60 protein-coding genes (1 of these 60 running past the window's edge) are annotated in these 57671 nt (G+C 46.0%); 7 read left to right on the forward strand and 53 right to left on the reverse strand.

Annotation, left to right across the window (positions count from 1 at the left end):
• The 9 genes from NCCP2222_RS06010 to NCCP2222_RS06050 form a co-directional block, all read right to left on the reverse strand.
• On the reverse strand, positions 1 to 509 hold a 509-nt coding region (locus tag NCCP2222_RS06010; protein WP_483882513.1), incomplete at its 3' end, for a metallophosphoesterase.
• A gap of 4 nt (positions 510 to 513) precedes the next feature.
• Positions 514 to 1305: a phosphonate ABC transporter, permease protein PhnE gene (gene phnE / locus NCCP2222_RS06015; protein ID WP_248510530.1), complete on the reverse strand. Its 792-nt coding sequence runs from the start codon at positions 1303 to 1305 to the stop codon at positions 514 to 516.
• Positions 1302 to 2090, reverse strand: a complete 789-nt coding sequence (gene phnE, locus NCCP2222_RS06020) for a phosphonate ABC transporter, permease protein PhnE (protein ID WP_248510532.1) — start codon at positions 2088 to 2090, stop codon at positions 1302 to 1304. Before phnE (NCCP2222_RS06020) ends, phnE (NCCP2222_RS06015) begins: the two co-directional genes overlap by 4 nt.
• Positions 2090 to 2896 (reverse strand): phosphonate ABC transporter ATP-binding protein, encoded by an 807-nt coding sequence (gene phnC, locus NCCP2222_RS06025; RefSeq protein ID WP_248510534.1) that lies wholly within the window; start codon positions 2894 to 2896, stop codon positions 2090 to 2092. The genes phnE (NCCP2222_RS06020) and phnC overlap by 1 nt, the downstream gene beginning before the upstream one ends.
• Before the next feature lie 20 nt (positions 2897 to 2916).
• The gene (locus NCCP2222_RS06030; RefSeq protein WP_248510536.1) at positions 2917 to 4395 is read right to left on the reverse strand and encodes a bifunctional metallophosphatase/5'-nucleotidase; all 1479 of its coding nucleotides are present in this window, start codon (positions 4393 to 4395) and stop codon (positions 2917 to 2919) included.
• 122 nt (positions 4396 to 4517) lie between these two features.
• Entirely contained in the window at positions 4518 to 5453 is a 936-nt protein-coding gene (gene phnD / locus NCCP2222_RS06035) for a phosphate/phosphite/phosphonate ABC transporter substrate-binding protein (RefSeq protein ID WP_248510538.1), read from the reverse strand.
• 385 nt (positions 5454 to 5838) lie between these two features.
• On the reverse strand, positions 5839 to 6690 hold the full coding sequence (locus tag NCCP2222_RS06040) for a dimethylarginine dimethylaminohydrolase family protein (protein ID WP_248510541.1): 852 nt from the start codon (positions 6688 to 6690) through the stop codon (positions 5839 to 5841).
• Between the two features lie 65 nt (positions 6691 to 6755).
• The gene (locus tag NCCP2222_RS06045; RefSeq protein ID WP_248510543.1) at positions 6756 to 7031 is read right to left on the reverse strand and encodes a hypothetical protein; all 276 of its coding nucleotides are present in this window, start codon (positions 7029 to 7031) and stop codon (positions 6756 to 6758) included.
• A 32-nt stretch (positions 7032 to 7063) separates the two neighbouring features.
• Positions 7064 to 7588 (reverse strand): methylated-DNA--[protein]-cysteine S-methyltransferase, encoded by a 525-nt coding sequence (locus tag NCCP2222_RS06050; RefSeq protein WP_248510544.1) that lies wholly within the window; start codon positions 7586 to 7588, stop codon positions 7064 to 7066.
• 89 nt (positions 7589 to 7677) lie between these two features.
• Between NCCP2222_RS06050 and NCCP2222_RS06055 the strand changes: the two genes are divergently transcribed.
• The gene (locus tag NCCP2222_RS06055; RefSeq protein WP_282570670.1) at positions 7678 to 8577 is read left to right on the forward strand and encodes a DNA-3-methyladenine glycosylase family protein; all 900 of its coding nucleotides are present in this window, start codon (positions 7678 to 7680) and stop codon (positions 8575 to 8577) included.
• A 288-nt stretch (positions 8578 to 8865) separates the two neighbouring features.
• Here NCCP2222_RS06055 and NCCP2222_RS06060 read toward each other — a convergent pair whose 3' ends face one another.
• The 11 genes from NCCP2222_RS06060 to NCCP2222_RS06110 form a co-directional block, all read right to left on the reverse strand.
• Entirely contained in the window at positions 8866 to 10179 is a 1314-nt protein-coding gene (locus NCCP2222_RS06060; RefSeq protein WP_248510549.1) for a D-serine ammonia-lyase, read from the reverse strand.
• Positions 10180 to 10223: 44 nt separating this feature from the next.
• On the reverse strand, positions 10224 to 11084 hold the full coding sequence (locus NCCP2222_RS06065) for a D-alanyl-D-alanine carboxypeptidase family protein (RefSeq protein ID WP_248510551.1): 861 nt from the start codon (positions 11082 to 11084) through the stop codon (positions 10224 to 10226).
• Between the two features lie 559 nt (positions 11085 to 11643).
• Positions 11644 to 12462 carry a tryptophan 2,3-dioxygenase gene (gene kynA, locus NCCP2222_RS06070; RefSeq protein ID WP_248510554.1) on the reverse strand — a complete coding sequence of 273 codons (819 nt, stop codon included), beginning with the start codon at positions 12460 to 12462 and terminating at the stop codon, positions 11644 to 11646.
• The gene (kynB, locus tag NCCP2222_RS06075) at positions 12459 to 13091 is read right to left on the reverse strand and encodes an arylformamidase (RefSeq protein ID WP_248510557.1); all 633 of its coding nucleotides are present in this window, start codon (positions 13089 to 13091) and stop codon (positions 12459 to 12461) included. Before kynB ends, kynA begins: the two co-directional genes overlap by 4 nt.
• Entirely contained in the window at positions 13088 to 14359 is a 1272-nt protein-coding gene (gene kynU / locus NCCP2222_RS06080; protein WP_248510559.1) for a kynureninase, read from the reverse strand. Before kynU ends, kynB begins: the two co-directional genes overlap by 4 nt.
• Positions 14360 to 14808: 449 nt before the next feature.
• Positions 14809 to 15420, reverse strand: a complete 612-nt coding sequence (locus NCCP2222_RS06085) for a response regulator transcription factor (RefSeq protein WP_248510562.1) — start codon at positions 15418 to 15420, stop codon at positions 14809 to 14811.
• On the reverse strand, positions 15417 to 16553 hold the full coding sequence (locus NCCP2222_RS06090) for a sensor histidine kinase (protein WP_248510564.1): 1137 nt from the start codon (positions 16551 to 16553) through the stop codon (positions 15417 to 15419). The genes NCCP2222_RS06085 and NCCP2222_RS06090 overlap by 4 nt, the downstream gene beginning before the upstream one ends.
• A 121-nt stretch (positions 16554 to 16674) precedes the next feature.
• Positions 16675 to 17727, reverse strand: coding sequence for a Delta(5) desaturase DesA (gene desA / locus NCCP2222_RS06095; protein WP_248510566.1), 1053 nt, complete (start codon positions 17725 to 17727; stop codon positions 16675 to 16677).
• Between the two features lie 137 nt (positions 17728 to 17864).
• Complete coding sequence (gene fabG, locus NCCP2222_RS06100; protein WP_248510865.1) at positions 17865 to 18605, reverse strand: 3-oxoacyl-ACP reductase FabG; 741 nt, start codon at positions 18603 to 18605, stop codon at positions 17865 to 17867.
• A 162-nt stretch (positions 18606 to 18767) separates the two neighbouring features.
• Entirely contained in the window at positions 18768 to 19094 is a 327-nt protein-coding gene (gene ytxJ / locus NCCP2222_RS06105; protein WP_248510569.1) for a bacillithiol system redox-active protein YtxJ, read from the reverse strand.
• A gap of 26 nt (positions 19095 to 19120) precedes the next feature.
• Complete coding sequence (locus tag NCCP2222_RS06110; protein WP_248510572.1) at positions 19121 to 19699, reverse strand: glycerol-3-phosphate acyltransferase; 579 nt, start codon at positions 19697 to 19699, stop codon at positions 19121 to 19123.
• Between the two features lie 85 nt (positions 19700 to 19784).
• On the opposite strand from NCCP2222_RS06110, the gene NCCP2222_RS06115 reads away from it, so the two are divergent.
• Positions 19785 to 20450, forward strand: a complete 666-nt coding sequence (locus NCCP2222_RS06115; RefSeq protein WP_248510573.1) for a phosphatase PAP2 family protein — start codon at positions 19785 to 19787, stop codon at positions 20448 to 20450.
• Between the two features lie 95 nt (positions 20451 to 20545).
• Here NCCP2222_RS06115 and NCCP2222_RS06120 read toward each other — a convergent pair whose 3' ends face one another.
• Positions 20546 to 21091 carry a hypothetical protein gene (locus NCCP2222_RS06120; protein ID WP_248510575.1) on the reverse strand — a complete coding sequence of 182 codons (546 nt, stop codon included), beginning with the start codon at positions 21089 to 21091 and terminating at the stop codon, positions 20546 to 20548.
• An 80-nt stretch (positions 21092 to 21171) separates the two neighbouring features.
• On the opposite strand from NCCP2222_RS06120, the gene NCCP2222_RS06125 reads away from it, so the two are divergent.
• Positions 21172 to 21507 (forward strand): MGMT family protein, encoded by a 336-nt coding sequence (locus tag NCCP2222_RS06125; RefSeq protein ID WP_248510577.1) that lies wholly within the window; start codon positions 21172 to 21174, stop codon positions 21505 to 21507.
• Positions 21508 to 21561: 54 nt separating this feature from the next.
• Here the strand turns inward: NCCP2222_RS06125 and NCCP2222_RS06130 are convergent, their stop codons facing one another.
• Positions 21562 to 21783: a WYL domain-containing protein gene (locus NCCP2222_RS06130; protein ID WP_248510580.1), complete on the reverse strand. Its 222-nt coding sequence runs from the start codon at positions 21781 to 21783 to the stop codon at positions 21562 to 21564.
• Between the two features lie 98 nt (positions 21784 to 21881).
• Positions 21882 to 23768, reverse strand: coding sequence for a DUF2207 domain-containing protein (locus tag NCCP2222_RS06135; protein ID WP_248510590.1), 1887 nt, complete (start codon positions 23766 to 23768; stop codon positions 21882 to 21884).
• Positions 23769 to 24253: 485 nt separating this feature from the next.
• On the opposite strand from NCCP2222_RS06135, the gene NCCP2222_RS06140 reads away from it, so the two are divergent.
• Positions 24254 to 24706 carry a GNAT family N-acetyltransferase gene (locus NCCP2222_RS06140; protein WP_248510592.1) on the forward strand — a complete coding sequence of 151 codons (453 nt, stop codon included), beginning with the start codon at positions 24254 to 24256 and terminating at the stop codon, positions 24704 to 24706.
• A gap of 98 nt (positions 24707 to 24804) precedes the next feature.
• Here the strand turns inward: NCCP2222_RS06140 and NCCP2222_RS06145 are convergent, their stop codons facing one another.
• From NCCP2222_RS06145 to NCCP2222_RS06180, 8 genes are all read right to left on the reverse strand, one after another.
• Complete coding sequence (locus tag NCCP2222_RS06145) at positions 24805 to 24963, reverse strand: hypothetical protein (protein ID WP_248510594.1); 159 nt, start codon at positions 24961 to 24963, stop codon at positions 24805 to 24807.
• A complete protein-coding gene (locus NCCP2222_RS06150; protein WP_248510596.1) occupies positions 24960 to 26198 on the reverse strand; it encodes a helix-turn-helix domain-containing protein in 1239 nt (412 codons plus the stop codon). The genes NCCP2222_RS06145 and NCCP2222_RS06150 overlap by 4 nt, the downstream gene beginning before the upstream one ends.
• Before the next feature lie 338 nt (positions 26199 to 26536).
• The gene (locus NCCP2222_RS06155) at positions 26537 to 27523 is read right to left on the reverse strand and encodes an ABC transporter permease (RefSeq protein ID WP_248510598.1); all 987 of its coding nucleotides are present in this window, start codon (positions 27521 to 27523) and stop codon (positions 26537 to 26539) included.
• The gene (locus tag NCCP2222_RS06160; protein ID WP_248510599.1) at positions 27501 to 28418 is read right to left on the reverse strand and encodes an ABC transporter ATP-binding protein; all 918 of its coding nucleotides are present in this window, start codon (positions 28416 to 28418) and stop codon (positions 27501 to 27503) included. The genes NCCP2222_RS06155 and NCCP2222_RS06160 overlap by 23 nt, the downstream gene beginning before the upstream one ends.
• 21 nt (positions 28419 to 28439) lie before the next feature.
• Complete coding sequence (locus tag NCCP2222_RS06165) at positions 28440 to 29138, reverse strand: ABC transporter ATP-binding protein (protein ID WP_248510600.1); 699 nt, start codon at positions 29136 to 29138, stop codon at positions 28440 to 28442.
• Positions 29131 to 29499, reverse strand: a complete 369-nt coding sequence (locus NCCP2222_RS06170) for a GntR family transcriptional regulator (protein WP_248510601.1) — start codon at positions 29497 to 29499, stop codon at positions 29131 to 29133. The genes NCCP2222_RS06165 and NCCP2222_RS06170 overlap by 8 nt, the downstream gene beginning before the upstream one ends.
• Entirely contained in the window at positions 29496 to 30305 is an 810-nt protein-coding gene (locus tag NCCP2222_RS06175; protein ID WP_248510602.1) for a hypothetical protein, read from the reverse strand. Before NCCP2222_RS06175 ends, NCCP2222_RS06170 begins: the two co-directional genes overlap by 4 nt.
• Before the next feature lie 2 nt (positions 30306 to 30307).
• Positions 30308 to 31093 carry a hypothetical protein gene (locus NCCP2222_RS06180; RefSeq protein ID WP_248510603.1) on the reverse strand — a complete coding sequence of 262 codons (786 nt, stop codon included), beginning with the start codon at positions 31091 to 31093 and terminating at the stop codon, positions 30308 to 30310.
• Between the two features lie 532 nt (positions 31094 to 31625).
• Between NCCP2222_RS06180 and NCCP2222_RS06185 the strand changes: the two genes are divergently transcribed.
• Positions 31626 to 31994 (forward strand): VOC family protein, encoded by a 369-nt coding sequence (locus NCCP2222_RS06185; RefSeq protein WP_248510604.1) that lies wholly within the window; start codon positions 31626 to 31628, stop codon positions 31992 to 31994.
• Positions 31995 to 32026: 32 nt separating this feature from the next.
• Here the strand turns inward: NCCP2222_RS06185 and NCCP2222_RS06190 are convergent, their stop codons facing one another.
• The 3 genes from NCCP2222_RS06190 to NCCP2222_RS06200 form a co-directional block, all read right to left on the reverse strand.
• Positions 32027 to 32977, reverse strand: a complete 951-nt coding sequence (locus NCCP2222_RS06190) for a hypothetical protein (protein WP_248510605.1) — start codon at positions 32975 to 32977, stop codon at positions 32027 to 32029.
• A gap of 92 nt (positions 32978 to 33069) precedes the next feature.
• A complete protein-coding gene (locus tag NCCP2222_RS06195; RefSeq protein ID WP_248510607.1) occupies positions 33070 to 34737 on the reverse strand; it encodes a sensor histidine kinase in 1668 nt (555 codons plus the stop codon).
• 12 nt (positions 34738 to 34749) lie between these two features.
• Positions 34750 to 35439, reverse strand: a complete 690-nt coding sequence (locus NCCP2222_RS06200) for a response regulator transcription factor (RefSeq protein ID WP_248510609.1) — start codon at positions 35437 to 35439, stop codon at positions 34750 to 34752.
• Positions 35440 to 35604: 165 nt separating this feature from the next.
• On the opposite strand from NCCP2222_RS06200, the gene NCCP2222_RS06205 reads away from it, so the two are divergent.
• The gene (locus tag NCCP2222_RS06205) at positions 35605 to 36810 is read left to right on the forward strand and encodes a DUF418 domain-containing protein (RefSeq protein WP_248510612.1); all 1206 of its coding nucleotides are present in this window, start codon (positions 35605 to 35607) and stop codon (positions 36808 to 36810) included.
• A 119-nt stretch (positions 36811 to 36929) separates the two neighbouring features.
• Positions 36930 to 37565 (forward strand): stage II sporulation protein M, encoded by a 636-nt coding sequence (locus tag NCCP2222_RS06210; RefSeq protein ID WP_248510614.1) that lies wholly within the window; start codon positions 36930 to 36932, stop codon positions 37563 to 37565.
• Between the two features lie 97 nt (positions 37566 to 37662).
• Here NCCP2222_RS06210 and NCCP2222_RS06215 read toward each other — a convergent pair whose 3' ends face one another.
• The 19 genes from NCCP2222_RS06215 to NCCP2222_RS06305 all read right to left on the reverse strand — a co-directional run.
• Complete coding sequence (locus NCCP2222_RS06215; protein WP_248510616.1) at positions 37663 to 38139, reverse strand: acyl-CoA thioesterase; 477 nt, start codon at positions 38137 to 38139, stop codon at positions 37663 to 37665.
• 190 nt (positions 38140 to 38329) lie between these two features.
• Positions 38330 to 39346 carry an ABC transporter ATP-binding protein gene (locus NCCP2222_RS06220; protein WP_248510618.1) on the reverse strand — a complete coding sequence of 339 codons (1017 nt, stop codon included), beginning with the start codon at positions 39344 to 39346 and terminating at the stop codon, positions 38330 to 38332.
• Positions 39343 to 40287: a C40 family peptidase gene (locus NCCP2222_RS06225; RefSeq protein WP_248510620.1), complete on the reverse strand. Its 945-nt coding sequence runs from the start codon at positions 40285 to 40287 to the stop codon at positions 39343 to 39345. The genes NCCP2222_RS06220 and NCCP2222_RS06225 overlap by 4 nt, the downstream gene beginning before the upstream one ends.
• The gene (locus NCCP2222_RS06230; protein ID WP_248510623.1) at positions 40287 to 41393 is read right to left on the reverse strand and encodes a mandelate racemase/muconate lactonizing enzyme family protein; all 1107 of its coding nucleotides are present in this window, start codon (positions 41391 to 41393) and stop codon (positions 40287 to 40289) included. The genes NCCP2222_RS06225 and NCCP2222_RS06230 overlap by 1 nt, the downstream gene beginning before the upstream one ends.
• Positions 41394 to 41395: 2 nt before the next feature.
• Positions 41396 to 42319: a S66 peptidase family protein gene (locus NCCP2222_RS06235; protein WP_248510625.1), complete on the reverse strand. Its 924-nt coding sequence runs from the start codon at positions 42317 to 42319 to the stop codon at positions 41396 to 41398.
• 265 nt (positions 42320 to 42584) lie between these two features.
• Entirely contained in the window at positions 42585 to 44252 is a 1668-nt protein-coding gene (locus tag NCCP2222_RS06240) for a peptide ABC transporter substrate-binding protein (protein ID WP_248510627.1), read from the reverse strand.
• 59 nt (positions 44253 to 44311) lie between these two features.
• A complete protein-coding gene (locus NCCP2222_RS06245) occupies positions 44312 to 45352 on the reverse strand; it encodes an ABC transporter ATP-binding protein (RefSeq protein WP_248510867.1) in 1041 nt (346 codons plus the stop codon).
• An 86-nt stretch (positions 45353 to 45438) separates the two neighbouring features.
• Positions 45439 to 46374: an ABC transporter permease gene (locus tag NCCP2222_RS06250; RefSeq protein ID WP_238080099.1), complete on the reverse strand. Its 936-nt coding sequence runs from the start codon at positions 46372 to 46374 to the stop codon at positions 45439 to 45441.
• Complete coding sequence (locus NCCP2222_RS06255; protein ID WP_248510629.1) at positions 46374 to 47309, reverse strand: ABC transporter permease; 936 nt, start codon at positions 47307 to 47309, stop codon at positions 46374 to 46376. Before NCCP2222_RS06255 ends, NCCP2222_RS06250 begins: the two co-directional genes overlap by 1 nt.
• A gap of 13 nt (positions 47310 to 47322) precedes the next feature.
• Positions 47323 to 48147 (reverse strand): M55 family metallopeptidase, encoded by an 825-nt coding sequence (locus NCCP2222_RS06260; protein ID WP_248510631.1) that lies wholly within the window; start codon positions 48145 to 48147, stop codon positions 47323 to 47325.
• Positions 48148 to 48325: 178 nt separating this feature from the next.
• Entirely contained in the window at positions 48326 to 50155 is a 1830-nt protein-coding gene (gene opp4A / locus NCCP2222_RS06265) for an oligopeptide ABC transporter substrate-binding protein (protein ID WP_248510633.1), read from the reverse strand.
• A gap of 22 nt (positions 50156 to 50177) precedes the next feature.
• A complete protein-coding gene (locus NCCP2222_RS06270) occupies positions 50178 to 51092 on the reverse strand; it encodes an ABC transporter permease (protein WP_248510635.1) in 915 nt (304 codons plus the stop codon).
• A 25-nt stretch (positions 51093 to 51117) separates the two neighbouring features.
• Positions 51118 to 52086 (reverse strand): oligopeptide ABC transporter permease, encoded by a 969-nt coding sequence (opp4B, locus tag NCCP2222_RS06275; RefSeq protein WP_248510637.1) that lies wholly within the window; start codon positions 52084 to 52086, stop codon positions 51118 to 51120.
• A 14-nt stretch (positions 52087 to 52100) separates the two neighbouring features.
• Positions 52101 to 53027, reverse strand: a complete 927-nt coding sequence (locus NCCP2222_RS06280) for an ABC transporter ATP-binding protein (RefSeq protein ID WP_248510640.1) — start codon at positions 53025 to 53027, stop codon at positions 52101 to 52103.
• Positions 53008 to 54063 carry an ABC transporter ATP-binding protein gene (locus NCCP2222_RS06285; RefSeq protein ID WP_375709161.1) on the reverse strand — a complete coding sequence of 352 codons (1056 nt, stop codon included), beginning with the start codon at positions 54061 to 54063 and terminating at the stop codon, positions 53008 to 53010. The genes NCCP2222_RS06280 and NCCP2222_RS06285 overlap by 20 nt, the downstream gene beginning before the upstream one ends.
• A 393-nt stretch (positions 54064 to 54456) precedes the next feature.
• Positions 54457 to 55428, reverse strand: a complete 972-nt coding sequence (locus NCCP2222_RS06290) for a DUF4003 family protein (protein WP_248510644.1) — start codon at positions 55426 to 55428, stop codon at positions 54457 to 54459.
• A gap of 48 nt (positions 55429 to 55476) precedes the next feature.
• Positions 55477 to 56271 (reverse strand): tryptophan synthase subunit alpha, encoded by a 795-nt coding sequence (gene trpA / locus NCCP2222_RS06295; protein WP_248510646.1) that lies wholly within the window; start codon positions 56269 to 56271, stop codon positions 55477 to 55479.
• Positions 56268 to 57473 (reverse strand): tryptophan synthase subunit beta, encoded by a 1206-nt coding sequence (trpB, locus tag NCCP2222_RS06300; RefSeq protein ID WP_375709162.1) that lies wholly within the window; start codon positions 57471 to 57473, stop codon positions 56268 to 56270. The genes trpA and trpB overlap by 4 nt, the downstream gene beginning before the upstream one ends.
• Before the next feature lie 2 nt (positions 57474 to 57475).
• Positions 57476 to 57671: the 3' portion of a phosphoribosylanthranilate isomerase gene (locus tag NCCP2222_RS06305; RefSeq protein ID WP_248510648.1), read on the reverse strand. 416 nt of this gene lie beyond the right edge of the window; the window shows 196 of its 612 coding nt (coding positions 417-612); its start codon lies beyond the right edge, outside the window — the gene reads right to left on this strand; it ends in the stop codon at positions 57476 to 57478.

The following is a 57671-nucleotide window of genomic DNA, read 5'->3' on the forward strand; positions in this document are numbered from 1 at the left end:
ATGCCAGCGATGTGGGCAGGTTCTTCCCAATTCGGTATATAGGGTGTGGTCAAGCCGATAATGCCCACTCTCACGCCGCCTACTGTTTGAATCGTGTACGGCTGGCCGAAGTAAGGCTCACCCGTCTTTTCATCTAGCAGATTAGCGGACAGCCATGGAAAGTCCGCTTGCTTCACAATTTGTTTCAGCACATCTGTCCCATAATTAAATTCATGATTTCCGAACACCGCTGCATGGTATCCTAGTGCATTCGCAGCTTGGATGATTGGGTTTGGACGGTCGCCCGCCATTTTGATTGCATGATAGGCAAGCGGGGTTCCTTGTATTAAATCTCCGTTATCAATCAGCAGCACATTTTCATGTGTGTCTCGTTCCCGCTTAATGAGCGTTGCGATTTTTGCGAGGCCAACCTGTTCGGTTTGATTGCTCCCATAGTTGAGTGGAAAGATGTTTCCATGTATATCGCTTGTTTCCAGCAGGATAATTTCCAATGGGTTGTTCATTGCCATCCTCCTATACTAATCTCTGGCGCAATTTACCTGAAATGATATCAATGACAGTGACCATGACGATAATGCCGAGTAAAATGATTCCGACCCGATCCCAAGCACGGGCATTCAGCGCAAAAATAAGAGGTGTTCCGATTCCGCCCGCGCCGACCAATCCGAGGATTGTCGCGTAACGGACCGCAATTTCAAAACGGTACAGCGTATAGGATAAGAATTCCGGAACTAGTTGCGGCAATGTCGCGAAGAACAACACATTCGCCTTATTCCCTCCTGCTGCCACGACGGATTCCGTCGGTCCGTGATCCATCGCTTCAATCGACTCACTATAGAACTTGGCCAGCATACCGATCGCCCCGACACCTAGCGCAAGAATTCCTGCGAATGAACCGGGACCGACCATTTTAATGAACATGAGGGCCAAAATAATATCCGGAAATGTGCGGATGGCTGATGATACAAACTTACCAGATGAGGACACAATCTTCTTCTGTCCTCTTGAACGCGCAGCCCAGAAGCCGAACGGAATACTCAGCAAGCTGGACATGATTGTACCGAGAATGGCTATCGCCAACGTTTCCACGAGGAGAGAAATCAAGTCCTCCCCTTCTCCTGTCCAGACATAGCCCCAATCCGGGTGCGTGAAGCCTTCCACGATCGATTGGACCGTCTGCCAAGCAGTTGCTTTAATGCCGTTGAATGAAATTCCCGCGAAAGCCCAGACGAAAATCGCAAGGACGACGAGAATCGTAATAATGGTTTTTGCCCGATTTCCTTTTGGCGGTTTTGGTAATGTCATAGCAGCTTTTCCCTCACTTTATTACTCACATAATCAATTGCCAGTACGACAACGAAAATGATTAGGATAATGACAGCTACGCGATCGTAGCGGACTTGGCTCAATGCGCGTTGAAGGAAAATACCGATACCGCCCGCACCGATATATCCAAGGACAGCGGATGCCCGGATGTTGATTTCAAATGCGAATAAAACATAATTCCAGTAATAGCTGATAACTTGCGGGATGACACCATACCGCATAATTTCGAGGCGGTTGGCACCACTGGATTTAAGTGCTTCAATCGGGCCTTCGTCAATCGTTTCAATGGATTCGAAAAACAGTTTTGACACCATACCGAAAGAGAAGATGGCCAGCGCGATAATCCCGGCAAACGGACCAATGCCGAAGACGGCAACGAAAACCGCCGCAAGCAACAATTCCGGAATGGTCCGGATAATGTTCATCAAGAAACGCAAAACACTGCTGATGGCTTTGTTGGACTCCATATTCCGCGCCACATAAAGCGAAAATGGAAAGGCGAGGAGTGCCCCAAATGCCGTACCCAAAATGGCCATCCGGATCGTTTCGACCAATGGACCCAGTACGATACTGACATAGGACCAGTCCGGTCGGCTCATTTGATCTAATATGTAACCTGCCTGGCCTACGTTCATAAACAACTGCCAAAAATCAACGTCGGTAATGACGGCACTTGTAATAATGATAATTAACAGCATGGCCAGCGTTGTAAAAAACTTAACTTTACCTGTCTTTTTCGGAAGGGTCGTCTGATTTGGTATCATCATGCTTCCCCCTTATTGTCCTCTTCTTCGAGAATCGCTTCCCCGTAAATAGCGCGCAATGTGCTATCAGTCGCTTCAGCTGTCGGGCCGTCAAAGACCAGCTCGCCGCCGCGTAAGCCGATGATCCGGTCACCGTATTTCCGGGCAAGTTCGATGGAGTGAAGATTCACGAGAACCGTGATGCCTAGATCCCGGTTAATGCGCAGCAAGTCATCCATTACCCGTTCCGTTGTAATTGGATCGAGCGAAGCGACTGGTTCGTCCGCTAAGATGATTTTTGGTTCCTGTGCTAATGCCCGGGCAATGGAAACACGCTGCTGCTGACCGCCTGAAAGCTGGTCGGCCCGTGTATAGACTTTTTCTGCCAAGTTGACGCGCTTTAACGCCTCATAAGCGATTTCTTTATCCTTTTTCGGGAAGATGCCGAGAATCATGTTAAGTGTTGAATGATAGGCGACGCGCCCGGTCAGGACATTTCGCAAAACGGAAGACCGTTTCACGAGGTTAAAGCTTTGGAAAATCATGCCGATGTTTCGGCGAATCTCACGGAGCGATTTCCCTTTTGCCCGCGTGATGGATTGACCATCAATAATGATGTCTCCGCTCGTAATCTCATTCAGCCGGTTGATGGAGCGCAGCATCGTACTTTTCCCTGCTCCTGACAATCCGATAACGATGACGAATTCACCTTGCCCAATGGAAAGATTTAGGTCTTTCAGGCCCTGAACACCGTTCGGGTATGTTTTATTCACATTGACCAATTGAATGACTGGCCGCTGTTCTGCAATTGCTTGTGTAGTTGCCATCCTTTGTTCTCCTGACTATTTTAATAAATTCTTTTATACTGGTGGGTTTGGACAGGCAATGTAATGTGACCGTTCAATGCAAGCACTGCCACGATATCCGGAATGTAAATCATAATTTCATTCGTAATGGCATGTTTCGGGAAAATGCGGATTCCTTCGCCTATTGTTTTGTAATGGTTGCAAACGAAAGTGACCATTTCCTCTTCCTGCAACGCACATCCGTTCACTTCTAACTGACATACCTGTCCATCTTCAATGGAATAGGTCAGCCCCTTCCACATATCCGACCCGGATGCGCCATGTTCTTTACGATTCGGCGTCAGACGTCCGACCTCTGTAAGTTGAAAATAAGAGGACGCCCGCAGCAACGATTCTTTCAGCTCTTTTCCAGTCATTCGAAGGACTGCAAAGGTACATGGAAATGTATAATTCTTCATGAGTTGCTTCATCGTAACTAATCCGTCTAATGCATCTGTTTCATATAGGGAAATAGCAGAGATCTCTTCCCCTGTAACTGTTTGTTGAATGCTATGCAGCAAATCGGTTATCGGCCGATCCAGGTAGCTTGCCACTGGCCGATTAAGCCATTCCGTTGACTCTTGCAGCCAAGGCGCTGCCTGATCGAGCATTTCTTTGTCTTCAGGAGTATCCTCCATGCTGATCAAGTCCACCTGCCGATTCTTCACTTTCCAACAATCGTTCTCGTCTCGTTCCACATTAAAAGAGAGTTCACCGACATGGCTGCCTCTTGATCCTGGTTGCAAAACCGGCACTTCGCCTACGAATCCGCAGAGCACTTTATGCTGATGGCCCGCGATGACTCCATCGATGTCTTTCACTTCCGCAGCCAAGCGGTAAGCTACGTTTTCACCTGTCTGGTACTCTGTAGGCAGCCCGGTAGCCAAGTCACGCTCAGTACCTCCATGATACGAGAGAAGCAGAATATCAACTTGCGGCCGCAAATGCGCCGCCCACTGATGAGCGGTTTGAATCGGGTCTAAAAAGGCAAGCCCCGGAATGTTGCCGGCATGCTCCCATCTCGGGATGTAATCGGTGAGTAGCCCGATAATGCCGATTTTCACACCGTTCCGCTCTATTATGGTATACGGTTTCCAAATGGGGGCATGGGTCTGTTGGTCAATGACGTTGGCGGCTATGTATGGGAAAGACATTTGCTGCACGCTTTTCTCTAGGTGGGGGAGTCCATAATTGAATTCGTGGTTGCCTGGAACAGCGGCATCATATTGCATCGAATTCATGGTGGTAATCAAGGGGTTTTGCGTCCAGCGATGTTGATTTAAATAAAGAAAGGTCGCAAATGCGGAGCCTTCCAAAAAATCCCCGTTGTCGATGAGAATAATGTTGTCACCGCTCCCTCTTCTATCTTTCACATACGTAGAGACACGGCTTAAACCTGTTGGTGTGGGATGGCCCGACAATTCATCTGCAGCTTGGATATAGCCATGGACGTCACTCGTAGCCAGAATGGATATTTTCATAGAGGTGCCTCACTTTCTAAGCTGATTGCCATAGGGAGTATTCCATAATTTCTTCATTTACACGCAATAAAACCCGAAATTAGAGAAAAGGGATGTTAATCTAACATCCCCTTTCCTCACCATTATTGACCTACAAGTTTACCATACTCGCGGATTACGTCGTAGTTGCTGTCATCAGCCTCAACGTAACCGACATGTCCATAAAGGGCACGGACAATCTCACGGCCATCTTCGGATTCACCGATTGCGATAAATGCTTTACGGATTTTCTCAATCCATTCTTTATCCATATCTGTACGGACAGCAATTGCATCGTTCGGAATACGGGCTTCTGTAAAGAAGGAATCCAAATCCTCGTGGATATTCGGGTAGTCTTTCATTAATAAGTTACGTCCATCTTCGAAACTGAAAGCAGCATCCGCATCGCCATTGATAACCGATAGGATCGCATTGTCGATCCCGTTCACTGTTACAAAGTTCACATCACGATCCACATCGATGCCAGCTTTGATCATTTCAGCAACTGGGAAGACGTAACCACTAGCTGATACGACATCCTGAGAAGCAATTGTTTTGCCTTTCAAGTCCTCATAGCTTTTAATTCCGCTATCCTTTTTGAAGATGATCTGTCCGCGGAATGAAGATACTTTGTTGTCCTCATCCGGTTGACCGCCAGGTTGTTTTACACCATATAGTTCAGATTGCAGGATCGCCTCTGCTGCACCGCGGTCCTTAGCCAAAACGTATGCGTTTGGAGGCATGATACCGAGGTCGATCTGCTTAGAAGCCATTGCCTCAATAATCGTGCTGTAGTCAGTTGAAACGCTCACTTCAACAGGAATTCCGAGTTCTTTTGATAATAGATCTGCTAATGGCTTTGCTTTTGCTTCCGCTGTATTTTCTGATTTTGTTGGAACGAATTGAACACGCAGTGTTTGTGGTACAAACGCTTCGTCCCCTTTTTTACTCTTATTGTTATCTGGTGTTTCCGATTTGCCGCACGCCGCTAACAAGACAAGCATGAACGCAGCCAAACATAAAAGAGCCTTCTTCTTCATTTCCGTATTCTCCTTTGATGCTGATAGTCAATAGCTATACGACTTTTCTAATGCCCTTAATAATCGTAAAGGACTATTGTTAAGTAAATATTAACGAAACGTTTTTTTAATGTAAAACCTTTTTTCACACATATAAAAAGTCTAACTTTTTAATAAATTAAATATATAGTTGCCATGTTTCCACGGCGAAAAAAAGCTGTCTTAAAGCCTTGATACAACTGCATTGTACATATATTGGAACTGTATTATTTTTCAACTTACGTAAAATCATACCCTTAATGTATATTAAAAAGAGAAAAGAGAGTAAAAAACTGTATAGTCTATTATTACTAATCAAACAAGAAAAAACCTCACATCAAGGTGAGGTTCATTCAAGCTACATATATTATTTTCGTTCCACTGGCATCGAGCAACATCTAAAGGAACCGCCCGATTTGATAATTTCTGAAAAATCGATTTCAATAACGTTAAAACCGTGTTGCTGCAAAGCCGCATTTATCTCTTTATTCTGAGACAAGCTGAATACTTTTCCGTTTCCAATCGAGAGCACGTTTGTCCCCATTGTAAACTGTTCTTCTTCATTCACTTCGATCAGTTCATAAGAAGCCGCTAGTTCCTTCACAGTTTCCGGGTCAAATGCCGGGGGAAAAATAAGTGCCTTGTTAGGCGATACAATATTGAATACACAATCCAAGTGCAAATACTTCTCATTGAACGGAATCTTTTTTATGTCGTAGCCAGACAGTTTCTGCTCTAATTGCTTGACCGCTTCTTCGGATGTCCGGCTGCTTATGCCAATGTAGACGGTATCCCGATCGACAATGACATCCCCGCCTTCTACACGGCTCGTTGTCACCTGATAAGGAATGCTTTGTGCTGTCAGCCAATCTTCCAAGAAGGTTTCTTCGCCTTTACGGATATCCGTTGCAAGTTCTGCTACAAATACTGTTTCTCCTATTGTAAAACCGATATCACGTGTAAATACTTGTTCTGGATATTCAGGAGAAGCAGGAAGCTTGATCACATCAACTCCATGTTCCTTCAGCAGCTTTTCAAACTCGGCATGCTGCTTCATGGCACGATGTTGATTGATATCTTCTGTTTCGTATTTCTTTTGTACTTCGTTAATCGCCTCTTCGATTGCCATGAATTTTGGCTGGCAAAGGATGACCCGGCATAAACGGTCGTATTCTGTATCACATTTCGTTTGAATTTGTTTATTTACATGAGCTTCCATCACATATGCCTCCAGTAACTAAAGTCTTTCTTTCCTTTCCCTTTCGTTACTGGCAACAAACATGGTTAAGAACCCTTTTCCTGGTCGGACATGAGCGGATAATCAGAAATAGGTTCTGCAAATGGCGGCATCAGCTCGCTTGAAGCCAAACCAGATGTCCCTGAATTCCGTATTTTCCGGATGACTAATTCAGAATCCTTCATTTCCACTTCTACCGTTTCACCTAAGATCACCTGCAAATAATCCAACATTTCTTCGCTTAATGTGACTGCGAACGTATCATTGGCTCGTATGATTCGCTGAGGTGAAAATTTCGGGGCATTCCCCTTCCATTGATCCATCCAATCCCCTCCTACCTCTCATCGTAGCCAATTCATGCCTCAGCCATACTCAGCATTCCGCCTGCTTCCTCTAGCAATAGCAGTCTTTCTTTCATCTCCAGCCCTCCGCGAAAGCCTGTCAACTTACCGTTCTTGCCGATTACTCGATGGCACGGAACTACAATCAAGATTGGGTTAGCACCAATTGCTCCGCCAACAGCACGGACTGCCTTTGTCTTTCCAATCAACTCAGCAATTTCCGCATAGTTCTTCGTCACTCCATAAGGAATCTGCTGTAACGCATTCCAGACTTCTTGCTGAAAGGATGTTCCATGAAGATCCACAGGCATGGAAAACTCCTTCAAGGAACCATCCATATAGTCGGCAAGCTCCTTCATCCAGGGGGCGAGTTTCTCTGGGTTTTCATGTAAGACTGCTTGTGGCAGCCTCTTCTTCTGCCATAGCGCCAGCTCCTCAAACGATGCTTGATCCGGGCTAATAAAACAAATCCCTTTTTCCGTTGCCGCCAGTATCATTTGCCAATCGCGGTACCTGAAGTTTGTCCAATACATATCCATCCTGCTTCCTCCTCCGCCTCTTTTTTTTCATTATATCTAATACGTCCTGTTCTATCTATGTTACAACTAAATATAGAGGAGGAATGGGAATGGAGCAATATGACGAAATTCAAATACCAGTACCAGCAGAATTCAGTTTTCATCAAAATATGAAGTACTTAATGGATGCGGGAAATGAATGCATGTATGAAGTGGAAGATGGCCATATTCGACGGGCACTTTCGATTCCTGGCGAAGCACCGGTTTTCATTGATATCAGCGATGCTGGAACTGATGGCTTGCTCGTCAAAATATGGGGAGCAGCGGACGATACGACAATTCAGAAAGTGCAGCATTATGTAACAGACTGGTTCGACTTAGAAACCGATTTGCGTCCATTCTATGCAATGGCACAGGAAGATCGCTATTTGCAAAAGGCCATAGAGCAATTTTACGGCTTGCGCAATATGGGTATTCCTGATTTTTTCGAAGCGGTCAGCTGGGGAATAATCGGCCAGCAAATTAATTTAGCTTTCGCTTTCACACTAAAACGCCGATTTGTAGAGACTTTCGGATCCTCTATAGAATGGCAAGGCAAGCGATATTGGCTTTTTCCTACACCCGAAACGATTGCCGCGCTGTCAGTAGAAGAGCTGGTCCCTTTACAAATGACACAGCGGAAAAGTGAGTATCTGATCGGAGTTGCCCGGCTGATTGTTGAAGGGAGTCTTACTAAGGAAGCGTTACAAGCTGCGGGTTCCTTTAAGGATGCTGAGAAATTGTTAACTGCTGTGCGTGGTATTGGCCCTTGGACTGCGAATTACGTGCTCATGCGCTGCCTGCGCTCGCCGAATGCGTTTCCGCTTGCCGATGTCGGACTGCTGAATGCTATAAAGTATCTTGATAACTTGGATGAAAAGCCGAGCCGCGAGGAGCTATTACGTCTTGCTGTACCGTGGGCTGATTGGGAATCCTATGCCACTTTCTATCTATGGCGGTTTTTGTATTGAAGCAGGATGTTAAGGTTATTTATTGCCAGACAAAAAAGCTACAGACAGCGGAGTTTAGTAAGTAGATTTCCCACACCTCATCATTCGATGTATTTAGTGAGCATTCACTCTTTATCGTGGAAATAATTTATTTCCCGCAACCGAAAGTACACGGCAATACACCACTGAAATATTGATTTAACAAGCTTTCTCAATTAAAATCCTAGGGAAATAATTTCATTTCTCTGTCGATTTCCCGGGAAATAAATCGAAAGGGAACTCCATTTCCCGGAGTTCCCTTCTCTTTGCTTAAAGTTCTTTGCCAATCCCGTAGTAATGAGCCATTTCGCTCTCTGGCACCATTCCGCCGCCCGTTGCCCAAACAAGATGTGTCGCATTCGGATGATCAGCATCTTGTACTTTATTGTTAATAGTTTGAATGGGGCCTGTCATGCCGGCTAATCCAGATGGTTCAAGACGGATTCCCTCTGCATCGGCAAGCATAGCGAGGAGCCGGAACATCGTCTGATCCGCTATTGTGTAGCACCCTTCAATAAGAGGCGCCATCGTCTTCCCGACAAAACCGGACGGTCTTCCTACTGCGAGGCCATCTGCTACTGTTTTATTATCCAGCCCAATGTCATTCACAGCAATTTCCTCATGCAATCCAGTCATCATGCCGAGGAGCATGCAAGGGGAATGGGTGGGCTCGGCAAAGAAGCAATGGACATGATCTCCGAATGCCCTTTTCAAACCAAATGCAACGCCGCCCGGGCCGCCGCCGACACCGCACGGCAAATAGACGAATAGCGGGTGATCCTTGTCCACTTGAATGTCATGCTCTTTCAGTTGAGCGGCTACGCGTTCTCCAGCAACTGCATACCCGAGGAAGAGATCAATGGAATTTTCATCATCGACAAAGTGACAGAGCGGATCGGCTTCCGCCTGCTTACGTCCTTCCTCAACCGCCTTGCTGTAGTCGTCTGCATACTCGACTACCGTTACTCCCTTTTCCCGCAGCATGTCCTTTTTCCACTGCTTCGCATCCGCTGACATATGGACCGTTACATTGAATCCAAGCTTCGCACTCATAATTCCAATACTGAGGCCTAGATTGCCTGTGGAACCTACCGCAATTTTATGTTTAGCCAGCTCATTACGCAGTTCTGGTTCGTCAAATTTACTATAGTTGTCTCCTTCTGTAATCAATCCTTTATCAAGCGCAATGGTTTCTGCATGCTTCAGTACTTCATAAATACCGCCACGTGCCTTGATTGATCCTGAAATAGGCAATGCATTGTCCTCTTTCAAATAAAGCTTGCCTGGAATGTTAGCTTCGTAGGCTTCTCCAAGTGATTTTGCCATCGCTGGAATCTTGGTCAACGGAGACTCAATGATCCCTTGAGCGGGAGCTGTTTCTGGAAACACCTTCGCAATATATGGAGCAAATCGCATTAAACGCCCGCTCGCTTCCTGCACCGCAGCGTCAGAGATACCGGATTGCTTGATCCCTTCTTGAGCCGGGCCGCTCTCCGAATTCAGCCATAATACTTCTTTTTCCCCGATTAACTCCTGAATCAGTGGATAGTTTTTTACTAATTGAGCACGTTGCACTTCGTTCATCCTGACACCGCCTGCTAGATTATTTTTCCTTAGTATAGCATGGCTTATTTCAAGACGTACTTATCGAGCAATTGCCGTGTTATTTCGAATCGGGATGGGCCGCTTTCATTCCGATCCTCTGCAGCCCCCATCACGACGGTGATGATTCGTCTGCCATTAAATACACCCGTACTCGCAAAACAGGAGCCCGCTCCTTCTGTGTAGCCTGTTTTCAGCCCATCGATTCCACTCATCGCAAACGGCATTCCCGGGAGCATGGCATTCGTATTCCAACGCACAACTCCTTCTCTCGTTGTAAAATCGGTCAACTTCGTATAGTCCAGCACTTCGGGATGATCGTTAAGTAACAACTGTGCGAGTGCCGCTACATCTCTCGCCGATGCTCTATTCGTCTCCTCTTCATCCAGACCGGTTGCATTAACGAAATGAGCCGATTGCAAGCCAAATTCTTCGGCTTTTGCATTCATCGCCTCAACAAACGCATCTTCGGATCCGCTTACCACTTCCGCCAAAGCAATGGCTGCATCATTAGCCGACAGGACGGTCATCGCCGTAAATAACTCCTGAACGGAATATGTATGGGATGAAGACATGCCGAGTGTCACCATTTGTGGATCCGCAGTCTTTTGGAAGACTTCAGCAGATGGTTGATAAAGTGTATCCCAATTAATGCGTCCGCTTTTAATGGCATCCAGCACAATATATTGTGTCATCATCTTAGACATGCTCGCAATCGGCAAAGACTCTTTGGAATTCATTTCATATAAAATCTTATTTGTCTCGACATCTACTACAATGGCCGCTTTCGCCCCCACACCGGGCATCTCTTCTTTCGCGGTTTGTTCTTTTTGAAAGTAAAAGAAAGCAAGTAAAATGACCGTTACTAGCACCAGTAATTTTTTCATAAGACATCCCCCCTATTCATTTACCTCTATCATCCCTGACAATCATGAAGAATTATGCATTGCCATTCTGAAGAATTTCTTAAGATAAGCAAATTCGCCTTCTATCAACCGCACACACCTCTAAGTTCTCCTCGGAATACTGTAAGAGTAATGACACTTCAAACTCAGGGAACCCTGAGGACAAACTCGTACGACCATTTTTGGTCTACTGCGGGAAGGTGATGCATATTTCATTGTATACAGATGTTCTTTCTTGAAAGGAAATCAGACAGAAAGGAAGGATGCTCAGCTCAATGAATACGAAGGATTGCCGATACCTGTCCAGGAACAGGCAAATCTCATGCATGAATGGTATTCCCAGAGTGGGGCAATGAGCTGAAACGGTTCGAGGAGGGGTTCCTACGGTCGAAGCTCTTAAAATTCGGCAAGTTCATTGCCAGCTCGTCCTCTATAAGAACTAGGAAGGGCAGTTTGAAAAAGTAATGAAAGGGTAGCACCTTTACGAATTCCCATAATGATAAAGCTGCCTCCTCGATAACGGGGAGACAGCTTTTTTCGATTATAGTTTGGTCCGCACATCCCAGAGTTCCGGGAAGAATTGATGTTCCAGCATCTGCTTTAAATAACTGACACCCGACGAACCGCCGGTGCCTGTCTTGAAGCCGATAATTCGCTCTACGGTTTTCATGTGGCGGAATCGCCACTGCTGATGGCTGTCTTCAATATCAACGAGCTTTTCAGCCAGCTGGTACAAATCCCAGTATGTGTCTACGTCACGATATACTTGCAGCCAGGCATCCGCCACGGTCGGATCACCTTGATAGGTAACCGAGTAATCGCGATCCAGCAATTCAGGATTGATTGAAAAACCGGCTCTTGCCAAAGCTCGGATGGCCACGTCGTAAATCCCCGGTGCCTGATAAGCTGCCGTTAACTCTTGGGCGAGTTCAGGATCTTTCTCATAGATTTTCAAAATGTGCGGCTGTTTGAAGCCTAGGGCGAATTCGATTTGTCGATTCTGATAGGACTGGAAGCCTGATGCACGGCCAAGACTTTCGCGAAATTCCATATATTCGGCAGGTGTCAATGTCGCCAATACGTCCCAAGCTTGGATAATTTGCGACTGAACGCGCGACACCCGCGCCAACATTTTAAACGCTTCCGGCAGCTCATCATGCTCAATCGATTCAATCGCCGTATTCAACTCATGCAGAATAAGCTTCATCCAAAGCTCGCTCACCTGGTGAATGACAATGAACAGCATTTCATCATGATGGCCGGACAAACGCTCCTGGCTCGATAACACCTTATCGAGCCGAAGGTACTCCCCATACGTCATATTTTCTTTAAAATCGGTGTGAATCCCCTTTTCCGTCATGCACGCCACTTCCTTACGACAGCACGGACCGGGCTTCCATCGGCACCTTGAAGAGGGAGCGGCAGTGCAATTAATTCATAATCGCCAGGCTCCACTTCGTCCAGCACAATGTTCTCTAAAATCAAAACGCCGTTCGCATGTAGAGAATGATGAGCGTCCAGCGTCTTGCTCGGTTCCGGATCAACGGATGGCGTGTCGACACCGATCAGCTTGACGCCCCGTTCTTGCAGCAACGGGCCGATATCCGCACGCAATACTGTGTAGGTATCCGGAAACACATCAGGACTCGGACGGCTTCCCGTTTTCAATAAAATGCGGCATGCCCCGCCAAAGTCGATGGTCTCAAGATCCGAACGGCCGACGCTTTCAAGGCCAGTCACATCAATAACCCTGGCTTTTCCGATATACACATCAATCGGGAGCTCATCCACCTTTGCCCCCTCATCATCGTAATGGAACGGGGCGTCAATATGCGTTCCCATATGAGTGCTCGTAGTCAACTTGCCAATGTTAACGGAACCCGTAAACTCTTTAATAAAACGCACCTCATAGGTGAACGGCGTGTCTCCCGGCCATTCTGCAATGCCATTATGAAGCGGCTGCGAAATATCGATCCATTTCTCTGTCATGCAACGACTCCCCTTTTATTCTCAAATTGTTCGTAGCGCTTTTCTTCCATGATAGTTTTCAGCTTTTGCACTGTATGCCAAACATCTTCAAACGAATTGTAAAGTGCGACCGGTGCAAGGCGGATGCCGTTTGGCGCTCTGAAGTCCGGTATGACGCCATCCTTTTTCAGCGCCTTGCAAATGCGTGCAGCCTCTGCATGTTCCAATAAAACATGACCACCCCGTATATCATCAGTCGGGTTACCGATGGTAAAGTCATATGCCCCGAGTTCATGCCGGATTAATTCCAACATATAAGACGTCAACTGGAGCGATTTCTGACGGATCGCAGGCATGCCCACTTCCTCAAACATTGTAAGAGACCCAATCAGCGGTGCAAGGCTCAGTACATGAGGCGTGCCGATTTGAAAAGCACCCGCATGCTCCGCGGGATCCATCGTATGCTCCATGTCGAATTGTGATTCCTTTTTAGAGCCGAACCAGCCCGCCAATCCTGGCAGCGTGCCAAAATGCTTTTCATGAATGAACAGGCCACCCACAGATCCAGGCCCGCCGTTTAAATGCTTGTATGTACACCAGAAAGCAAAATCCGTTCCCCATTCATGTAGGGCATGCTCGACCGAACCGACGGAGTGACACAGGTCAAAACCTATTGGAATGTTTCGCTCACGCGCTGCTTTTGTCAGCTTTTCCATGTCAAGAATCTGGCCACTTCGGTAGAGCACCGCAGGGAGAACGATGAGCGCCACTTCGTCCGTCATGGCAGCAATAATATCCTCTTCCTGCAACATCCTTCCATCTCGACTCTTCACACGAATCAAATGCTCATCAGGGTCATACCCCTTCTGCCGCAATTGACTCTGAAGCGCATAAATATCAGAAGGAAAATTCAACTCATCCGCAAGAATCTTTGTCTTCTTGCCTGCAGGCTTATAAAACGTTGACACCAGCTGATGCAGATTGGTTGTCGTCGAGCCTGTCGCAACCGTCTCCTCCGGCTTCCCGCCTACAAGCGAAGCCATCTTTTCGCCCACCTGTTCCGACAAATAAAACCACGGATGCTGCCCTTCCGTCCAGCCATCAATCCCAAGCGTTTTCCACGAATCTAGCAGTGCATGCAACGTCCGCTCCGCTCGTTTAGACAGCAAACCAAGCGAATTCCCATCCATGTAAATGGCATGCGGCAGCACATAAAACTCCTCTTTATAAGCAGCAAGACGGTCTTGCTCATCTAACGTTCTCGCATAAGCTAAAGTCATTGTCTCCATACCCAATCCCCTTTCTCACCTTACTAGAAGAATAGCATATTCGGCACGGCAGAGGGAAAGGCAAGTTGTAAAAATGATCTTTGGGAGAGGTCTGATATGTCGGTTATTGGGATGGCTTGTTCAGCTCAACCGATAAAACAGCTAGCAACAGGGAATGAGTGTCGTCATGCCAAAATACGATGCTTTTATTTATGCCGGTGACGATCGCCTTGCTGGACGATTACGAGTGCTCGTATATCTGAAAGACTGCTCGTATATCTGGTTAATTGCTCGTAAGTGCAGGAGAAGTGCTCGTATCCTTCGAAAGAGTGCTCAAATCATTTATCACGGCAAGTCGCACAGTTCAAATACTGTGCTACCCCTCTCCAGACTACCGAAATACAGCAATTAAAAAACCACTCCCTTGCCTACAGGCTGGAGTGGTGATGGGATCTTCTCAGTCTTGTCAGTCATTTGAACCAGCCTTTTTCCTTAAAGCGGGAAATGGCTTCGATTCGATTGCCGACACCGAGTTTATCGAGAATGGTCGAGATGTAGTTGCGGACGGTGCCCGGTGTTAAGTAAAGTTCGCCGGCGATTTCTTTTGTCGTTTTGCCTTCCGCCACAAGGCCGAGTACTTGGCTTTCACGTTCGGTGAGCGGATTTTCCGTGTCGTCGTCATCGCCATAGGCAATGTCGACGAGCTCGGGAGCATAGATTCGGCGGCCAGCCATGATGGCATGGATGGAAGATACAAGTTCTTCAATCGGACTATCCTTCAGCAAATAGCCTCGTACTTCAGCTTTTCTGGCCCGTTCAAAATAGCCGGCGCGTGCGAAGGTCGTTAAGATGATGATTTTACAATCTTTCCCGCGCAGCATCTCTGCGGCGTCCAACCCTGTTTTTACCGGCATTTCAATATCCAGAATGCAGATGTCCGGGTCGTGGGCGTTGACGAGGGCGACAGCCTCTTCTCCGTTTTTCGCCATGCCGACCACTTCCATATCCTCTTCCATGTTCAGCAAGGAACCGAGCGCCCCTAACATCATTCCCTGGTCCTCCGCAATGACAATACGTATCATTCCGATTTCTCCCCTTCCTGATGAGTGATGACAAGCGGCACACGGATCGTCAGCGTTGTGCCCTCTTCCACTTCCACAGACAAACTACCATTTACAAATTCCAAGCGTTCCGCCATGCCGCGCAGTCCGCTGCCAGTCAATTCTCCTGTCTTCCGGTTCAGCCCCGTTCCGTTGTCCTGGACGACTATCCGAAATTCATTTAAGCGCCGTTCAAAAAGTATGAGACAAGTTGTTGCGCCACTATGCTTGACGATGTTTGTCACCGCTTCCTTCAAGCACATGCTCAAAACGTTTTCCAAGATGACCGGGAGTTCTCCCAGTTGGTTCTCCCCCTCAATCCGACATTCCATTTCAGCCGCTTTAATGATTTGTCTGACTCGGATTAGTTCGTCCTGCAGCTTAGTTGCCCGGATGCCCGCCACCAATTCACGCACTTCTTTCAGTGCAATGCTTGCTGTATGCCGGATGTCATTCAATTCCTTTTCGGCCTCTTCCGGATTTCGGGTGATCAGCCTTCGAGCCAAATCACTTTTCAAACCGATCATGGACAATTTCTGACCGAGAGTATCATGCAAATCGCGCGCAATCCTTTCTCGCTCTTCCAATAAAACCAATTCTGAAATACGCTCCTTCGCATCTTCCAGCTGGCCTTCCAAATTCTCCTTTTTGCCTCGGTAATACAAGTTGAATGGCAATAAAATAACACCGATAACTGTGACGATTATGAAATGCACTTGCGGCAAAAACAAATGGATGTCAATGAAGAATCCTGCCACAATCGCACTAATTGTGAAAAAGATATGTAGGCCATACATGATGAAAAACCCGACCGGCCGGCGGATATTCCCTATGAAAAATGCAGTGAAAATGGAGAAGTATACGTAGCCAAAAAGCAACGTCATCACAATATTGATCACCATTTCAAAGCTGAGCCACATGTAGACCAGTCCAGATTTTGACCTAAAGGAAAAGAAATAGGACAAGAAAAACAGCAGCAATAGGCTGATTCCAATAATCACACTGAGCAGATTCGTGACGCGGAAGATGAAGAAGAACGGCAGCAGGCAAAAGATGACCCATGCGTAAATACTGAGCCACGGGTTTCTCGGAAAGATCGTATACCATTTTTGCATGAGCTGCACCTCGCTTCCGTTGTAACTTCAGTATACCGCACTAACCTGTCCGTCCACAAAAACACTAGAATACACTGCGTTCTTATGAAAACAACCGCCCCTATGAGGAGGCGGCGGCTTTTTACTTGCTGTCGAAACTCGTGCGTTTCGGTTTTAGATCAAGTGACAATGCTGAACGTTTCACCCGATCTTTCACTTCTTTAAAAGTGACAAACGTTTTATGCTCAGGGTCATATAACTTATAGCGCAATGATTCTAAGCTCGTTCGAATTGTAATAGTCGTCGCTCTTTGAAGTGGCGGAGTGGATTCATGCGCCAATTCCAAATTATAATTCGGCACGCGCGGCGCCAAGTGATGAACATGATGGAAACCGATATTTCCGGTTGCCCATTGCAATACTTTCGGAAGCTTATAATATGAGCTTCCTTCAACAGCCGCTTTCACATAATCCCATTCCGACTCTTCCTCGAAATAGGAATCCTCGAATGTATGTTGAATGTAGAACAGCCAAATGCCGAGGGCTGCCGCAACAAACATAATTGAACCTTGCACGATGAGAAACGCTTGCCACCCGACAAGCCAAATCATCAATGCATATAGAGCAACAAGAACTGCGTTCGTCAAATAGGTATTCATCCGTTCTTTTCGGCGAGCATCCTTCCGGTTGAATCGGCTGGAGATCAGGACTAGATAGAGTGGTCCCAAACCAAACATAACAAGTGGATTGCGATAAAACCGATACGCAAAACGTGTCCATTTTGATGCTTCCAAGTACTCTTGAATTGTCAGCACCCAGATATCGCCGACTCCGCGCTTATCCAAATTCGAGCTGGAGGCATGGTGGATCGCATGCTCGCGCTTCCATTGTTCATAAGGAAATAAAGTGAGCACGCCTGTAATCGTGCCAACGATATCATTCGCTTTTTTATTCCTGAAAAATGAACCGTGCGTGCAATCGTGGAAGATGATAAACGTTCGCACAACAAATCCAGCAGCTACGACGGCAATCGCAAAGGTAAGCCAGATGGAGACAGCTAAGCTTTGGTAGGCAAGAAACCAAAGGATAAATATTGGCGGAACGGTATTGATCAACTGAATAATACTCTTTTTCAAGTCTGATTTAGCAAAAGGAGCCACATCTTTATGCAACTGCTTTGTCTTCTCTTTACTCATAGTACGTATCCTCCTCAAATCGGAAGTTTTTTGATACTACCATCGTAAAATGAATGGACTATTGGCAGAAGACATAAATGTAATGACTTTTCATATGACAACTATCATTTTTTGTGAATCGATTCACAAACTAATCTTTATTTCAACATACCGCCGTCCACTTCCAGCACAGTTCCGTTCACAAAATCCGCCTCGTTCGAAGCTAAGAATAGATAGGCATTTGCAACATCTTCAGGCTTTCCTAAGCGGGTAAATGGTGTCATTAGTCGAATTTGTTCCATTACCTTTTCCGGGATTGTATGGATCATTTCCGTTTCAATAAAACCCGGTGCGACGGCATTTACATTAATGCCCTTCCGCCCGTATTCCTTCGCCCATGTTCTTGTCATGCCAATGACTCCGGCTTTCGACGCAGCGTAATTTGTCTGTCCGACATTGCCGCCCGTCCCTGCGATGGAGGATGTATTAATGATCTTGCCTTTTCCTTGCGCCAGCATCGGGGGCAGGAAAGCTTGGGTACAATGAAAGACGCCTGTCATATTCACATCGAGAACACGCTGAAAATCTGCAGGATCCATCTTGACTAGCAACGCATCTTTTGTGATGCCGGCGTTATTTACAAGGATATCTACTTTGCCGAAGTGAGACAGCACCTGTGCGGCTACAGCCTGTACAGCTTCCCCATCCGCCACGTCCACTGCAAAGAAGGCCACTTCAATTCCTTCGCCATGCAATTGACGGGCCATTTCTTCTCCGGCTTTCTCGTCGTAATCCAAAATAGCCACTTGGGCCCCTTCTTTACCAAACAGGCGGGCAGCAACTGCACCGATTCCTTTTGCCCCGCCCGTCAGGACAGCCGTTTTCCCCTTTAGGCGCACCATTAAATCCCTCTTTCCCCAATTATTATTTTTTAATTAATCTTATTCTATCATATTGCAAAGCTACCCACACATGAAACCCAAGCCTATTCCCTTTATTATGTAGTTTTCTTATATCAAAAAAGCAGGCCTCAAATATGAGTGCCTGCTTCAATCTCACCCTTACGCGTATGCTTCAACCGCCGACTGGATTTTCGAACGGGAAATTGAATAATGACTGGCATTCCAAACCGCTTGGCCATCAACGAACAATAAGAGCTGAGGCGTTTCGTGGCGTATGCCCGTATCCAATTCAATGTCATTAGATACTGAACGGGCTGTTTGAACGGTGATAAAATATTTCGGAATAGGGGTATCAAATTTCTCGAATTCCCGGAAACCAGCTGCACTGACTGGACATGTAGAGCTATGCTTTAAAAGTAACACAGCTCCCCCTTTAGAAGCATCCCGTACCTCGACCCATTCATCAGTCGAATGAATTTCTTTCATTGTCTTCCTCTCCTCCATCTTATCAATTACTTATTTTTTCCCGTCCTGCCGGTCATTCTAAACATTAGATCTTTCTGATGCGCAAAAATAAGAAGCACGGAAAGGCAACCTAACAAAAATGGCTCGACATAGCTAAACGAAAACAAGCAGGATAGAAACGGCACCGCTACAATCGCCGCGAATCCTGCCAAAGTAAAGCTGCGCAGAAATGGATAAACTAACAGGAACACGATTGCGAACCCGGCAAACAAAGGCGGATAGAACATGAGCAGACCGCCAATGTATGTGGAGATTCCCTGCCCGCCACGAAATTTATAAAACACCGGTAATATATGTCCTAGCATGGCTGCTAGAAGCACAGCTAATTCAACAGCTGTTCCGCAATCCAGCCACTTGGCGGCTGCAACAGGAATTGCCCCTTTTAATGCATCCCCAAGGAAAACAAGGACAAAGGCCCACTTCCCAAGCACACGTCCCGCATTACGCGCTCCCGGATTGCCACTTCCTTCGATCCGAATATTGCGGCCAAATATCTTGCCGATCCATGTTGCGGTAAGTATGGTGCCAAGTAAATACGCGCCAATGATCAGAATTACAACAATCATGACAGCCCTTCTTTCGAACTTTTCATTGTGACATGCGTTTGTTATTATGTACGAACAATACGTTATAGAACTGAGGTGTAATCCCTTGAAAATACTTTTTACCCGAATGGCAGTAGCCTTTTTGCTTTGCCTGGTATTCGGAAGCATATTTGCGTTCATAGCCCGGGGGATTAGTAAAGCGACCATCTTCCAATTCGATGACACGATCATTTCCATCGTACAAGGATGGGAAAGCAGTTGGCTAACACCCATCATGAAGGCATTTACATGGATCGGCTCCACTACCGTTGTTCTGCTCTTAATTGCTGCTGGCTTTATTCTCCTCTTTTATATATTGAAAGAGCGCATGCAGGCTTATCTTTACCTCACCGTTATGCTCGGTACCGGCGCGCTGAATCAAGTGCTGAAAATGATATTCAAACGGGAGCGGCCGGAGATCCATCGACTGATTGAAATTGGAGGATATAGTTTTCCGAGCGGCCACACGATGATGTCATTCAGCTTATACGCCATTATTGCGTACATTGTTTGGCGCCATACAAAATCGACCTTTAGCAGAATAGCATCCATTTTGTTTGCCATAATTATGGCGCTATCGATCGCAGTCAGCCGCATCTATCTCGGCGTTCACTATCCGAGTGACGTGGCAGGCGGGATGGCAGCAAGCGCATTTTGGCTCATTGTATCGATTTCCGTATACGGCTACTATCAAGACCGAACAGCAAAACGATCGAAACCGTCCACTGCATAAAGTGGGCGGTCCCTTTTATCATGGGCGGCAGAGATTCTTTCGCCATGTTAGTATATGGAACGCTGTCAAGGTTTGATAAATAAAAACTATCCCTTTTAGCCTTTAAACTTCTTCGCTTCCTCCTCCGACAGCACACGCGGATCAAATCCGCTCATTTCCACGTAATCCACACGACCATTCACTTTCACTTCATAGACATCCCGATTTCTCGTGCTCTGAACCGCCTCGACAGTTTCCTCATGTTTCTTATAGAAAGCAGTAATATCCTGTTCCACCCAAAGAGGAATTTCGTTGCGGAATTTTTGCCGCTCCTCCTGCTTTTGATCCCATGCCTGCTTTGCTTGAGGGTCTAACCGAAAATAGATATCCTGCAACAGATCAATCACTTCCCCGAACCCGATGATCAGAAGGCCATAAAGGACATGCGTCGCAATAATGCCGATGAAACCGTAAAGTGCAATGCCACTGATTGAACTGCCTGCATAAACAGCTTCCCCAAATTCATTGAAGATCTGGTCTCCCATTCCTGAGGAAGTTGCCAGAAAGACGATTGCTTGTATGACACCCCACCCCATGACGACGATACCAGCAATTTTAATCATATTCCCAATAATGCTGCGCTGTTTGAAAAAGGATCCCATCTGTTCCACCTCTTGTGTTTTATTTCTTACCTACTGTACGATACAGAAAAGAGAATAGTTTCAGAATGGAGGGAATTCGGATGAATCCGTTTACAGAGAAGGTCGTCGCCATCATATCGGGCATACCGGCCGGGCGGGTGATGTCATACGGACAAGTAGCCGCCTGTGCCGGAAATCCAAGGGGTGCAAGGCAAGTGGTTCGGGTGCTGCATTCTATGAGTGCAAAACACCAATTGCCTTGGCATCGGGTCATCAATGCACAAGGCGGCATTTCAACACCGACAGACAGAGAGGAAAAAGGCAACAGGCAACAGGAGCTGCTTGAATCGGAAGGCGTGCAATTCAATGAGAACGGTAAAATCGACTTATCAATCTATCGCTGGTTTCCTGAAATTGCTGAAGAGGAATGGCAGTAAAGGAATGACGGAGCTGTTCTGCCGGCCTTCTTAACAGGCAAATGACGAATCAGTTTACATTGCGGCCGACTCCCTATAGAGGACACGCTGTACCGAGAGCACACGGTCAATTTTGAACATGCGCCTCTCCTTGCGCAAAAAACAATAGGCGATGAACGTATTCACGCCGATTGAAAGGACCTCAACCCGGCGCTTTGTGAGCTGACCATCCGCACGCATGTAAATCATGTCCGCCAATTCGTGGCGCTCGCATAATTTGAGCAATTCGTTTCGCATACAACAACCTCCCGAAAGGAACACTTGTTCTCATTATATGCGAACGCGGTCAATAATGCAATTGCCGAATCCATCATCACGAGGGAGTCGGCGCAACTTCACTCTGCTCCCGCTCCTCCCCCATCCCCGCCGCCACTGCCACTACTTGAGGAAGTATCTCCTACAGAACTGTTATTGCTTCCGCCTCCCAACCAGCTTTCATCCTGGCCCCATACATGGTGCTCGATCGGAAGGAAAGATAGTGGATCAGTTGATAAGATCGGCCAAGCCGTAAAAGGGCGAACGCGGGAAATGACCGGCTTTACCAAATACATACGCCGTTCATATCGTTCGATATCGTCATTTGACCACTCGGGAGGAGGATTCATTGACCAATATCTGAAATAGTTGACTCCCCATTTATACCGCAGTGCTCTCCACGAACCTACTATATGGAATGGTGTCACGTAAAAAAGGAATGCTATCGCGGCTAGCAATGCAAAACAGACAATGCGCATGTGATAAAACGGAAGAGTGTAAATGAAAATAGCCATTGTGGCAAAATAGAATATTGGTGGTATTCGCTCTAATGGGCTTTTCCAAAATGTCCATAAGGGGATGGCTGTTAGGGTGATAGCAATGATTGCATACCAAAAGCTATCAAGTATCATCCAGCTTACTAAGCTGAAAAACAAGCCGCCGCAAATGAGTAGACTCCGTTTCAGGTAATTCGGCCATTTCGTCGTCAAGGCACCTGCCTCTTCCATCAACTTAACCACTTCCCACTCCCACTCTCTCCTTTTTGCATCAAAACGTATCATTGATTGATTGCTGTGTCGCTTTCCTTTTATAGCGTTTAACAAACCGATGTCATGCAAGTGGAATTTCCTCCGGCTCATGCCAGTCTTGAACAGAAAATTGATGAGCCTTTGTTCAACTGGCGCAATCGGCTTGGGGGTTGGAACCACATAAAAAGCGAGAGTTTCAGACGGCATATCTTTGCGTTCCCTGAATCTTTCTGCCGAAGGCTCTGTCACCATCTGTACCCTGCCCTTCTCTACAAGTGAAAACAGACCAGCCAAAATACTTTTTCGATGCGGATTTCCGTTCGTATGAATAAAGAAGAGATACAGTGGATCAATGTGAAGCAACTTTTCCCGGTCCATTTTCCATCCGATAACCTTCTGTCGCATCATCAGAATGACAAGAGAGGCTAGAACGAGCGTGATAATCAACCAATTTGCTATCGTGATAATTACTGAGATGGAATCCTCCCGTTGTTCGATGTTTGCCAGCCATTTCGACTGAGACTGAATAGCAGATTCGAAAGATTGCGGGTCTGGATTTTTAAATTGATCCGTCATAATGACAGATGGATATAGAACCTTCGTTTCAGCTAGTGTACGTGCCTTGGAGACGGGAACACTAAAAATAATGCCATCTTCATATACTTGGGGTGTGTTGATCGTGGCAGCTAAGCCGCCATGGATATTTCCGTCGCCGACTGCTCCAGGCAAAACATATGCTATGGACACTTCATGCAAGTCTTTATTATGGTTTTTTCCATTTTCAAAATAGGTGATATCTAAAGAACTGTAGGACTCATACGAAACGACGGCTTGTTTCATTCTGTATACATAAAGGACATTCATTGTATCCCTTTGATTCTCCAAGGAGGTGACCATCGTTTCATTCTTCTTTGTGGATTCCAATGGTACCAGCGTTGTCTTATCAATTTCTCCTACAACTGGATTCTGGCCTGTAACCCAATAAGCCTCAAACGACTCAATCTGATGGACATGACGATCTGGAAAGGATCTCTTCAAAGTTGAAAACGATCCATCTAACGTATAGGTGAATACTTCATTCACAACCATATCTCCATTTGGCTGAACCCACCCTTTGATTTGCACCCGGTCAATGGAATACGACTTCGCATGGGCGTTGCCAGGCTGGAATAAAACAAACAGCAAACCTATTAGAAAAACAGCTCTCCAATTCACCACCAGCTCCACACCTCCTCTTCGAACATACGGGTCGTAGAAGCAAAAGTTTCACCTTAATGTGTTATTTCTAAAAGTCTTCCACCATTCAAGTAATTGGCCAGTCAAACATTTAAAAATCAATCCTCGACATTTGGCTAAAACTCTTTTTCAAATAATTTATTGGTTACTTCCTGACGTAATCCACCACGTAGGATAATCAACCTATCTTCGTCAATTTCACCGGATCATTCACCTCCACACTTCTGCCACAACTCCCATAGGGATTGCGTTGCCAGGCCTGACGGGGAATGGTACAATGGTCAGTAGGATATTGATGAAAAGGAGTGAGTCTTCATGTGGTTCCTATATATTATGTTCACGCTGTTTGCTTTCATCTTAGTAGGTACGTTGTTCGGTCTTGTGCGGACGTTTTCTAATCATAAATAAGAAGAGACGAGTCGTTACATGCTTGCGTGTAATGACTTTTTTATTGGGGAGGGAATGAAGTGCAGATTGAAACGGAGCGATTGTTGTTGGCGGCTTGTACCGAAGAGTCGACTGCAGAGGCATCAGTTACCGGTTATGATGTGAGGCCGCACATCTACGAGCATCTATCTGCGTTACGCAAGGATCCTTCTTTGTTGGGATGGGGCGCGTGGTTTGTCACGTGCAAAAAGACGGGTGAGGTCATCGGGGATATTGGCTTCAAAGGTAGACCTGACGCAAAGGGGATTGTGGAGGCAGGATATGGCATGTCCCCTGCAGCACAAGGGAAAGGCTTCGCAACGGAAGCAGTTCATGCTGTAATCCAGTGGGCTTTTTCCTCGCCAGCTGTTAAGCAAATCATCGCCGAATGTCATGCCGAGAATTTGGCTTCCATCCGTGTGCTGGAAAAGTTACATATGGAACTGGCCGCAAGCAAGAATGGAATGCTGAAGTGGCAGTTACAAAGAAAGTGACAGGTGGGCAACCAAGCTCCCGCCTATCACTTTGCTGACTGGCTGCTTTTTGCTCCATCCCGTTTTTACAGAAGAGCAGCAGCGTTTATCCTCAATCATCATTGCGGCGGCATTACATCGGGCGGATGCAGATTTTCATTACCTTTTGCAAAGGTAGACATTTCATCGTTCACTTGAATCGCCGCAGACGCGTTACCAGCCCCTAGAAATGCTAAAAACAATACTGCCAAGAACGCTACATACCATTTCCGTTTCATGTCATCTTCTCCCCTTTCTCATAAAAGTAAATCGCATACGCATCGGCCTTTTCAAAATTCCCGATGGAGCGGTGGTAGTTGGCGAGCCGCCAAGCAAACCGTCTTGCTTCTCCTATGTAACCATGTTCTTTTAAAAAAGGGAATGCTATTTGTTCACAATAGTCAAAAAGATCATGTTGGGAAAATTTCATCTTTCGAAAGTACGTCAGTTGTATCGCTACATATGGGTCATCCTTCCCCCGGGCGAGCGCCTCTAATTCCTCAAGCAGATGATCCATTTCAAGCCCTTCCTCAGCGGCTGTCTGCAACATATGAATGAGGACAGACGTATAAAGCGGTTTTTCCGGTGTCATCAAGGATTTTAATTCCTTCAATAGCATATAGGCCGAGTTATGATGCCCTCTTCTATTTTGCAGCATTGAATAATTATAGAGCACCCCTTCATACAAAGAGGCTTCATCCATGAGACGCGCGTTCCTCAAAAGCGTTTTAAACAATTCCTCTGCCTGCAAAAACAAATCGCGATTTGCAAAATTGACAGCCTGGAGCATCTGGGCATGCATAAGCCGCAAGTAATTGCAGTCCTTTTGGAATTGATTGATAGCCAGCTCGGCAAAGTAGGACGATTGGCCGTATTCGGTTTTCCGTTGCATGAGCCAGGCATTCTGATAATAGAACTCTCCCTCCAACAATTGTGGAACCCGCCCATTCCGTTCCTCAAGCCGCCCTGCAATTTCCTGTGCTTTCGCTTCTTCCTGGATAAAAACATAATAGATAAAGTAAAAAACTTTTGCGGCACCCCGCTCATATTCATCAAACGTCTGATCGAGCCTGGACAAAATTTGCATTTGCTGCGTCGCTTTTTGGCGATCCTGCTGAATCAAATAGAACCGAAGCTTGTACAACTCATAGCGATTGACGAGATCGGTCGACTGCAAATAATCCTCCTTCTGCTCCAGCTCCTCATAAAGCACTTCCATTGATTTTAAATCATAGTACACCGAATAGGTAATGAACTTCTCCAGTTTTTCTCGATATGTATGGTAGACATCTACTTCTTGATTCCATTTGACATTCATCCGGGCAAACAGCTCGTCCAATGTCTCTTTATGCGGAACATATTTGTTTGATTCAATCTTGCTCAGATGGGAAATCGAACAAATCCCCTCGCTCAGCTCTGCCTGGGTCAAATTATTCTTCATGCGGTAATACTTCACAATGGACCCGACATTCATTCGACACACCCCTCGCTTTTTAAATCAAACCTAACATAGAATAGCGGGTATATACATGAGAAAACAGTCCCAGGGGAGTGAGGACTGTTCTGCTCATGATTCCTATAGTATGTCCGATGGCGACAATTGTTTAGGCTAACCCACCATGGACGTGAATCCGCTGTAAAATTTGTTGAGGTGCTTGCTACCTTCCTTGCTCTTTTACTGTACCAAACAATGGGCGTTTGCGAAATTGGGAAAATCACCACGAAACTCGGCTTTCCATGTCGTTTGTTGGAGGTCTAATTGCCCCCAGGCATGAAAAAGCACCGGCAAACTGGTTGCCGGCGCACTGTTTCTTAAGCTTTTACGTCCCGCTGGACAAACGTCGTGTAACTGATGACAAGGAACACGATAACGTACACAGCTAGGACAGCCAGCGAGAATGGCAGTGAAATACCCTCTACCATCTGATAGCCTGTTTCGTACTGCGTCAAATCCATATGGGTGAATAAAATATATTTGGCCACTTCATAGCGAGAAAGCAGCATCGTGACGGTTGAACCCATAAAATATATGAATAGTGACAAACCGATTGCTAGTGAGCTGGAACGGAACACACTGCCAATTGTAAAGGCAAATGCAGACGTTACAAACACACTGCCGAACGATAGGAGCAACATGTAAAAGCTTTTGCCCCAAATAGAGCCTTCGACCACTTCTTTGCCATTCCAAACGAGATATTGACCATCACCCGACTTGAATAAAATGAATGCCAAAGCGACGAGTACGATGTAGCCAATTAACATAAGCAGAATTCCGAATAAGTTGACTGCCATGAACTTCGAAGTAAGGATTTTCCACCGTTTCACTGGACGCGTTAACAGCATTTTGACGGTTCCTTGAGAAAATTCGGCAGCCACTATACCCGCAGCAACGATAACTGCCAGCAATAGCACTGTGCCTGAAATGCCAGACGGGTCCATGACCATGGCCTCCCGGCTAAACTGATCCAAAGGTTCAATCGAGTTGGCCAGGCGGTAATCCAACACTTTTTCTTCGCCTTCCAATTCTTTTCGCTCGGATTTCGTCAATGACGTATCTTCCAGTTGTGCACGGACTCCTGCCAGCTCACCTTCCACACTGGCCTTCCAATCAGTCTGCTCGCCGACTGATACTGCAACAGAAGCATTGCCAACTTGATTCATTGAATCTGTCCGCTGCGTATCAATCCATTTCGTCAGCCCCATCATCCCTGCGGTTATCACAACCAATAGGGCGACCATGACCCACGTCCCTTTTTTATGCCATAATTTCATCCATTCATTTTGTAAGAGTTTCAGCAATTTGGCCACCTCCCGTCATTTCCAAAAACTCATCTTCAAGCGTCCTCTTATGCGGCTGGACGGCAAATACCTCTGCGCCTTCCGCGATCATTGACCGGACGAGGCCCGGAATTTGCGCTTGCTCCGCATTGACAATGAATCCACCCTTAAAGCGTTCCACCGTGAAGTCTTGAGCGGCAAGCAATTTTTCCACTCGTTCCCCTGGCGTCGCTTCCACATAATAAAACGATCCTTGTGTCTCGGACATTTCGCGAATATCAATCAGTTTACCGTTTTGGATAACGGCAATCCGATCACACATCAGTTCAATTTCCGACAGCATATGGCTTGATACGAAGACCGAGACACCTTCTGTTTCCGCTATCCGTCGCAAATACGTACGGAATTCCCGGATGCCTGCCGGGTCCAAACCGTTTGTCGGTTCATCCAAAATCAAAAACTTCGGCCGGTGCAACAACGCTTGTGCAAGTCCAAGCCGTTGCCGCATTCCGAGTGAATACGTCCCAACTTTCTCGTGAATCCGGTTTTGCATTCCTACTTGTCGTACGACTTCGTCGATGCGCTCCTTCGTGACCCCTTTATGCATACGGGCGAAGTGCAACAGATTCTTATAGCCGGTCATGTATTTATACATCTCCGGATTTTCAACAATGACCCCCACTTTGGACATACCTTCTTCAAAATTGTCGCGAAGCGAGACGCCGTCAATGATAACATCGCCGCCTGATGGCTTCATGAGTCCAACCATCATCCGGATTGTCGTTGTCTTCCCCGCTCCATTCGGGCCGAGGAATCCCGTAATTTGGCCAGGATATAAAGATAGATTCAAATTATCAATCAACAGTTTACCGCCGATTGATTTGGATAGGTTTTTCAATTCCACGATTGGTTTCATTTCAATATCCACTTCCTTTCCTTACGCTTTTTCTTTAAACAAGGACACCATCCAGCTTGTCGCATCCACTCCATGAATATCTCGGATATCGTCGATTGGCTCCTGGGCGATGATTTCCCCACGGCGCAGCACAATAATTTCGTCCAGCAACGGTTCCACTTCCTTGATTTCATGCGTGGACATCAACACGGTTTGTCGCTCAGGATCCGTAAATCGGATCAATCCTTTTGCAATATCTTCCCGCACCATCGGGTCCAGCCCCGAAAACGGTTCGTCGAGCAAATAGTAGGCCGCATCCCTTCCAAGAGTCACCGCAATCTTCACTCGCCCCCGATTTCCCTTAGACAAGTTTTTGATTCGGGCATCCAGGGATATATTCAAAAACTGCGCGATTTCTTTTGCTTTGATCAAATCAAAATCGTCGAACTGGGAAGCGTAATAGTCAAACAGCTGGCCCACTTTAAAATAAGGATAGAACGCATCGGTGTCCGACATATAAGCCAAATGGGCGGCAATATTTCTCGTAATCGGTTCCCCATTATACGTGGCCTTTCCCTCGTCGGGAGTCAGCAGCCCTGCCATCACTTTTAACATCGTCGACTTGCCGCTCCCATTTTCTCCGACCAGACCAATAATTTTTCCTTGCGGCAGTTCCAATGACACTTGATCGAGTACCCGTCTGCCGCCATACTTTTTCGAAATGCCCTGTAACTTAATCATTGGAGCCACTCCGTTCTATCAGTACTTTCACCATCTCATCCCTCGTAAACCCAAACGCCTCCACACTAATCAAGAAAGTCGTCACCAGCTGCTCCTTCATCTCATGGCGTAAAGCCGCAATCCTCTCTTCATTCTCCGTCACGAACGAACCTTGCCCCCTTCTCGTTTCCGTGATTTCCATCTGCTCCAACTCCTTATACACACGTTGCATCGTATTCGCGTTCACACCCGCCTCAATGGCGTATTCCCTGACGGATGGCAGCTTCTCGCCAGATGCCAAATCGCCCCGAATAATGTCCCCTAAAATGCGATCGATGAGCTGCTGGTAAATCGGCTTATCCGGTGTAAATTCAATGCTCATCGTCCGTTCCTCACTTTCCGGCTAAGCATGAAAACTCCAGCCATAAATAATAACAATGAAAAGAAGCCATATAGCAGCAACCCCCCGCCTGTGACAAACGCACTCTCCGGTATAAGAGCCGTTAAAATAAAGTGACGGTACTCCATGAACGTCAGATTATTAATGCCAAACTTCGTATCCATAATGGGCCAAGCTTCCCGGAGCCATTGGAAAGGCGTACTAAAATAAATCGCCCCCCAAAAAACAATAGCTCCGACCCCCAGAAAAGCCGTCATCACTAAGGCGAACAGTCTGGATACCAACACACTCTGTACCATCTGGTAGAACGACCAGAAAAAGAAGCTGACCGCCATGATGAACACCGCATTGATCAAGAGGGTTACAATGATGCCCGCCGCCACATACAATGCCGTTCCAATCGAAATTGATTCTGATGGATGACTCATGTAATATACAAGCCCCGTCATCAGGGAGCACACGATGAGCGAACAGAGTGTAATGAGAATGGCGAGCACAGCCTTCATTCCAACGAGTCTGAAAAGAGACATCTTTGTATGAAGCCATAAATCCAGATGAAGAAATTCTTGATTGACACTGCTAATTAATATAAAGGCCATGATAAACATATGAATGGCAAACCACATTCCGGTCATATCCTTAATCTCCAGCACCGTATCCAAACGAGGGTTGCTGTAGAGAGGTGCGTAGCTGAACGCGCCAATGGCGATATTGACGACAAGGAAACTGATGGCAATCCATCGGGACTGCATCCATTCTTTATAAAGCAGACCTGCTGACACGGCCATGCTCATCGCCTCACTTTCTTTTCAAGGAGCATGGCCCCGATGATAAAGAATAGAAGAAGGCAAGCGAGATTGAACACCCATTCCCCGATGTAAAACGTCGTACTGGTTATTTCAAAATAGGAATCCTGCAAGTCAATCCGATGGTTTTTGAAATTCATCATGTCCAGTTTCCCTTGAAGAATGAACATCTCATAAAACTGGGAAGAAACGAAAATAGAATAAAGGCGCACAGACAAAATGAACAGCAATAGCGTGACAACAACGGAAAACCCTTTGATATACGGCTTCATCAATTGATCCAGCACGACAAAGAAAAACCCGACAAACATCAGACTAATCGAACCGAGAAAGACTGCTGAGATGAAGAGACTGCCGTAAAATAACAGCTCATCAAACACAATAAACGGCTGATTGGTGAATACATACCAAATGGCCACAACAACGACAGACAAAAGCAAACTGGCGAGTCCAACCAGAATAGCAACCACCATCTTCACACCGACCAGCTGATAAATCGAAGCGGTGGAATGAAGCCATAAATCCGGCTTCTTCATGTCACGATAAAACAACATGAAAAAAGTGAAAAGCGGAACGAACACACTGAACGCCGCCCATACAAAACAAAGAACAGTCGCAATTTCAAAAGAATCAGCTTGGAGAATTTCCAAAAAAGAACCTAAAAAAAACGGTAATCCTAAAAGCCCCAAGCCAAATAGAATAAAGCTGCTAATCATCTGCCACTTGATGGGCATCCATTCCCTCAGCAACAAACCATTCCACTGTTTCATACCTTTCTCTCCTTCTGTACCGGTGTATTAGTTACATAGTACACTATATGCATTTGAGATGTAAAGAGATAACAGAAATTTATTTTGGAAATGGGGAATGAAACGAAAGAAGCTTGACTTGCGGCTCGCGAAGCCTTCGGGGAAGTAACTGATACTAATGCGGATGACCGATAACCAGGTGATTGTAATCGGTATAAACATTGAAATAACCGATATACTTTCCCAATTAACCGATAAAAACCAAGTTGAATGAAAACTGACTGACACAACCCTTTGAAGGGCTCGATCAATCCTTTGAGTTGATTTACAAAAAAGCTATTGATAAATCTCCCCTACCAACCTAACTAAACGCTATGAACTTTCCAAATGACCACTCTCGATACTTGGTCACTCCTCTATATCTGTTACTAACTCTTATAAGAGTTAGTAATCATCATTCAATTTACTTATGAACAATCATTCAAAACTGGACATGGCAATCCCTTTCCTGCTCTCGTACACTGGACATAGAAAGAGAGAGGAGTGGATGGAAATGCGTTCTTTTTTATTGGGGATTGATCATGTGCAGCTGGCGGCTCCGCCGCAGTCGGAGGAGAAGGCGCGACATTTTTATGGAAACTTGCTTGGCATGGAGGAAATTCCGAAGCCTGCTAATTTGCAAGGGCGGGGCGGGTGTTGGTTCCGCTGCGGTTTGCAAGAAGTTCATATTGGCATACAGGAGAATTTTATGCCAGCCCAAAAAGCGCATCCCGGTTTTACCGTCCGTGCGCTGGATGAGCTGCGTTCCCGCTTGCAGGACGCTGGTTGCCGGGTAACAGAAGAGCCGCCCATTGAAGGGCGTTCCCGTATCTTCACGGAGGATCCGTTTGGTAACCGCATTGAATTTCTAGAGTTTGATTAATGAACAGGCCGCCCTACATCAGGCGGCCTCCTTTATGATTCGATGATGGCTCTTTCCTGTTCGTCCAGGCGGCGGAGTTCCTCAGCTGCTTCATCGCGCTTTCTTCCTAACTGGGTTTGCACCCGTCTTACATCCTGCAATACGGCATTCAGCTTGCTTTTCGCGTCAGAAATACGAGAATGGACCATCCAGTCCGAAAAGATATTATCAAAGAAAATATCAGTAAAGGTAAAAATGTCATTTTGATTCACTTTGAATGATTCCGTTGCGATGTTCTGGACGTCCATCAGCTCCGTTTCGTAGTGACGCAAAGCCCGTTGAGCACGGTGTACTAAATCATCCGAGCCATCCATTTCCGAGTATTTCAAAGCGCTGACGATCAGGCCGCCGCCCAAGAACGTATCCCACATGGACAGGCCCTCTGCGTTGCCTAGTTTATCAAGCGCTTTGTCGAGTGCACGCAAGGCTTTCTCTCCCGCCTCATGCGCCTCATCAATTTCCCGGATCATAGAACGGACGCGCACCCGATCATCCGCTATTTTTTGGAGCGTCCGGTTGGCATTCGTATCATTTTGACGGATCCATGTTTCTTTTTCTTTCATAAAATCAGCCCAGTCTTCTTCAACATAGGCAAAATCCGTGTGATTTGCCTGCTCCCGGAGCCGGGCCACTTCGGCTTCCAAATCCGTCACTGTTTTCACAGCTTCATTGTATTTCAGCTCCGCCTCCGCCACTTCATTAATTTCTTTCTCCATTTGGGCATCCCATTTGCCCGACCATTCTTTTAATTTATTCGCAAACGAAAACTTCCCAAGCTTGATGACATCCTGTTGCTCCTTTGACAGCTGCCGCTGCAATCGGTCGCGCAGCTGGATGGCCTCTTTCAACTGGACTTCTGCACCATCCAGCCGTCTGATTATCCGGTTTCGCTCGTTCCGGCGCATCGTTAGCTCCATTTGCCGCTCTTGTATTGAATTTCGCATAGCCCGCACACTCCTTTCTCCTATTTACGAAAGTATAAAGGGAAAGTTTCACAAATAGACGTTTCGGCTGCTTCCATTCCACAACTTATCTGCTAGCTGTTTTGCCGTGGCAGCCGGATGACGATTTCCGTGCCCTCTGACGAAGAAAACACCTGCACCTCTCCGCCATGTGCTTCAATCAATTGCTTTGCGATCGTTAAACCGAGACCCGTGCCAGATTCATCTGTTGTCGTGTTCGTCCCGCGGTAGTAGCGGTTAAACAAATGATCGATCACTTCTGGAGGAATTCCAGCTCCTTCATCCTGTATCACTAATTCCATCCACTCCTCCTGAGATGTGAGGTGGAGATGAATGGCTGTTTCCGGCGGATTGTGCTTGCTGGCATTGCCGATAAGATTATCCAATACCCGTTCAAAGCGGGATGGATCAATGAGTACATGCCCTTTCTTCTCTCCCTCAATCACAATAGGGTTTTGCCAATCCCGACGCTCCACATATTGGCTAATATACTCATGCAGCTCCATGTTTTTCATCTCCAATTGAACGCCGTCATTTTTTAGCTGGTAGGTATACGTCAAGTCATTGATAAGGGCATCCATATAGCCTGCCTTCTCCATCATTGTTTTGGCAAATCCCCTCACCTCTTCAGAGGACCATTGATGATTTGATTCCAACATGACTGCATACCCATAGATAGAGCTTAACGGTGTTTTCAAATCGTGGGAAAGACCCGTTATCCAATCCTCCCGCAGCTTTTCTGTCCGGTTGATCGTCCTCTCATTTTCCTGTAAATTTGCAGCCAATCGGGTGAGTGACATATCCACATCCTCGTAAATCCGATACTTCCTTTTCAGCCTGTCATCCTTCTGTCGACGGATTTTACGGTCCTCTAGCCGCGTATAATCCTTCTTCGATAAGCGCTCCATCCATCTCAAGAAATAAAAGACCGGCTTTCCGAACCTGCGGCCAATCCATAAGGAGAACCCGAGAGTTACGAAGAGCAAAAGCAAGTGGTAGAGAACAAATCCCTTCGAGAAAGATATAAATAGCTTCTTATCCAGGGAATCCAGTGCTTGATAATAAGGGTTGTCCATCCGGATGACAGCTATGTTTCCACCTTGTACGGACGTCGATGATAATAGTTCCTTTCTTTCATTCACAGATGAATTGGATTTCAGTAAATCCGTTGCCTTTAAAGGTTTCGAGCCGGAGGTGGAGGTGGAATTCAACAATTCTCCCGTTTCGGAGAACAGTTCAAAAATAGCTCCTTTTCTCCCCAACATCTGTAGGTCTGTCTCGGTCAAAACAGGAAATTGAGGATTCTTCTCCAGCTCCGCCAACAGACTATCCGTTTCCGTATATTCTTCAAACAACAAAATATGTCCATCCTCCAACGTCCATGTGCGGATTCCCTGTTGATCCACCAACGTTTTCAGTTCATTCATTCCATAAGAGGTCGGCAGAATGCCATCTTTCGATGATGCCAAAACAGTTCCGTCTTGATCGAGAATCTGAACAATGCCCCCGCTCCGTTCTGCAATGTCCAACAGAGCATCCGATGGACTGATGCCCTTGTCATCATGGATAACCGCCCACTCCATTTCACTTTGCTCCAGCACCCGTATGTCATGGTAATAAAACCCTTTCATCATTTGGAAAATGAAAACGCCAAACATGATGGCAGTGCCGATAAACAGTATTCCGTAAAACGCAAGAAAGTAAAGGATAAAGCGGAATGTCATCTTATTCGATAATTTCATCTTAGAGCCCCCTCATACTTGCAGCTTGTAGCCGATACCGCGGACAGTCACAATATACTCAGGACGGCTCGGATCCACTTCCAGCTTCTCACGCAGCTTACGGATATGAACCATAATGGTGTTGTCATCGACAAACCCATCAAATCCCCAAACTTGTTCGTACAATTGCTCTTTGGAAAGAACTTGGTTCGGGTGATGGCAAAACAGTTCAAGCAACTGAAATTGCTTTTGCGTTAAGGTGACTGCCTGCCCACGAACCGTCAGTGCTGCGCCTTCCACATCCAAACGAAATTCCCCAACCTCATATATTTTATGCTTATCATGGAGCGATGCCATGTAACGAGCCGTTTGCACTTTGACGCGAGCCGCGAGCTCCATCGGATTAAACGGTTTCGTTATGTAATCGTCTGCTCCGTGCATAAAACCTCGTAAAATATCTGCATCTGCTGCTTTTGCGGTCAGGAAGAAAATAGGCGCAGTCGAACGCTTTCTTATCTTTGTTGCAAGTTCCAGACCTGTGCCATCCGGCAACATAATATCTAAAATGTATAAATCATAGCCCTTTTTCATTAGTTGCAATTCCGCTTCCTTACATGACGCACAAACGTCGATGAGAGTAAAACCTTCTTTTCGCAAAATGATTTCCACCATATCTCCGATTGCCTGTTCATCATCGACTACAAGAATTTTTGCCTCTTCCATTGCCATCCCCCTAAAAATTAAGATTCCGATAAGGTTCCTTTTATATGCAATTAAGTTTCATAGGACATACTAGACTAGGAATTCATGATTCTACCATATAGGAACTGCGTTTCGTTGACAATCCCAGGTATGACTAGAGACAAATTAGGAAAGGTGTCGAATCTAATGAATCAAAAGAGAATCCATTTAATTGATGGGATGAGGGGCCTCAGCCTGTTTGGCATATTATTAGCCAACTTGCTTATCTTCCAATATGGGATGTGGGGGAAAGAGGAGCTGGAGCTTACAGGCATCAATCAAGGGGCCTACTTCTTTACGAAAGTATTCATCGAAGGAAGCTTCATGCCCATCTTCACCTTTCTCTTTGGCTATTCCATGATAAAAATGGCGGAAGGGCTTCGCCAAAGAGATTTGAAAGTGAAACGTTATTTCGCGCGACGCTTCCTGTTGCTAGCAGTTATCGGCTGGGCTCACGGTACTTTCCTTTGGGAAGGGGATATATTATTATTCTACGGGCTCATGGGCTTTTTCCTTCTCTTGTTTGTGAACCGTAAGACAAAAACGATTTTGGTATGGGCCATTTTACTGACTGTCTTAACAACGTCCTTCATGCTGATCGGTGCCGGATTTAGCGGGAAAAGCGCGCCAGAAGAGGAATTCATGGCATCCCCTGCGTATATTGAAAAAACGAATGATGTGTATGCGAATGGCACTTACTCGGAAATCAAGCACCATCGGAACAACACCGATCCTTTCGAAAACATGCCAGATGCGCTCGTTTTAGTGATGCTTGTATTAGCACCGATTGCGACTGCTCCTCTTTTTCTATTTGGCATGTATGCCGCTCGCATCAACTTCTTTTCCAATCCTGTGCAGGAGAAGAAACAGTATCGCTTAGGTACGGTGTTATTAGTGCCAATCGGCATTGCCATGAAGGCGATCTTCGAACTGGCCACTTCTACTGGATGGACTGACTTCTTAATTGGAGCAGGAGCGCCGCTTCTTGCTGTCGGTTATATTTTTGCCTTCGCTTGGCTCTATACAAAATTCAATGAATCTGTCGCCATGCGTGCTTTTGAAAGTGTCGGCAAGCTATCACTAACCAACTACATGATGCAGACGGTCATATGCACAACCGTATTTTATGGTTACGGCCTTGGGCTGTTCGGAAAACTCGGGACAGCGGGTGGTTTATTGCTAGGACTCGGTGTGTTTGTATTACAATGCACAGCAAGCTTCTTCTATTTAAAACGTTTCCACCGAGGGCCATTGGAATTTATTCTCCGCATGTGGACGAATTTCTCTTGGAATGGGAAAGTGAAGAAGAAGAAAGCGAAGAGAAAAAGAGAGACTGAAGCACACGCTTTGTAAATTTAAGTAATTCAGTCAGAACTGAATTCAAATTAGAGAATGGGAGTCTGATTCGAATAGGCTGTAAGGAAGAAGAATGATTAGTGGGGCTTATATGGTTATGCATATGAGTTATAGTTTTGAATCTATTAAACGAGGTGGCGGCCATTCATAAAAAAGTCAATAAAGTGATTTTCAAAAGAGCCGCTAAGTTTTTCACGCTTGCAGCAATCATAACCATAGCGGCGACAGTCATCACTTATGTTATCAATCCGGATTTAAAGAGTGTAGCTGAATCATTTAAAGTTAATTCATCAGATCAGTTAAGGGAATCAACAGGCATGAAAAAAGTGTGGACATACGTCGCCAATAATGGGTTCGTCGTACCCTTACAAATGTTTGTCTTCACTTTGATTCCAGTACAATTTCTGTACTTAGTTAATATCATCTCAACTGCTACATTACCCGGGATTCTCTTCGGAGTAATTTTACAAGCGGACTCTAGAAATGGTATGAAAATCATTGCTTCTACAATACCCCATTTTGTCCTTGAAGTTTTCGCTTTTTGTTTATGGGCTGCGGTTCTTTTCAAGTTAAGTCAGGTAGTTAGAAGTAAAATAAAATACTGGTTTAAGAAAAATGAAGAGGAAGTAGTTTTTGTTGATACAGTTTATAAAACATTAAAAGTTTATTTAACTGTAGTACTACCGATGATTATTGTAGCCGCATTTGTCGAAACTTACGTAGCTGATTTGATCTACTATTTACTTCAGTAATCGGCGACGTTGATCAGCTGATTCCCGAATAGTGGTCATGAAACAACCAATACTATAGATACATAGAAAAAGACAGCCGTCGAGGCTGTCTTTTCTATTAGTGTGTAATTTCACGCCGTAATTTCCGGTGCTCTCTCCGTGCCGGGCCCGTTTCATACAACCGTTTTTCAGCTTCGGTTTCCGGATAGACGCCTGCCACAGGTGTCGGTTCGTTATCAGTACCCATCGACACCATCGTCAAGAAGGATTCTGTCGTCAATTTCCTTTCCCCTGTCAATAAATCGACAGAATGTACAGATACAAATACTTCCATCGATGTGCGTCCTGTCGAGCTGACGACAGCCTCCAGCTCAAGGACATCCCCAACAGTGGCAGAAGAAACAAAATCGACAGAGTCTATAGAAGCCGTGACGACAGCCGATTTAGCATGTTTCATCGCTGTAATGGCTGCAATTTCATCAATATAGGCAAGGACTTGTCCGCCAAAGATCGTTTGCAGGTGATTGGTATCGGGAGGCAGCACCAGTTTTGTCTGGATCGTGCGCGAGTGGCTCATTGGTCTAGCATCTAACATCATACCTCTTCCTCTCTCTGCTTACTCATCTATATAGTATACTCTTCCCTTCGCTCTATTTTAATGCATACACAATAATCCGCACGCTTCCCATTTTTCAATCAACTGCGTATTTTGAAAAAACATATGGCTAATAGAAACGCAAAAAAGCGGGGAAAGTGTATTTCCCCGCCTTCTTGTATTTGCTTTCTTACGAAGTAACCTCTAACGCACCGGGAACTGCATCCGGCCGCTTCATCACTTCCTCGTCATGCAAGTGGCAAGCGACGAAGTGGTCGTCTTCTTTTTCCAGCCATTTCGGTTTTAGTTCAGCGCAAACCGGCATAGCATATGGACATCTTGTCCGGAATACACAACCGGACGGCGGATCAATTGGACTCGGCAATTCCCCTTGCAAAATGATCCGTTCCCGGGATTCCTCAATATCGGGATCTGGAATCGGGATGGCCGACAGCAGCGCTTCAGTATACGGATGAAGCGGCTTATCATACAATCTCGCACTTGTCGTCAGTTCCACCATATGCCCCAAATACATGACGCCAATCCGGTTGGAAATATATTTGACCATGGACAGGTCGTGGGCGATGAACAAATACGTCAGCCCTTTTTCTCGCTGCAATCGCTGCAACAGCTTTACCACTTGGGCCTGAACAGATACATCGAGTGCAGAAATCGGCTCGTCTGCAATAATGAAGTCCGGATCAAGCGCAAGAGAGCGGGCAATCCCGATCCGCTGGCGCTGCCCGCCGGAGAATTCATGCGGATAGCGGTTAGCATGATCCGCATTTAATCCGACGTCTTCCAGCAATTCATTCACACGTGCCCGCATTTCCGCCTTCGTCTTATACTTCCCGTGGATTTCCATCGGCTCGGCGATAATTTCAAATACAGTCGAGCGGGGATTCAAGGACGCATAGGGATCTTGGAAGACCATCTGTGCCTTCTTTAAGAATTGATACCGCTCCTTTTCCGTCATGTCATGGACGCTTTGCCCTTCATACAGCACGTCCCCGCCTGTTTTATTGTACAAGCCAAGAATCGTCCGTCCCGCGGTCGATTTACCGCAACCTGACTCACCGACCAATCCGAACGTTTCGCCTTTATAAATATCAAAGCTAATTCCATCTACAGCCTTCAAAGTTTGGCCGCGTCCCATATCAAAATGCCGCTTTAGATCATTAACCGATAAAATCACTTCTTTGTTCATAGGACGTCCCCCTCATTTGTTCCATACCGGCGTACTGCACATAACTCATGCTCTAATTTGGATCCTTTTAGCCGCAGCACTTCAATGGACTGTCCGGTAGACGGGGAATGCAGCAGCAAGCCATCTCCATAATAAAATCCGACATGCCGAACTGGGCCGGTCCCTTCGTCATTAGCAAAAAACAGCAGATCGCCTTTTCTCCAGCTGTCCGGTTCTCCCATCGCCACTTCGATGCCCGACTTCGCTTGGTCGCTTGCATCTCGCGGAATGAAATGGCCGCACGCCTTCAACATATTGTACGTAAAGCCTGAACAGTCATAGCCATAGGAGGACATCCCACCCCAGAAATAAGGAAGGTCGAGAAAACTCATCCCAAGTTCCACCGCCTCGTCCGCTGTCTTTTTCTCAAACTGATGGACAGAGACAGCTCGGACCGCATCCATTTTCCGGACTGCCTTTTTTCCATCAGGAGTTTCCACAACATAGTGTGTTTCACTTTCATCGAGTATCGGCAAAATCACATTAAAGGGAATTAGTGAGAATGGCGTTCCATCTTCGTCCCAAAGCAGTGCCTTATCGGCCTTGATGCGGATGAAACCGCCGGCTTCTTCAAGCGGCCCGGCTTTTGATAATTGCGCAAGCGGCACCCAGCCCGGATAACCTCTCTCATCTTTTTTGGACGGCTGCCATACGGCGATTACTTTCGCCCAATCGCCCGCCACTTCATCGACGATGACCGGTTCGCCGTACAACAGCTGCGTCTGCACGCGGTTTCCGTTGCAAAGATCCAACCGATCCTCGTACGGGAGCTTCTCCAGCCATTTATTCAACTGAATTGGATTGGATAAACCCGGTGTATCCAACTCGCGTGCGGATTCCGGAGCTGTCCAAACCGTGGCGACCGGCACGGCACACCTATACATATTCACTGTCGGTTCCATCACTGACCCTCCCCTTTCTCGACCAATTCCATACCCTCTTGATACAGTCCCAATCCCGGCGCTTCCGCAAATCGGATCACCGTTCCATCGTACTCGATGCCGCCTGCCACAATATCCTTCGACAGCATAAGCGGCGCATCAAAATCAAAGCGCGTAATATTCGGCTGGCTCGCCGCAAAATGTGCAGCCGCTGTAATGCCAAGCTTCGTTTCAATCATACTGCCGACCATGCATCCCACTCCGAACGCCTCGGCCAGCGCATTGATTTTCATCGCTTCCTGAATGCCACCCGACTTCATTAGCTTGATATTAATTAAATCAGCGGCGCCCATTTGCAACACACGAAGAGCGTCTTTCGCAGAAAACACACTTTCATCCGCCATGATGGGCGTCAATGTGTGCGCCGTCACATAACGCAGCCCCTCCACGTCATCCGCCAGCACCGGTTGTTCAATCAATTCGATTGCAAGTCCGGCGTCTTCCATCTTGCCAATGGCTTGTACCGCTTCTTTCGGCTTCCATCCTTGATTGGCATCAAGCCTAATTTTCACGTTCTGGCCAACACGTTCACGAATAGCGCGGATCCTTTCGATATCCTCGGCAATATCACCGATCCCCACTTTCACCTTCAAGACAGTAAATCCGCCTGCCACGTAGCCGGCTGCATCCTCTGCCATTTCAGCTGGAACATTTACACTTACTGTAAAATCGGTTTCAATTTCATTTCGAAAACCGCCAAGCAACTGATAGAGCGGCATATTCGCCAGCTGACCAAGCAGATCATGAATGGCCATATCGACGGCAGCCTTGGCACTTGTATTCCGCACAATTGCCTTTTTCAATTTGAGGAACAATTCCTCCCGATGGCGAATATCCTGCCCGATCAGCTGCGGGGCAATGACTTCTTGAATGGCATATGTAACACTCCCAGTGGAATCGCCCGTGATGACGTGGGTCGGCGGTGCTTCCCCATAGCCGACGGAGCCATCATCACATGTGACTTTCACAAAGATGGAATGCGCCGTCGTCACAGTACGCAAAGCTGTTTTAAAAGGCTTCGTCAGCGGAACGGCGACGGGAAACGTGTCGATGGAATGAATCTTCATTTTTATTCCACCCCCGGCAGAATAGTTAATGTTTTGGCTTCGGCATCCAATTTGGCAAGCGTGCCGAGCGGAATCGCAAAATGCGGCTCACAGTGACCAATTTTGAATCCTTTTACAACCGGCTTGCCTAAGCCGCCTACGTAATGGCGGAATACTTCATCAAGTGAGAGGGAAGGTTTCTCCTTTTTCGGTTCGGCATCCGCAAAGTCACCGATGACAATACCTACCGCATCCGACAGCTTCCCTGCCATACGCAATTGATTGAGCATACCATCAACGCGGTACGGTTCTTCACCGATATCTTCAATAAAGAGCAATTTGCCTGCCGTATCAATTTCAAATTTGGTTCCGATTGTATTGGCGAGCAGCGATAGATTGCCGCCAACCAATTCACCCTGTGCGACGCCTGGATGAAGTGCCTCCAGCGGCGAAATTTCCTCTGTATAGTGGAGCTCCATCGGCTCAAATAATTGCTCGAACATTTTTGCAGACAACGGATGAAATGAATCCTTTCCGACACAAGAAGCGAGCATCGGACCGTGGAAAGTTACCAAATCAGCATACAGGCCAATCGCTGTATGGAGAAACGTAATATCGCTGAACCCCCAGAACACCTTTGGATTTTCGCGGATCAATTGAAGATCCAGACGATCCGTATACCGGGCAGATCCATATCCACCGCCTGCGCAAATAATGCCTTTCACTTCGGGATCAGCGAACATGTCCTCCAAATCGGCCATGCGATCTTCATCCGACCCTGCCAAATAACCATAGACATCATTCACATGCTTGCCAAACTTCACCCGTAAGCCAAGCTGATCCAAAAATGCGAGCGATCGCTGCAGACTCTCCTGATTGGGCGGACTCGATGGCGACACAATGCCCACCAAATCCCCTCGTCGAAGCCTCTCTGGTCGAATTCTCATCATCCCATCTCCTTTGCTTTACTTTCAAACGAACCCGTTAATCAAACGTTTCCCTTACCGTTCCTGCTTTCATAGATCCAAAGTCCGACGAACAACATTTCCCCGGAAATAAATACTGGGGGGTACAACGATTACTCATACTATAATTTTTGCTCTTGGGACATAAAGTCGCGTAAAGTGAGTAAGCTTAATTCTCATCACTTCCAACAATAGCCTTAGAAAAAAGGCAAAATCGCGGCGCCATGACGGACACCGCGACTGTGCATTAGTTCTTCTCTGCGTATTTCAAGTCAAGATAACCGACTGGGTGGCGCAGAATACCGGAAACGCCCGGTTTTTCAAGTGTTGTCTGGTTGTAGAAGTATAGTGGGAATACCGGCATTTCTTCCATTAGAAGACGATCCGCGTCCTGCAATAATTCCCATCGTTTGTTTTCATCTGTTTGGTTTTTAATATCCTCAATTAACTTGTCATACTCAGCATTGGACCAAGTTGTACGGTTCATAGAAGAACCAGTGATAAAGCTTTCAAGCGCGTTCACCGGATCTGCATAGTCATGCAAGAATGAGGAACGGGACAATTGGTATTTGAATTCTTTTTGTTCTGAAGCGAATACTTTTGCTTCTACGTTTTGCAATTCAACGTCTGCTCCCAAGACTTCCTTGAATTTAGACTGCAGAGCAATCGCAATGTTTTGGTGTGATTCACTTGTAGAGTAAGTCAACGTTACTTTCGGAAGCTCTGTATAGCCTTCCTCTTTCATTCCTTCTTCCAAAAGCTTCTTCGCTTCATCTGGATTATAGGAAATAAGATCGCCTACTGTATCACGGAATTCTTTGCCGTCTGGACCGATAAAGCCATATGCCACAAAACCGTGTGCTGGTTTTTCACCATTTTTCGTTACGTATTGAACGATTTCTTCTTGGTCAACTGCCATTGCAAATGCACGGCGGATTTTCGTATTTGTGAATGGCTCCATTGACGTATTGAAGCGGTAGAAGTACAAACCGGCTTGGTCTTCCACTACCAACTCATCACTGTCTTTCAATTGCTCCGCTAGTTCAGATGGAACGCCAGATAAGTCCAGCTCTCCAGATTGATACATTTGATATTCCGTGTTTGAATCATTGACCATCGCCCAGTGGACTTTATTCAATTTCACAGCATCCGCATCCCAGTAGTTCTCATTCTTTTCGAACTCGAAACTGACATTATGATCCCATGAAGACAATTTGAATGGCCCGTTACCAACGAATGTTGCTGCTTCCGTATGCCAGTCTGGATTTTCGGTAGCGACCTTTTCATTAATCGGGAAGAAACTTGGATTCGTAATGATGTTCAAGAATGCTTCGTTTGGTGCTGACAATTTTACAACAAATGTTTTATCATCTTCTGCTTTGATGGCAATATCGTCTGCAGAACCCTCTTTGTTATTGTAAGCCTCTGCCCCTTCAATGAAATAGGCTAGAAATGCTGCTGGAGAAGCTGTATCTGGATTCAACATATGCTTCCAAGCAAAGACAAAATCTCCCGCTACAACTGGATCTCCATTCGACCATTTCGCATTATCACGGATATGGAAGGTATATGTTAAGCCATCGTCCGAGATATCAATTTTTTCAGCTGTCGCTTCCACGGCTTTGTGATTTTCATCCAAACGTGTTAAACCTTCCATGATGTTATTTAATGCACTCCATGACACCGCATCAAAACCAATGGATGGGTCAAAAGATGTCGGCTCTTGCCCGTTGTTCAAATACAAAACCTGGTCGCCAGCAGATGCTTCTTCCCCTGAACCGTCAGTCCCTTCATCTGTTGAAGACGTATTTCCATCCGTCTTCTCTGGCTCCTTACCAGCGTCCTTGTTCGCCGTACAAGCCGCCAGAACAAGCGCCAGCATGGCCATTGCCACAAACATCAACCACTTTTTCATTTCAAAAGCCCCCCTTTTGTATGTCTAAGCATATTCAAGCACTTTCGTGCGTACTACCATTACATTTGAAAAACATGTTTGGCGCGTTCATCCTGCAGCCAGCAATCCACTTTATGCGTTTCCGACAGCTCCGTTGTTCCTGGATATACTTTTTCACACACTTCCATGGCGAATGGACATCTTGCGGCAAACGGACAGCCGATCGGCGGTGCGAATAAATCTGGCGGCGTTCCATCAATTGGCTGCAGCTCCTCCTCTTTCAAGTCAAGCCGCGGAACGGAGGCCAGTAGCCCTTTTGTATAAGGATGCTGCGGAGAGTAGAACACTTCCCGCTTATCACCGATTTCAATAACTTTGCCGGCATACATGACGGCGATCCGATCTGCAATTTTCGCCACAACCCCGAGATCATGTGTGATCAGGATGATGGAAACACCTGTCCTCGCCTGAATCTCATCGAATAATTCGAGGATTTGTGCTTGGATGGTTACGTCCAGCGCAGTTGTCGGTTCATCTGCAATGAGTAATTCTGGTTCGCAGATCAATGCGATTGCGATAACGATCCGCTGCCGCATCCCTCCGGAAAATTGGTGTGGATATTGCTTCAATCGTTCCTCCGGATTTGGAATGCCGACGATTTCCAGCAATTCAACCGCTTTTTTCCGTGCTTCTGCCTTGCTCACGTTCTGGTGTGTACGCAATCCTTCGGTGAGCTGCTCTCCAATTTTCAAAGTTGGATTCAGCGCGGTCATCGGGTCCTGGAAGATCATCGAAATGTCAACTCCCTGCACCTTCCGCATGGCCGCTTTGTTCAGCTTCGTCAAATCCTTGTTTTTAAACAGGATCCGCCCGCTTTTGATTCGACCAGGCGGCTGGGGAATCAAACCCATAATCGTATTAGCCGTCACACTTTTCCCGCAGCCAGATTCTCCGACAACAGCAAGCGTTTCCCCTTTATACAAATCAAACGAAACACCACGAAGCGCCTGGACCTCACCGCCGAATGTCTTGAATGAAACATGAAGATCCTCTACAGCCAGCACCTTTTCGGAATAATCCGGCTGACGCTTGTGCTTCTGTCCCACTTGTTTCTCTGTCATCACCGCTTTTGGCAAAGACGGCACTTCCTCTTGTCGCTCTTTCACAAGTGCATTGGCATTCGCCAATTGTTGTTCATTCAAACCATTCACCTCCTCAGTTTCGGATCGAGTGCATCTTGCATACCGTCTCCGAGGACGTTAAATGCAAACATCGTCATTGAAATGAAAAACGCAGGGAAGAATAATCTCCACCAGTGGCCGGACAAAATGACCGGCAGCGCATCGTTCGCCATGACACCCCAGCTCGCGAACGGTGCCGAGATCCCAAGTCCGAGGAAACTGAGGAACGCTTCCGCGAAGATGGCACTTGGTACTGTCAAAGTCATTTGAACGATAATCGGCCCCATCGTATTCGGCAATAAATTGCGCCGGATAATTCGTGGCGTCCTGGCCCCAAACGACTTGGAAGCTGTGACAAATTCATAGTTTTTAATTTGCAATACTTGTCCCCTGACAATCCGCGCCATACCGACCCAGCCGGTAATCGTAAGCGCCACAATGATTGTCGTCAAACTCGAACCCATGATGACCATTAACAGGATGACGACGAGTAAGTGCGGCAGACCGTATAGCACTTCAATAATTCGCATCATGACCGAATCGGTACGGCCGCCTTTATAGCCGCTGATGCCCCCGTAAATAATGCCGATAAAGAAATCAATTAACGCAGCTGCTACCCCGACAAAGAGAGAAACTCTGGCGCCGTACCACGTACGGGTAAAGACGTCCCATCCTTTATCATCTGTCCCAAACCAATGCTCTGAAGAAGGCGGCATATTCTGTTTCGCATATTGTGTAGTTGTAATATCATGCGGCGATAGCATTGGCGCAAATATCGCAAACAGGGCAAGCAAGACAAGAAAGAATAACCCGCTCATTGCCAGCTTATTTTGCCGCAATCGGCGCCATGCATCTTGCCAGTAGGATAACGAAGGGCGGACAACTGATTCCGCCTTCTCCGCATCTTTTGCTACTGGTTTGAACCAATCATCTTGTGCTTGTGGCGGTTGATGGCTGACCATTAGGCATCGCCCTCCTTCCGATGAAGTTTAATGCGCGGATCCAGGAATCCGTACACGATATCGACGAGGAAGAGCATGAATACGAGAAAGGCACTATAGAAGACCGTCGAACCCATAATGACCGGATAATCACGGTTATTGATACTTTCAACGAAGTACTTCCCCATCCCTGGAATGGCGAAAATCCGCTCGATGACAAACGTTCCAGTCAAAATGCCCGCAAGCATTGTTCCCATAATCGTAACGATCGGCATAAGCGCATTACGCAAGGCGTGACGGAATACGATCCGAAACGGTGATAACCCTTTCGCACGGGCCATTTTCATATAATCCTGCGTCAGCACTTCCAGCATACTGGACCGGGTCAGCCTCGCAATAATGGCGGTTGGCCCCGTGGCCAGTGCTAATGTCGGTAATATCATATGCTTCGGACTGCTCCACGTCGCTGGGGGCAGCCACTGTAAATTAACTGCAAATTGCTGTATTAATAGAGTCGCTAGTACAAAGTTTGGCACGGATATCCCGATGACTGCGAATGTCATCGCTCCATAATCAATAATGCCGTTATGCCGTAACGCGGCAAATGTCCCTAAGGTAATCCCGGACAACACAGCCACGAGAATCGATACTATCCCCAGTTCAGCAGAAATAGGGAACCCTCGGGCCAGCTGTGTATTCACGGACTCGTTCGGTTTCTTAATGGAGGGACCGAAATCAAAGGTCACAATGGCTTTTAAATAATAGAGATACTGAATATGCGTCGGTTGGTCTAATTTATAGTACTTCTCCAAGTTCGCTTGGATGGTCGGATTCGATGTCCGTTCTTCATCGAATGGCGAACCAGGAATCGAATGCATTAAGAAAAACGTCAATGTCGCAATGATGAGGATGGTCGCAATCATCATGAAGAATCGTTTCACTATGTAAATGGCCATGCGGCTCTCCCCCTTAACAGAACTTGGTTTGCATGGCCAGTTCAACCATGACTAGCATTGCGCGGTACGCCTCCAAAATGTCCTTAGCTTCAAACTTCACAACGGTGGTCCCCGGTTCAATCTCACAGCCTGGCATCAACGCAGCCCATTCCGCCTGTCCATAATTCGTAAACTCTATGCGCAATGTAGGCTGCTTCGGTGGAACAAGCGGCTGAATAGACGAACGTTTTCCAATTGCCTCCGCTGTCTTCTCCTCCAATAGTGCACGTGCCTTTGTCGGATGCAGCGTCTTGACCGCAGACCGGCTGATGGACTGCTTGACCGCAGCTGTGACCACACCTGGAATGAGTGCTTCTGCTTCCCGGCATGCACAATCATCCCCTGCAACAAGAATGACCGGTACACCAAAATGCCCTGCCACATACGCATTCAATCCGAGTTCCCCAATTGCAACGTCATTGATATACATATTGCGGACGCCAAACGTCATCGAGTGGCTCATGACACCCGGTTGTCCTGCCCGTGCATGATAGCCTGCAAAAATCGCCCCATCAAATGTCTCATCCAAACTCTGCACCATCGAAAGCGCTTTCAAATCCCCAGTAATTAAATCAGCGTCTGGATGCAATTCCTCTACCAATAAGTTATTCATCTTGGAATGGCTATCATTGACCAGGACCTCTTCGGCTCCGTTCCCAACAGCAGCCCGGATGATCGCATTGGCTTCCTCTGTCATAATACGCCGCGCCCGCTCATAATTATGCCTGCTTGAATCAACAAACGTGTAGTCAGGCAATCCCGTAATTCCTTCCATATCAACCGAAACATACAACTTCAACCTGCATTCCCCCTGCTGTCAGAATATCACTATAAATCATTTTAATTGATTAGTAGGTATGTTTCACTGTATCAAATTTTTAAGAATATTTCAATACTGTAAAAAAAAATTTCACAAAAAAACCGCTACCCAGTTGACTGGATAGCGGCTTTTATTAATAGAAAGTTGGCACTGAGTCTTACTCAGATACGCCCCACTTCCATGGACGATAGTTTTCTGTGCCTGGTTCGATTGAATAGTTAACAACGCGCTTGTTAGCTGCCTCTAGAGCATAACGATAAACTGTCGGTGCTACTGGAACGTCCTCAACCATTAGCTCTTGCCATTGGTTGTAGATATCTTTACGATATTCAGTATCGAATGCCTTTTCAGATGTACCTGCTTTAAGGAGCTCGTCGTTCTTTTCGCTTGTGTAGCGAGTGTAGTTATAAGCTGCAGTTCTACCATAGAGACCTTCTGGGTCTGGATCGGAACCAGTTCCCCATGCTCCTTGGTAAATATCGATTTTAGGGTCATCTGCTTCTACCATGTCATAGAAGGAGTTGAATTCATGTAGACGGCCGTCAGTAAGTTGTACTTTGATACCTACGTCAGCCCAGTTTTGAATATAGAATTGAGCGATTGGCTCAGCTGTTTCGCCGCCCGACATAGAAGCAAAGTTCAAAACAAATTCGTTACCGCTTGCATCTTCACGGAATCCATCACCATCAACGTCCTTGAATCCTGCCTCATCAAGTAGTGCTTTCGCTTTTTCTGGATCGTAAGATGGTGTTTTAATGCTTGCATCATGGAAGCTTGCAAATACAGGAATGATTAATGTTGTAGCCGGGAAACGAAGACCATGGTAAAGTTCCTTACCGATTGTTTCGTTATCCATTGCATACCACATAGCTTGACGCACACGCTTGTCAGCCAATTTTGCATTAGGATCTGTAACGTTTTCCTTCTTTTCTTTGTCCCACTTACCAAGTTTGAAACCAATATAAGTATAAGCTAGATCAACCTTTGCCAATAGTTCAATATTATCGATTTCTTTCGCCTTTAAGTATTGGTCTGCTGGGATAGTTGCTAGATCAACATCACCTTTTTTAACAGCTTCTATAATAGCTACTGGGTTTACAACTTTCAATACGACAGACTTAAGCGCTGGCTTACCTTTGTAGTAGTCATCATAGCGTTCAAATAGTACGGATTCACCCGGAACAATTTTAGCTACTTTATAAGGTCCGAATCCGATTGGGCTTACACGGATCTTATCAGAAGCCTCAAGTTCTTCAATCGTTAGATCGCCCTTCATGACATCTCCCACATAGTGTCTTGGAACTGGAACAGACCATACACCAGACAGGATCGACGGAGTTGCCTCAGTGTAAGTGATCGAAATTTCCTTTTCATCTTCAGAAACTTTAATGCCAGAAATTTCTTTCGTTTCACCAGCATGATACGCAGGCATACCCTCTACGTTTTCAATTGTGAATGTATAGCGAGTTCCAGTGTAATCTGGGTGACCAAGAAGCTCGTAAGCATAGAGTAGGTCGCTTGCTTTTACCGGCTCGCCGTCATGCCATTTCACGCCATCTTTTATTTTGATTGTAATCGTCTTATTATCGTCAGATACTGTATACTCTGCAGCACCATTGTTAGTGATCAAGTAGTCACCATCTAATTCTAATAAATCCTCGTCAAAATAAGTCATGATTTCTGCATCCGGTCTGCCGGAATAGAACACACGGTTAAGTGTACCTTCAAATGGAGTGTCGGATACTAATGCAACTGTCATTTCTCCATCTTCTATCGGTTCTGCCGTGTTAGAAACTGATAAAGGAAAATCGAGTCCAGCAGATGCATCTTCTGCATCTTCTCCTTTAGTTTCTTCAGAACCTTTGTCATTGCCTTTTGCCGGCTCTTTTTCACCGGTTTTCTTGTCGTCTTTGCCTGAACATGCAGCTAAAAACACACTGAGAACAAGCATCAAACTAGCAAGCAACAAAAATTGTTTTTTTGCCATTTGTATTACCTCCCCTTATTTTTTAGGCTAATCTTTGCCTTGCATCGGACGCGCGTTTGACCGCTTGACCGATATAATTTATACACAACATCATTACTAAAATTAGTAATGCTGCAGGTAACCAAACCCACCACTTATTTTGCACAATATCAGGAGTACGCGCGAATGAGATCAATGTTCCAAGCGAAGGCGTACCTGACGGTAAACCAAAACCAAGGAACGTCAAGCCAGTCTCCACTCCGATATTTCCTGCAAGTGTAAGTGTCATATTAACAATGACGAGGGAACTCAAGTTAGGAAACATTTCGAAAAACATGATTTTCAAACTTGGTGTGCCCAACGTCCTGGAGGCATTGATATAATCAAGCTCCCGTTCTTGTAATGCTCTGGAGCGGATAAGCCTCGCTTTACCGAACCAGGCGAATGCACTCATAATGAGGACAAAAGTCACTACTGTATAGTTAGGAACAATTACAACGAATACAATAATGAACATAGTTGAAGGAAGAACCATTAAAAAATCTAAAATCCTCATCATAATGTTATCAATTTTTCCACCATAGAATCCCGCAATTAAACCGTATGTCAGACCAAGTAGACCAGCTATTAAGGTAACCATGAATCCGATAGTGAAAGAGTTTCGGGTTCCAAGCATCAGTTGGCCAAATACATCCCGTCCTCCGTCATCGGTTCCTAACCAATGTTCCGCGGACGGTGCCTTCCAAACATTCAAAAAGTTTACGCGGTGCTGAGCTTCTTGGTCAATATATAGTGGTGACAAATAAGCTGACAAAAGGATAATTATCAATATTATTAGTGAGCCTAGTGCCATTTTATCATGAGTTATTTCTCGCCAAATCGTTCTCAGTAACGATGGGTTATTCGCCTTTTCTTTCGCGATGAGTTGTTTTTCATCTACTATAACTGTATCTTTCATGAGTTTCCCCTCCTTTTCCTTCTATCTATTCAATACGGATTCGCGGATCAACAATGCTTAGTATAATATCCGAAAGCATTGTACCGATAATTACAGCAGTTGAAGAAATTAATACGAGAGCTGTAACGACGGAGTAATCACGTGTTGAAATGGATTGAATGAAAAGAAATCCAAGGCCAGGGTAGCTAAAGATGGACTCGATAAAGATCGATCCGGTAATCATAAGGGTAATTTCCATACCAAGGAATGCTGCAATTGGCAAAAGGGAATTTCGAAGGATATGACGTATATATACTTTTCCTTCCGGTACCCCTTTTGCACGAGCTGTTTTAACATAATCTTTTAATTTTTGGTCAATAATATCATTTCTTAGATATTGGATTGTGCTATATGTGGCAATAAGTGCACCTGACAGGACAGGTAGAACTAAGTGTTTTGCTCTACTAACAAAATAATCCCACGTTCCCTCTTCAAGTTTAATGTCAACACTGCTACCGTAAGGGAGCCAGCCAAGAACAAAGCTAAATAGGTACATCATTAACAATGCAAATACAAAAACTGGTGTTGCGAATGCAAAATAATTATACGTTACAATAATCTTGTCAGCCCAAGTGTCTGTCCATCTACCCGAAATAATACCTAGAGGTATGGCAATTATATAAGTAACAACTAGGGTGAAAAAAGACAAAAGTAATGTATTTTCCACTTTACCAGCCAATAGGTGGGTAACAGGCTGTTTATGCACGTATGACTGGCCAAAATCGCCTTGCACTGCATTTCCTAACCAGCGTCCGTATTGTTGATACCAAGGATCATTAAGACCGAGCTTTTCCCTAATCTTCTGTATCTGTTCCTGCGAGACATCCGGATTCCCTTGGAAAGCCCCTGTAAGAGCATCCCCAGGCATGGCTTTCGCCAGCAAGAATACGATAATACTGACAAGAATGATTTGTGGGATCATGATCAATGTTCTACGCAAAATAAACTGTAACATTCACATTTTCCCCCTTACTGCATGGCAACGGAATGCGACTCTGAAATTCTCTTCAAATCATACATCCGTCCATCTTTATCAAAATAATTGTTATAGTCGTTTTGGTATTCCTGATTAATTGATTGTCTAAGATGCATTTTCTCAAACCGCTTTTCAGGGTCCAATTCAGGGATAGCTGCAATTAAGCGCTTTGTATAAAGATGCTGTGGATTATTATAAATTTCTGAAGCCGTCCCTTCTTCGACAAAACGTCCCCGATACATGATGCCAATCCGGTCACACATATGCTGTATAATTCCAAGGTCATGCGAGATGAAAAGGTAAGTCAAACCAAAATCCTCTTGAATCTCTTGCATAAAATTCAGCACTTGCGCCTGAACGGAAACATCCAATGCCGAAACCGGCTCATCCGCAATGATGAGTTTTGGCTTAAGAGCTAATGCCCGAGCAATACCGATACGTTGGCGTTGCCCACCTGAAAATTGGTGAGGGTACTTGTAAATTGATTCCGGGCTTAATCCAACTCTAGCCACAAGTTCTTGAACACGCAGTAATTCTTCCTTAGGTGAAAGTCTTTCAAAGTTGCGAAGTGGTTCAGCAATGATATTCAAGACATTTTTACGAACATTCAAGGATGAATATGGATCTTGGAAGATCATTTGAATGTCTTTTGTATGTTTTCGTCTTTCCATTCGTCCCATTTTAGCCAAGTCTTTACCTTCAAATAACAACTCACCTGATGTGACATTGTTAAGTCCGATAATGGCACGGCCGGATGTCGTTTTTCCACAACCAGATTCACCTACTAAGCCATATGTTTCGCCAGGCTGCAGTTCAAAACTGATACCATCCACGGCTTTTACATGGTCTACAACACGGCGGAAAAAACCGCCCCGAATTGGATAATGTATTTTCAAGTCATTAACTTTCAGTAGCGACATATTCGTTCTCTCCTACTCTGTCCTCCGGAAAGTAGAACGTTTTATAGCATGAGCAACGGACAAAATGATTCGGTTCCGCTTCATGCATTTCCGGTCTTTCTTCATGGTCTTCTTCAGGGATCCAAGCGATCCGTGGAGCAAACCTGCATCCGGTACGATCAAGATTTTGAAGAGATGGAACAATTCCGTCAATTACATGCAGTTTCTCTTTCCCTTCAAAATTCGCAGGAATCGAATTCAATAGTGATCGTGTATAGGGATGCAATGGGTTTTCAAACAGATCTTTAACATCCGCCATTTCCACGATTTCGCCTGCATACATAACTACGACACGATCTGCCATCTCCGCAACAACTCCAAGGTCATGCGTGATGAGGATAATGCCCGTCTTCGTCTGATTTTGAAGCTCCTTCATCAAATCCATAATTTGGGCTTGAATCGTAACGTCCAAAGCGGTCGTTGGCTCATCCGCAAGTAATACGACGGGATCACACGAAAGTGCGATAGCGATGACGACCCGTTGTCTCATCCCGCCCGACAATTCATGAGGATATTGCTCATAGACGCGTTGTTCGTTTTTGATACCGACTCGTCTTAGTAATTCCAATGTACGATTCTTCTTTTCCGAAGCCGAAAGTTTCAAATGGTAATCCATCGGCTCTTCGATCTGCCTGCCGATTGTTGCAAGCGGATTCAGGGCAGTCATCGGATCTTGGAAGATCATCGCAATATCTTTGCCTCGTATTTTATTGAATTTTGCTAGAGGCAACTCCAGAAGGTTCTGATTTCCGAAATTAATCTCACCTTCCAGCTTCGTATTTTTCAAGTTGTGCAATCCCATAATTGAATTTGCCAGGGCACTTTTCCCACAACCCGATTCCCCTACGATGGCTACGACTTCATTCTCGTGAACTGTTAAGGAAACTCCGTCAACCGCCGCATAATAATTGCCTTTAATATTAAACGAGGCACGGAGATCATTAATTTCCAAGACCGGGTTCTTCAAGAAAACTTCCTCCTTACTATTTTGACACATGTATGAATAACTAATTTTCAGATTTTGATAAAAGTTATTGGACTCAATATACTACACAATCCTTGTCCTGACAATACTATTTTTTTAGAATATCAAAACATTGAACCATTTCAAATGTTACAATCTCATTACAAACCTTGATATGTAAGCGTTTTCTAAATAGGTGCGGGTATACAAATTTTTTTGGCCTTTTTATGCTTTTTCTTAGTAACACAGAAAAGAGACTTCGCTACTGTTGTATAACGAAGTCCCAAAAATAGAAATCAGATATAGTATTTTCTAGATTATTTCCTGCTTATTTCTTTTAAGTTTACTTGGTATCTAGCTTTATATTTTACCAGCATATTCTAAATTTATTTTATTAGCATAATCATTATTCACTTTTAAGCAATTTCAGCTTTGGCTTGAAGATGCTGCCGAGGATGCTGCTACCGCTCCTACCGTTGCTGCCATTACCGCTTGCTGGGCTCGCAAAATCATTTCAACAGAAGTGGCAAGGCTGACACTGATCTGGTCAGCACTTTCAGTCAGCTGATGCATGACATATCCGATTGCAATGGAAAGTGCCATTTCACGGTTCCATCTGAACAGTTTGGACTGCTCCAGCTGTTTCGCAAGATTGATGATTTGCATGACTCCTTCATCATCCATTTGGAACACTGTCAAAAATCCAATCATTGGATAATGGACAGGCTTCACTTTCGTTCTGTCTTTTAACAGGATAGAGATTTCCTCTGCCCTATCGACACGTTCGGGTGAGAACTCGATGTCCATGTAGGTCATCACTTGGGAGAGCCATTGCAGTTCATTGCCAGAGCGGAAACCTTTCTTTCGGAATGCGTCGTAGTAGTCTCGCATGGATTGAGCATGCTCTACCGGGTCTTCCTCTTTTCTTCCCAACAGCATGGCGTAGGCATAATCATCATCAGAAGTTAAAAGGAAGTGCTGTTTCTTCATGGCATCGAATAAAGCCTTTGCACGGCGCGCATCCGTTTCATCATCAGCCGGATTGTCGGACATTAGCAAAGCGGCCAAGTAGGAATGAATCGAATTCTTAAAACCATGGCTTCGCAACACCTTCTGTTTTTCAATCAATCGCTCGGCCGCCTGTTCAGTCGATTTGGAATGGGACAAAAACGCCGCCATCATCGGAAGAAGATTTCCTCGCAGCGGGGAAAACCACCCCGTCCTTGACTTCAGTTCATCCATCGCCCGATTGAAAGTGAAAGCATCAAATTCTGTACCCGCTGTCACATAATAAGATGTGATGGTCAATACTACGTTTTTATCGACACTCCAGCCAGCCAGCGATTTCACTTTCTCATACGTCGTCTCCACTTCCTGCAAGATCATTTCTGTCCTCATTCCGCACCTCTCCTTTCTAATAAGTACGAGAGAGGGACCTAAAAAGTTTCAATGAGCTGCCCTCATTTTCGTTTTCGAAGCCTCGATAAGCTGGCTAATCCTTGCTGTATCGCCGTTATCGAAGGCATCGACTATGGCGCTTCCAACAATTACACCATCTGTATGAATGCTTAGTTGTTCCACATGAGCCGGGGTGGATATACCAAAACCCGCCAGAACCGGAACAGGGCTGATCGACTTTAGGCTTTGTAGATGAGTGGCCAGTGATTCATTAAATCCTTCCCTTGCTCCCGTAATTCCATTTACCGTGACAGCGTAGATGAAGCCTGTCGATTGCTCGGCTATGGCGGCCATCCTTTTTTGATCGCTAGTCAGCGAAACAAGCTGTATCAATGCGATTCCATTTTCAGTGAGCAATTCTTTTATGTGCCCGCTTTCCTCCAGAGGCAAATCAGGGATTATCAATCCGCTGACGCCACTTTCCCGAAGACTTTGCACAAATGCATCCATCCCATAAGCTAGTATTGGATTTAAATAGCTCATGATCAGCAGGGGCATTTCCGGTTTGACCTCTTTTTTAAAGGATTGGAGAGACTGCAACACAGCACGAAGCGTCACCCCTTCAGCCAATGCCCGCTCTCCTGCTTGTTGAATCGTCTCCCCATCCGCAACAGGATCGGAAAACGGAATGCCGATTTCAATTGCGGTCGCACCCGCGTCTTGGAGGAATAAAACCTTATCACGCAAGGAACCAAGGCCGCCATCTCCTGCCATAATATACGGGACAAACGCTTTTCTTCCCTGTTCGACACAAGATCGGATACTTTTTTCGACTTGATTCATCTTGTGCCACCCCCTAAAGCATCTCGCACTGTTTGAACGTCTTTATCTCCGCGACCTGACAAGCAGACAACGACAACTTCATCCGGCCGCATCCCTTTCGCCAATTCGGCAACATACTGGATGGCATGCGCACTTTCTAGCGCCGGGATGATCCCTTCTGTTTCAGACAGCAATCGCAACCCGGCGAGAGCGCCTTCGTCTGTCACAGACGTATAGACCGCCCGCCCGATGTCATATAAATGACAATGCTCCGGACCGACGGCGGGATAATCCAATCCAGCGGAAATCGAGTGAGCCTCTTGGATAAACCCATCTTCGTCTTGGAGGATATACATATACGCCCCATGCAAAACACCTTCTTTGCCTCCAGCTATTGCTGCAGCATGAAGCCCCGTTCCGATGCCGCTTCCTGCTGCCTCCACCCCGTAAAGGGCCACCTTTTCATCCTTCACAAAAGGATGGAACATGCCGATCGCATTGCTTCCTCCGCCAATACAGGCGACAACCGCGTCGGGAAGACGTCCTTCCTTTTCAAGGATCTGCCTTCTCGTCTCCACTCCGATTACCCGCTGAAAGTCGCGGACAATACGCGGGAACGGATGGGGGCCAAGTGCGGAACCTAGAATGTAGTGCGTGTCTTCGACATGAGCCACCCAATACCGCAGTGCTTCATTGACCGCATCCTTCAACGTACCGGAACCTTTCTCCACCGGGACCACTTTTGCTCCCAGCAGTTCCATTCGAAATACATTCAGTTCCTGCCGGCGCACATCTTCTTTGCCCATGAAGATGATACAATCGAGCCCGAACAAGGCACATGCTGTTGCCGTTGCCACGCCATGCTGTCCTGCGCCGGTTTCCGCTACGATTTTCCGTTTTCCCATCCGCATCGCAAGCAGTGCCTGGCCGATCGAATTGTTAATTTTATGGGCACCTGTATGATTCAGGTCCTCACGCTTCAAATAAATCTTCGCTCCGCCAATCTTCTTCGTTAGACGTTCAGCGAAATAGAGCGGTGTTTCTCTTCCGACAAAATCTCGCAAATAATAATCCAGTTCTTCGGTGAATGTAGGATCCTGACTGGCGTCATCATATGCCGCTTCCAACTCAATTAGTGCAGACATTAATGTTTCCGGGACGTATTGTCCGCCAAACTTCCCGTATCGTCCTTTCTGTTTCACTGAACCGCTCATCTGTTCCATGCTCATCTCTCCTCTTCCTTGACCGCACGGACGAACGCGCGGATCAATGATTCGTCTTTTCGGTTATTCCGCTCGACACCGCTCGACACATCGACCATTGCCGGACGAACCTTTCGAATGGCTTCCTGTACATTTTCGCTCGTCAAACCGCCTGCCAGGATCATCTGCTTCCTAGGCAGATCACCTTCCAGTAAACTC

It is taken from the genome of Sporosarcina sp. NCCP-2222 (assembly GCF_023168145.1).
GTDB lineage: Bacteria > Bacillota > Bacilli > Bacillales_A > Planococcaceae > Sporosarcina.

What these genes read in the sequence shown, in the direction of transcription:
- phnE (WP_248510530.1), bottom strand. Translation starts at nt 1,305, where the DNA reads ATGACATTACCAAAACCGCCAAAAGGAAATCGGGCAAAAACCATTATT.
- phnE (WP_248510532.1), bottom strand. Translation starts at nt 2,090, where the DNA reads ATGATACCAAATCAGACGACCCTTCCGAAAAAGACAGGTAAAGTTAAG.
- phnC (WP_248510534.1), bottom strand. Translation starts at nt 2,896, where the DNA reads ATGGCAACTACACAAGCAATTGCAGAACAGCGGCCAGTCATTCAATTG.
- NCCP2222_RS06030 (WP_248510536.1), bottom strand. Translation starts at nt 4,395, where the DNA reads ATGAAAATATCCATTCTGGCTACGAGTGACGTCCATGGCTATATCCAA.
- phnD (WP_248510538.1), bottom strand. Translation starts at nt 5,453, where the DNA reads ATGAAGAAGAAGGCTCTTTTATGTTTGGCTGCGTTCATGCTTGTCTTG.
- NCCP2222_RS06040 (WP_248510541.1), bottom strand. Translation starts at nt 6,690, where the DNA reads ATGGAAGCTCATGTAAATAAACAAATTCAAACGAAATGTGATACAGAA.
- NCCP2222_RS06045 (WP_248510543.1), bottom strand. Translation starts at nt 7,031, where the DNA reads ATGGATCAATGGAAGGGGAATGCCCCGAAATTTTCACCTCAGCGAATC.
- NCCP2222_RS06050 (WP_248510544.1), bottom strand. Translation starts at nt 7,588, where the DNA reads ATGGATATGTATTGGACAAACTTCAGGTACCGCGATTGGCAAATGATA.
- NCCP2222_RS06055 (WP_282570670.1), top strand. Translation starts at nt 7,678, where the DNA reads ATGGAGCAATATGACGAAATTCAAATACCAGTACCAGCAGAATTCAGT.
- NCCP2222_RS06060 (WP_248510549.1), bottom strand. Translation starts at nt 10,179, where the DNA reads ATGAACGAAGTGCAACGTGCTCAATTAGTAAAAAACTATCCACTGATT.
- NCCP2222_RS06065 (WP_248510551.1), bottom strand. Translation starts at nt 11,084, where the DNA reads ATGAAAAAATTACTGGTGCTAGTAACGGTCATTTTACTTGCTTTCTTT.
- kynA (WP_248510554.1), bottom strand. Translation starts at nt 12,462, where the DNA reads ATGACGGAAAAGGGGATTCACACCGATTTTAAAGAAAATATGACGTAT.
- kynB (WP_248510557.1), bottom strand. Translation starts at nt 13,091, where the DNA reads ATGACAGAGAAATGGATCGATATTTCGCAGCCGCTTCATAATGGCATT.
- kynU (WP_248510559.1), bottom strand. Translation starts at nt 14,359, where the DNA reads ATGGAGACAATGACTTTAGCTTATGCGAGAACGTTAGATGAGCAAGAC.
- NCCP2222_RS06085 (WP_248510562.1), bottom strand. Translation starts at nt 15,420, where the DNA reads ATGATACGTATTGTCATTGCGGAGGACCAGGGAATGATGTTAGGGGCG.
- NCCP2222_RS06090 (WP_248510564.1), bottom strand. Translation starts at nt 16,553, where the DNA reads ATGCAAAAATGGTATACGATCTTTCCGAGAAACCCGTGGCTCAGTATT.
- desA (WP_248510566.1), bottom strand. Translation starts at nt 17,727, where the DNA reads ATGAGTAAAGAGAAGACAAAGCAGTTGCATAAAGATGTGGCTCCTTTT.
- ytxJ (WP_248510569.1), bottom strand. Translation starts at nt 19,094, where the DNA reads ATGAAAGAAATTCATTCGACTGATGAATGGGTCGAGGTACGGGATGCT.
- NCCP2222_RS06110 (WP_248510572.1), bottom strand. Translation starts at nt 19,699, where the DNA reads ATGATTGTTGTAATTCTGATCATTGGCGCGTATTTACTTGGCACCATA.
- NCCP2222_RS06120 (WP_248510575.1), bottom strand. Translation starts at nt 21,091, where the DNA reads ATGGGATCCTTTTTCAAACAGCGCAGCATTATTGGGAATATGATTAAA.
- NCCP2222_RS06125 (WP_248510577.1), top strand. Translation starts at nt 21,172, where the DNA reads ATGAATCCGTTTACAGAGAAGGTCGTCGCCATCATATCGGGCATACCG.
- NCCP2222_RS06130 (WP_248510580.1), bottom strand. Translation starts at nt 21,783, where the DNA reads ATGCGAAACGAATTGCTCAAATTATGCGAGCGCCACGAATTGGCGGAC.
- NCCP2222_RS06145 (WP_248510594.1), bottom strand. Translation starts at nt 24,963, where the DNA reads ATGAAACGGAAATGGTATGTAGCGTTCTTGGCAGTATTGTTTTTAGCA.
- NCCP2222_RS06150 (WP_248510596.1), bottom strand. Translation starts at nt 26,198, where the DNA reads ATGAATGTCGGGTCCATTGTGAAGTATTACCGCATGAAGAATAATTTG.
- NCCP2222_RS06160 (WP_248510599.1), bottom strand. Translation starts at nt 28,418, where the DNA reads ATGAAACCAATCGTGGAATTGAAAAACCTATCCAAATCAATCGGCGGT.
- NCCP2222_RS06165 (WP_248510600.1), bottom strand. Translation starts at nt 29,138, where the DNA reads ATGATTAAGTTACAGGGCATTTCGAAAAAGTATGGCGGCAGACGGGTA.
- NCCP2222_RS06170 (WP_248510601.1), bottom strand. Translation starts at nt 29,499, where the DNA reads ATGAGCATTGAATTTACACCGGATAAGCCGATTTACCAGCAGCTCATC.
- NCCP2222_RS06175 (WP_248510602.1), bottom strand. Translation starts at nt 30,305, where the DNA reads ATGGCCGTGTCAGCAGGTCTGCTTTATAAAGAATGGATGCAGTCCCGA.
- NCCP2222_RS06180 (WP_248510603.1), bottom strand. Translation starts at nt 31,093, where the DNA reads ATGAAACAGTGGAATGGTTTGTTGCTGAGGGAATGGATGCCCATCAAG.
- NCCP2222_RS06185 (WP_248510604.1), top strand. Translation starts at nt 31,626, where the DNA reads ATGCGTTCTTTTTTATTGGGGATTGATCATGTGCAGCTGGCGGCTCCG.
- NCCP2222_RS06190 (WP_248510605.1), bottom strand. Translation starts at nt 32,977, where the DNA reads ATGCGAAATTCAATACAAGAGCGGCAAATGGAGCTAACGATGCGCCGG.
- NCCP2222_RS06195 (WP_248510607.1), bottom strand. Translation starts at nt 34,737, where the DNA reads ATGAAATTATCGAATAAGATGACATTCCGCTTTATCCTTTACTTTCTT.
- NCCP2222_RS06200 (WP_248510609.1), bottom strand. Translation starts at nt 35,439, where the DNA reads ATGGAAGAGGCAAAAATTCTTGTAGTCGATGATGAACAGGCAATCGGA.
- NCCP2222_RS06205 (WP_248510612.1), top strand. Translation starts at nt 35,605, where the DNA reads ATGAATCAAAAGAGAATCCATTTAATTGATGGGATGAGGGGCCTCAGC.
- NCCP2222_RS06215 (WP_248510616.1), bottom strand. Translation starts at nt 38,139, where the DNA reads ATGTTAGATGCTAGACCAATGAGCCACTCGCGCACGATCCAGACAAAA.
- NCCP2222_RS06220 (WP_248510618.1), bottom strand. Translation starts at nt 39,346, where the DNA reads ATGAACAAAGAAGTGATTTTATCGGTTAATGATCTAAAGCGGCATTTT.
- NCCP2222_RS06225 (WP_248510620.1), bottom strand. Translation starts at nt 40,287, where the DNA reads ATGGAACCGACAGTGAATATGTATAGGTGTGCCGTGCCGGTCGCCACG.
- NCCP2222_RS06230 (WP_248510623.1), bottom strand. Translation starts at nt 41,393, where the DNA reads ATGAAGATTCATTCCATCGACACGTTTCCCGTCGCCGTTCCGCTGACG.
- NCCP2222_RS06235 (WP_248510625.1), bottom strand. Translation starts at nt 42,319, where the DNA reads ATGAGAATTCGACCAGAGAGGCTTCGACGAGGGGATTTGGTGGGCATT.
- NCCP2222_RS06240 (WP_248510627.1), bottom strand. Translation starts at nt 44,252, where the DNA reads ATGAAAAAGTGGTTGATGTTTGTGGCAATGGCCATGCTGGCGCTTGTT.
- NCCP2222_RS06245 (WP_248510867.1), bottom strand. Translation starts at nt 45,352, where the DNA reads ATGACAGAGAAACAAGTGGGACAGAAGCACAAGCGTCAGCCGGATTAT.
- NCCP2222_RS06250 (WP_238080099.1), bottom strand. Translation starts at nt 46,374, where the DNA reads ATGGTCAGCCATCAACCGCCACAAGCACAAGATGATTGGTTCAAACCA.
- NCCP2222_RS06255 (WP_248510629.1), bottom strand. Translation starts at nt 47,309, where the DNA reads ATGGCCATTTACATAGTGAAACGATTCTTCATGATGATTGCGACCATC.
- opp4A (WP_248510633.1), bottom strand. Translation starts at nt 50,155, where the DNA reads ATGGCAAAAAAACAATTTTTGTTGCTTGCTAGTTTGATGCTTGTTCTC.
- NCCP2222_RS06270 (WP_248510635.1), bottom strand. Translation starts at nt 51,092, where the DNA reads ATGAAAGATACAGTTATAGTAGATGAAAAACAACTCATCGCGAAAGAA.
- opp4B (WP_248510637.1), bottom strand. Translation starts at nt 52,086, where the DNA reads ATGTTACAGTTTATTTTGCGTAGAACATTGATCATGATCCCACAAATC.
- NCCP2222_RS06280 (WP_248510640.1), bottom strand. Translation starts at nt 53,027, where the DNA reads ATGTCGCTACTGAAAGTTAATGACTTGAAAATACATTATCCAATTCGG.
- NCCP2222_RS06285 (WP_375709161.1), bottom strand. Translation starts at nt 54,063, where the DNA reads ATGTGTCAAAATAGTAAGGAGGAAGTTTTCTTGAAGAACCCGGTCTTG.
- NCCP2222_RS06290 (WP_248510644.1), bottom strand. Translation starts at nt 55,428, where the DNA reads ATGAGGACAGAAATGATCTTGCAGGAAGTGGAGACGACGTATGAGAAA.
- trpA (WP_248510646.1), bottom strand. Translation starts at nt 56,271, where the DNA reads ATGAATCAAGTCGAAAAAAGTATCCGATCTTGTGTCGAACAGGGAAGA.
- trpB (WP_375709162.1), bottom strand. Translation starts at nt 57,473, where the DNA reads ATGGAACAGATGAGCGGTTCAGTGAAACAGAAAGGACGATACGGGAAG.